Below are 45468 nucleotides of genomic sequence, written 5' to 3'. Positions count from 1 at the left end.
GGGGGGGGGGGGGGGGGGGGGGGGGGGGGGGGGGGTGGGGGGGGGGGGGGGGCCCCCCCCCCCCCCGCGACCGTCAGCGGGTCAGGCCTCGCACTCGTCCATGGCCGGCGGCTCGGGGGTCTCCACCCCGGACTGGCCGAGGGTGGCCTCGAAGGCCTCGCCCCAGGTGCCGTCCTCCTGCGCCTCGGTGAGGGTGTCGGTGATCCACTGGCACATCTCGGGGGCGTCCTTGCTGTAGCCCACGCCGTAGCGCTCCTCGGAGAAGGGCTCGACGACGACCTTGAGGTCGTCGGGGGCCTCGGCGGCGTACCCGAGCAGGATCGCGCCGTCGGTGGTCATCGCGTCGACGGTGCCGTTGGCGACCTGGTCGACGCACTCGGAGTAGGTGTCGAAGCCGCGCGGCTGGGCGCCCTCGGCCTCGATGTTCTCCAGCGAGGTGGAGCCGGTGACCGAGCAGACCTCGGTGCCCTCCACGTCGTCGATGCTGTCGATGTCGCTGTCGGAGCGCACCAGCAGCTGCTGGCCGGTCACGTAGTAGGGGCCGGCCTGGCCCACGACCGCGCGGCGCTCGTCGGTGATGGAGTAGGAGGCGATCACCAGGTCGACCTCGCCGGCCTCGAGGAAGGGCTCGCGGTTGTCGGAGATGGTCTCCTTCCACGTGATGTCCTCGGCGGCGATGCCGAGGTCGGCGGCCAGGATCTTGCCGATCTCGGGGTCGAAGCCGACCGGCGAGTCGTCGGTGGCGCCCTTGAAGCCGATGCCCGGCTGGTCGTACTTGACGCCGATGACGACCTCGCCGTCCTCGGCGAGCTCCTTCATGCGGGTGCCGTCCTCGAACTCGTCGGCGGCGTTCTCGGCCACGTCGACGTCGGTCGAGGCGGCGTCGTCGCTGCCGGCGTCGCCGCAGGCGGCGAGGCTCCCGGTGAGCACGAGGGCCGCGGCCGCCGTGGTGATCCTGGTCAGACGCATCGTGGGTCTCCTTGGTGGGGTGGGGGGCTTCAGTGCTTGAGGATCTTGCCGAGGAAGTCCTGGGCGCGGGGGGTGCGGGGGTTGGTGAAGAACTCCTCCGGGGTGCCCTCCTCCACGATGGCGCCGTCGGACATGAACACGACCCGGTCGGCGGCGGTGCGGGCGAAGCCCATCTCGTGGGTGACCACGACCATCGTCATCCCGCGCCGCGCGAGGTCGACCATCACGTCGAGGACCTCCTTGATCATCTCCGGGTCCAGCGCCGAGGTGGGCTCGTCGAAGAGCATCACCTGGGGCTCCATCGCCAGCGCGCGGGCGATCGCGACCCGCTGCTGCTGGCCGCCGGAGAGCTGCGCGGGGTACTTGTCGGCCTGGTGGCCCACCCCCACGCGGTCGAGCAGCTCGCGCGCGAGCCGGTCGGCGTCCGCCTGCTTCATCTTGCGGACCTTCACCGGCCCGAGCGTGACGTTCTGCAGGATCGTCTTGTGGGCGAAGAGGTTGAAGCTCTGGAACACCATGCCGACCTCGGCGCGCAGGGCGGCGAGCGCCTTGCCCTCCTCCGGCAGCGGACGGCCGTCGAGGGTGATGGTGCCCTGGTCGATGGTCTCCAGCCGGTTGATCGTGCGGCACAGCGTCGACTTGCCCGACCCCGACGGCCCGATCACCACGACCACCTCCCCGCGGTGCACGGTGAGGTCGATGCCCTGCAGCACGTGCAGCGGGCCGAACCACTTGTCGACGCCGTCGAGCACGACGAGCGGCTCGCCCTGCGCGGATGGCGTCGGTGCCTGCTCCTGGACGGTCATGGCTGCGGAGACTACTCACATCCGCGCCCCCCGGACCATCGCTGCGCCGCCCCGTCGCGGGGTCGTCACCGACATGTGACCTGGCGCCGCGGTGACGGCGGCCCGCGGGTTCTGCCGGGCCGCTGCCCGCGCCGTACCCTGGGCGGGTCATGAGCAGCACTGTCGCGCACCCGCCCCGCACCTACGAGGTCCGCACCTACGGGTGCCAGATGAACGTCCACGACTCCGAGCGCCTCACCGGGCTGCTGGAGGGCGCGGGCTACGCCGCCGCGCCGCGCGGCGAGCAGGCCGACGTCGTGGTGCTCAACACCTGCGCGGTGCGGGAGAACGCCGACAACAAGCTGTACGGCAACCTCGGCCACCTCGCCTCGGTGAAGGCCGCCCGCCCGGGCATGCAGATCGCCGTCGGCGGGTGCCTGGCGCAGAAGGACCGCACGACGATCACCGACCGGGCGCCGTACGTCGACGTCGTGTTCGGCACCCACAACATCGGGGCGCTGCCGGTCCTGCTGGAGCGCGCGCGCGTGGCGGAGGAGGCGCAGGTCGAGATCCTGGAGTCGCTCGACGTCTTCCCCTCGACCCTGCCCACCAAGCGCGACTCCGCCTACGCGGCGTGGGTGTCGGTGTCGGTGGGCTGCAACAACACCTGCACGTTCTGCATCGTGCCGGCGCTGCGCGGCAAGGAGAAGGACCGTCGTCCCGGCGACGTGCTCGCCGAGATCAGGGCCCTGGTCGACGAGGGCGTCAGCGAGGTCACCCTGCTCGGGCAGAACGTCAACGCCTACGGCGTGGAGTTCGGCGACCGGCAGGCCTTCTCCAAGCTGCTGCGCGCCTGCGGGACGATCGAGGGCCTGGAGCGGGTGCGGTTCACCTCGCCCCACCCCGCGGAGTTCACCGACGACGTCATCGAGGCGATGGCGCAGACCCCCAACGTGATGCCGTCGCTGCACATGCCGCTGCAGTCGGGCTCCGACAAGGTGCTGCGCGACATGCGGCGCTCCTACCGCTCCACCAAGTTCCTCGGCATCATCGACCGCGTGCGGGCGGCCATCCCCGACGCCGCGATCACCACCGACCTCATCGTGGGCTTCCCCGGCGAGACCGAGGCCGACTTCGCCGAGACCCTGCGCGTGGTGCGCGAGGCCCGGTTCGCCAGCGCCTTCACCTTCCAGTACTCCAAGCGGCCCGGCACCCCGGCCGCCACGCTGCCCGACCAGGTGCCGCCGGAGGTCGTCAAGGAGCGCTACGGCCGCCTCGCCGAGCTGGTCAGCGCGGTCGCCTGGGCCGAGGGCCGCGCCGTCGTGGGGCGCACCGTCGAGCTGATGGTCGCCGAGGGCGAGGGCCGCAAGGACGTCGAGACGCAGCGGCTCTCGGGTCGCGCCCCCGACAACCGGCTGGTCCACTTCGCCACCCCCGGCCCCGAGCACGGCGTCGTGCGGCCCGGCGACATGGTCACCGCCGAGGTCACCTACGCCGCACCCCACCACCTCGTCGCCGACCATGTCGTCGGCGTGCGCCGCACCCGTTCCGGCGACGCCTGGCAGGCCCGGACGGCGGCCCCCGCCGCGCCGCTCGGCGTGGGCCTCGGCATGCCGGGCGTCGGCGTCCCCGCCCCGCTGCCCGCCGCCCCCGCCTGCCGCTGACCCCGGCCGCGGGTCTCGACACGCTCGCCCCGCGCTCGCCGTGCGTGGACGCGCAGCGTGCGGATGGAGACCCCCGACCCGGACGTGCAGTGCCCGACCGTCGGTCCCCGCCGCGCTCGCGGCGCCCCGCAACGGCGGGCCGTACGCGCCGACGGTCGGGCCACTGCACGTCCGACTCCGCGGCTGTGGAGAGGACAGACCGTCCCGGGGTCGGGGGCGGCACGATCAGCGGGTGGCCGTCGTCGAGGTGCTGACCCGCCTGGGCGGGGTGGCCACCCGGCGTGCCCTGGTGGTGGCCACCGGTGACCGCGCGGCGGTCGATCGTGCGCTCGCCGCCGGCGACGTGGTCGCGCTGGCGCGGGGCCGCTACGCGCCGCCCGCGGTCGACGACGCGCGCGCAGCCGCCCACCGCCTCACCGGAACGGTCTCCCACCTCAGCGCGGCGCAGCTGTGGGGCTGGCCGGTGCTGCACCCGCCGTCGCGGCCGGTGGTCACGGTGCCCCGCAACCGCAAGGTGGTGCGCCCGGCCGTGGGCGACGTGCAGGTGCACTGGGCCGACGTCGGCCCCGACGACGTGCGCGACGGCGTCACCACCCCGGAGCGGACACTGCGCGACTGCCTGCGCACGCTGCCGCTGGCCGAGGGCCTGGCGGTCGCCGACTCCGCCCTGCGCGTAGGGGTGGCACCGTCCAGCCTGGCTCGGGTGGCGCGCGACGTGCGCGGGCCCGCCTCGGCGCGGGTGCGCCGGGTGGCGGCGGAGGCCACGTCCGAGTCGACCGGGCCGTTCGAGTCGGCGCTGCGGGCGGTGGCGATCGACGTACCGGGGCTGGCCGTCCGGGCGCAGGTGTCGATCCGTGACCCGACGTTCCTCGGCCGCCCCGACCTCGTCGACGCCCGCCGCTACAACGCGCTGAGCGTGGCGGGGTGGCTCGTGCTGCGGTTCTCCTACGAGGAGGTGGTCGGCCACCCCGACCGGGTGGCCCAGGTGCTGGCGGCCGCAGTGGCCGGGCGCTCCCGGCCACTGTGCGCCGCCTGCCTGACCGGCTGAGTCGAACGTCCAGTGCTCGGCACGCCGACCACGCGCGAGGCGAGGTGGCGCGAGGCCAGGGGCCGGCCGGGCACCGCGGGCGGCACTGCACGTCCGGCTCAGCCGACCGTGCCCGGCCGTCCCGCTCAGGCGTCGGGGCGGGGCTCGTCGCTCACGTCGGCGGGTGCCGCGTCACCCGGGGGGTCGTCCGTGCCGTCGTCCGGCAGGCCGGCGAGGCCGGTCTCGCGGGTGCCGTGGCTGCCGTGCTGACCGGGGCCGGTGGGGCCCTCGCGCTCGCTGCTCACGCCCATGCCGTACTCGGGGTCCTGGGTGGGGTCGACCTGCGGGTCGTGCCGGTCGCCGCTCATACCGGGGCGTCCTCGCCGCCCTCGGCGTCGGCGCCCTCCTCCTGGCCGCCCTCCGTGCGGGTGGCCGCGGTGCTGGTGTCCTCCAGCTCCTGGGTCTCCGCGGGGACGTCCTCGGTGGCGGGGTTGGCCGACGCAGGCAGGTCGGGCACGAGGTTGGTGTGCTCGTCCTCCTCCGGCACGTCGTGGGCGTCGACGCCGCCGGGCGGGGTCTCGCCGGGCTCGGTCTCGGGCTCGGGCTGCGGGCCGAGGTCGCCGGTGATGTCGTTGTCGTTCATGCGTGCTCCTGGTGGTGGGGCGGTCAGAACCCGTGAGGGGTGTAGGGGGTGGTGGTGCCGGCGGCGATCGCGCTGAGCACGTGCCGCTCGTGCGGCACCACCGGCTGCGGCAGGTCGCCGAGGGCGGTGAGGGGGCACCACTGCAGGCCGGCGCTCTTGTCGGGCTCCACCACGCGGGGCTCACCGGTCCAGGCGCGGGCGGTGAAGAAGAAGTCGACGCGCTCGTCGATCGGCTCCCCGCCGCGGGTGCGGTGCATGGTGGTGACGAAGTGCAGGTCGAGGTCGCCGACGTCGAGCTCCTCGCGCGCCTCGCGCCGAGCGGCGTCGTACGCCGTCTCGCCGCGCTCGACGTGGCCGGCGGCGGCCGCGGCCCAGTGCTCGTCCATGAAGCCGGTGCCGCGGCGCAGCTGCAGCAGTGCCTCGGTGCCGCGGGGGCCCTCGCGGAGCAGGTACACGTAGGCGGCCGGCACCACGACGAAGCGGTCCGGCGGCCGGGGCGGGAGGGGGTGGCTCACTGGGAGGGCTGGTGCTCCTCGGAGGCCTCGGCGTTCTCCTCCTGCAGGTGCTCGGCGGCCTCGTCGGGCTCGGCGCCGTCGGTCAGCTCGCTGGCGTGCTCGCCGGGGGGCGGCTCGGTGAGGTCGTAGGCGTCGTTGCGCTCCTCGGGGACCGGCTGGCTCATCGCGGGCCGCCCGTCGGGCCGGTGGGGCCGGTCGAGCCGGGACCGCGGCCGTCGCCGCCGTCGAGCTTGGTCAGGCCGTCCTTGGCCTTCGCCACGCTCTTGGCGATCTTGTCGCTGTGCTTGCCACCGGTGCGCTTGTCGGCCGCCGCGGCGGCCTTGTCGATCCCGCCGTGGATCTTGTCGCCGTGCTTGTCGACGGCGTCGCCGACCTGTCGCCTGACCTTGTCGAGCTTGGCCTTGTCGAGAAAGCCCATCGTCGCCTCCTGGTCGGGGGCCACCGCTGCCGGCGGCTCGTGCCCGCCACACTAACGACATGACGATCGAGCCAGGGACGCCCGAGGGGGTGGAGGGTGCGCCGCTGGTGGCCGTCGTCGGCGCCACCGCCTCCGGCAAGACCGGGCTCTCCCTCGACCTCGCCGAGGCGCTGGGCGGCGAGGTGGTCAACACCGACGCCATGCAGCTCTACGTCGGCATGGACGTCGGCACCGCCAAGGTGCCGCTCGCGGAGCGCCGCGGCGTGCCCCACCACCTCCTCGACCGGCTCACGGTGCGCGAGGCGGCGTCGGTGGCGCACTTCCAGGGGTGGGCGCGCGAGGTGGTCGCCGACCTGCGGGGGCGGGGGGCCACCCCGGTGCTGGTGGGCGGCTCGGCGCTCTACACGCGGGCGGTCCTCGACCACTTCGAGTTCCCCGGCACCGACGACGCCGTGCGGGCCCGCCTCGAGGCCGAGCTCGACCGGGTCGGCCCGGCCGCCCTGCACGCCCGGCTCGCCGCGGTCGACCCCGAGGCCGCGCGGCGGATCATCGTGGAGAACGGGCGGCGCACCGTGCGGGCGCTCGAGGTGGTCGAGCTCACCGGGCGGCCCTACACCGCGTCGCTGCCGCGCCTGGAGTACCGCGACCCCGCGACCGTGCAGGTGGGCGTCGACATCGACCGGCCCACCCTCGACGCCCGCATCGCCGCGCGCGTGGAGCAGATGTTCGCCGACGGGCTGGTCGAGGAGGTGGAGCGGCTGCTCGACGTGGGCCTGGCCGAGGGGTTCACCGCCCGCAAGGCCATCGGCTACCGCGAGGTCACCGCCCACCTCGCCGGCGAGCTGTCCCTCGACGAGGCGCGGGAGCGCACGACCGCGGCCACCCGACGCTTCGCCCGGCGCCAGGACGGCTGGTTCCGCAAGGACCCCCGCGTGGTGTGGGTGGCCCACGACGACCCCGACCGGCTCGAGGTGGCGCTGGGGGCTGTCCGCGCCGTCGCGGCAGGAGCAGGATCGGCGTCATGACGCGCACCACCTACTACACCGCCACCACCCTCGACGGCTTCCTGGCCGACGAGCACGACTCCCTCGACTGGCTGCTGCGCCAGGACGTCGACGAGGACGGGCCGATGGGCCTGCGCCCCTTCATGGCCGCGGTCGGCGCCGTGGTCATGGGTGCCACCACCTACGGGTGGATCCTCGACCACCAGGCCTCCGCCGGCGAGGCCTGGCCCTACGACGTGCCGTGCTGGGTGTTCACCCACCGCCAGGCCGGCGACGACCCGTTCCCCGCGCCGCAGGGCGACGTGCGGTTCGTGGCCGGGGCCGTCGTCGACGTGTGGCCGGACGTCGCCGCCGCTGCGGGGGAGCGCGAGGTCTGGGTGGTCGGCGGCGGCGGGCTCGCCGGGCAGGTCGCGCTGGCGGGCCTCCTCGACCGCGTGGTCGTGTCGATCGCGCCGGTCACCCTGGGCGCCGGCAAGCCGCTGCTGCCGGTCGGCCTCGACCTGCGACTGGTCGACGTCGCCCGCAACCGCGCCTTCGCGTGCGCGACGTACGACGTGGTGGGCCCGCTGGCCTGAGCGCCGCCGGCCCGGACGTCGGGACCGTGGTGGCTGTCGGCGCCCTGGGGCAGGATGGGTGACCCGCAGCACACCGCACCGACCTCTCGGAGCCACCATGCGTCGTCACCGTCTGCTCGCCACCCTGGCCGCCCTGTCCTGCGCGGCGGCCACCGCGCCCGTGCTCACCGCGCCCCTGTCGACCGCCGCGGTCGTCGACCGGGAGGCCCCGCCGAAGCAGGCCACGGCCGTCGGCGTGGGGGGTGGCGTCACCTCCGTCGACCCCGACGCCACCCGCATCGGTCTCGGCGTGCTCCGCCGCGGGGGCAACGCCGTCGACGCCGCCGTGGCGACCGCCGCGGCCCTGGGCGTCACCGAGCCCTACAGCGCCGGCATCGGGGGCGGGGGCTACTTCGTGCACCTCGACGGGCGCACCGGGAAGGTGTCGACGATCGACGGTCGCGAGACCGCCCCGCTGTCGGTCCCGCGCGACGCGTTCCTCGACCCCGAGACCGGCGAGCCCTACCGGTTCACCCCCGAGCTGGTCACCAGCGGCGTCTCCGTCGGCACCCCCGGCACCCCCGCCACCTGGCAGCGCGCCCTCGACCGGTGGGGCAGCATCGGCCTCGACCGGGCGCTGGCGCCCGCGGCGCGGCTGGCCCGCAACGGGTTCGTGGTCGACGAGACGTTCGCCGGCCAGACCGACGACAACGCCGAGCGCTTCGCTGCGATCCGGCCCACCGCGCGGCTGTTCCTGCCCGGCGGGGCGGCGCCCGAGGTGGGCTCGGTGTTCCGCAACCCGGCGCTGGCCCGCACCTACGACCTGCTGCGCGAGCGCGGCCTGCGCCCGTTCTACCGCGGCGGGCTGGGTCGCGACGTCGTGGCCGCGACCCGCCGGCCGCCCGTCGTCCCCGGCACCGACCTGCCCGTGCCGCCCGGTCACCTGCAGATGCGCGACCTGCGCGCCTACCGCGCCCTCGACCGCGCGCCCACCCGGGTGACCTACCGCGGCCTCGACGTGTACGGCATGGCCGGCTCCTCCAGCGGCGGCACCACCGTGGGCGAGGCCCTCCAGGTGCTCGAGCAGGTGCCGCTCGGCGACCTCGACACCACCTCGGTGCTCCACCACTACCTCGAGGCCAGCGCGCTGGCCTTCGCCGACCGCGCCGCCTACCTCGGCGACCCCGACTTCGTCGACGTGCCGCGGCGCCGGCTGCTGTCGGAGGCCTTCGCCCGCACCCGCGCCTGCCTCGTCGACCCCGACCAGGCGGCCGCCACCCCGGTCGCTGCCGGCGACCTCGACGCCACCGCCGACGACTGCCCCGCCCCGGTCGGGGACGCCCGGGTCGCGGAGGACCACGAGAACGTCGAGACCACCCACCTCACGGTCGCCGACCGCTGGGGCTCCGTGGTCTCCTACACCCTCACCATCGAGCAGACCGGCGGCTCGGGCATCGTCGTGCCGCAGCGCGGGTTCCTGCTCAACAACGAGCTCACCGACTTCAGCCTCGAGTTCGACCGCGACGACCCCAACCGGCTCCAGCCCGGCAAGCGCCCGCGCAGCTCGATGGCCCCCACCGTCCTCACCCGCGACGGCGAGCCCGTGCTGGCCCTCGGCTCCCCGGGCGGCTCCACCATCATCACCACCGTCCTGCAGGCGATCGTCGGCTACGTCGACCGCGACCTGCCGATCACCGCGGTGATGACCGACCCCCGCGGCTCGCAGCGCAACACCGCGGCGGTCACCGCCGAGCCCGCCTTCATCGACACCTACGGCCCGGGGCTGGAGGCCCGCGGCCACGAGCTGGTGCCGGCCGGCGACGCCTTCACCTCGCAGGCCGAGATCGGTGCGCTCACCGCCATCGAGCTCGGGCCCGGCCGGCGCCTCACCGTCGTGGCCGAGCCGCAGCGACGCGGCGGCGGCGACGCCCGTGTGGTGGAGCCTGCGCCCTGAGCCCGGCAGTGGCCGACGGCGTACCGTGGGGGACGTGAGCACCCCGTCCGCACCCGCCGCGTCGACCGTGGCGGACGACTCGGTGCGGTCGGGCTGGCCGGAGGTGACGTCGGTGGCCGAGCTGGTCGACCTGCTCGGCGAGCCGCAGCCGCGGGCCCGTGACAAGGGGCGCACGGCGCTGCTCGACGTCGACCGCGACTGGCTGGCCGCCGCGCCGTTCTGCGTGATGGCGACCGCCGACGCCGACGGGCGCTGCGACGCCTCGCCCAAGGGCGACCCCGCCGGCTCGCTCGTGCACGTCGTCGACGCCACCACGATCGCGCTGGCCGAGCGGCCGGGGAACCGCCGCGCCGACGGCTACCGCAACATCCTGGTCAACCCCCACGTCGGGCTCCACTTCCTGATCCCGGGGCGTGGCGACACGCTGCGGGTCAACGGCCGGGCGCGGCTGGTCAGCGACGCGCCGTTCTTCGACGCGATGCGGGTGCGGGGCCACCGGCCCGTGCTGGCCGTGGTCGTCGACGTGGAGGAGGTCTTCTTCCACTGCGCGAAGGCGTTCCTGCGCTCGGGGCTGTGGCAGCCCGAGACCTGGGACCCCACCGGGCTGGTGCCGCGCCGCGCCGTGATCGCCCACGAGGTGGAGGCCGCCGAGGCCAGCATCGAGGAGCTCGACGCCTACTACGGGCCGTCGTACGAGGCGGGCCTCTATGGCTGAGGCCTACCCCTTCCTGAAGGGCCACGGCACGCAGAACGACTTCGTGCTCCTGCCCGACCACGACGGGACCCGTCACGGCGCGCTCGACGCGGCCCGGGTGCGCGCGCTGTGCGACCGGCGCGCCGGCATCGGCGCCGACGGCGTGCTGCGGGTCGTGCGCACCACCGCGCTGGCCGAGGCGGGAGCCCTGGACGGGGTGCCCGGGCCGAGCGGCCAGGACGCCCCGGAGTGGTTCATGGACTACCGCAACGCCGACGGCTCGGTCTCGGAGATGTGCGGCAACGGCATCCGGGTCTTCGCCCGCCACCTCGTCGAGGAGGGCCTGGCGTCGGCGTCGGCGCCGGTGCCGGTCGCCACCCGCGACGGCGTCAAGACCGTGACCCTCGACGGCGACCAGGTCACCGTCGACATGGGCCGGCCCCGGGTCCTCGGCGACACCGAGGTCGGCGTGGGCGGGCGCCGGTGGGACGCGCGGCACGTCGACATGGGCAACCCCCACGCGGTCGCGTTCCTCGACGCCGGCGACGACCTCGACCCCGCCGGGCCCGTGGGTCCGCTGCGCGAGGCGCCGAGCCACGACCCGTCGGTCTACCCGAACGGCGTCAACGTGGAGTTCGTGGTGCGCCGCGGTGCGGGCCACGTCGCGATGCGGGTGCACGAGCGCGGCTCGGGCGAGACCCGCTCCTGCGGCACCGGTGCCTGCGCGGTGGCGGTGGCCGCGGCCGTCGCCGACGGGCTGGGGCCGGGCGGGGCGACGTACCGCGTCGACCTGCCGGGCGGCACGCTCACCATCGCCTGGACCGCCGACGACCGGGTGCTGATGACCGGTCCGGCGGTGCTCGTCGCCCGCGGCACCACGGCCCTCTGAGCAGCTAAGGCGGGCCGATAGCGGGCCCGGGGCGGGCCTGAGCGGGGGGAGTACCCGCCGCTGGTCGCTGGTACTGGCCTTCCCTATGCTCGGCGCCATGGACATCACCGGAGCCAGTGCCATCGTCACCGGAGGCGCGTCGGGCATCGGCGCCGCCGCCGCCCGCCTCCTCGCTGCGAAGGGCGCGGTCGTCGTGGTCGCCGACCTGCAGCGCGAGAAGGGCGAGGCCCTCGCCGAGGAGATCGGCGGCGTCTTCGCGCAGGTCGACGTGACCGACACCGAGCAGGTCAAGGCCGCGGTGACCGCGGCCGCCGAGATCGCGCCGCTGCGTGCGGTGGTCAACTCCGCCGGCATCGGCTGGGCCCAGCGCACCATCGGCCGCGACGGGGAGTACGACTCCGCCCACGACCTCGCGGCCTACACCCGCGTCATCGCGATCAACCTGATCGGCACCTTCGACGTCACCCGCATCGCCGCCACCGCGATGAGCCGCAACGAGCCCGACGCCGACGGCTGCCGCGGCGCGATCGCCAACCTCACCAGCGTCGCGGCCTTCGACGGCCAGATCGGGCAGGCGGCGTACTCGTCGTCGAAGGGCGGCGTGGTGGGCATGACGCTGCCGGTCGCCCGCGACCTCTCGGCCTCCGGGATCCGGCTGAACACCGTGGCGCCCGGCTTGGTCGACACCCCCATCTACGGCGAGGGCGACGACGCCGAGGCGTTCAAGGCCAAGCTCGGCGAGAGCGTGCTGTTCCCGCGCCGGCTCGGCCGGCCCGACGAGCTGGCCAGCATGGTGGTGGAGACGATCACCAACTCCTACATGAACGCCGAGGTCATCCGCGTCGACGGCGGCATCCGGATGCCTCCGAAGTGACCGACCGGCCCGGCTTGCCCGGGTCCGGAAGACTGACGGGGTGGACGCCGAGCCCCGCCTGATCGAGACGACGAGCCCCCGCGACCCCGAGGGCGTCGTGGTGGTGCTGCACGGCGGCGCCAACCGACGGGGCGACGCGCGGGTCAGCCCGACGCAGCTGTCGGTGCTGCGGATGGTCCCGACCGCCCGCCGGGTCGCCCGCGAGGGCCGGCGTCGGCTGGTCGTGGCACGGCTGCTGAACAGCCACCGCGGGTGGGCCACCGAGCACACGCCGCTCGACGACCTCGGCTGGGCGCTGGCGCAGGTGCGCGAGCGGTACGGCGACCTGCCCGTCGGCCTCGTCGGCCACTCGCTCGGCGGGCGCGCCGCGCTGCTCGGCGCCGCCCAGGACGGCGTCACCTCCGTGGTGGCCCTGAACCCGTGGGTCTACCCCTCCGACGGGGTGCCGCTGCCCGGGCGTCGCGTGCTGGTCGTGCACGGCCAGGCCGACCGCATCGCCAGCCCGGCGCACTCCGAGGCCGTGGCCCGGCGCATCGCCGCCTCGACCGCGGTCGGCTACATCCGGGTGCCTGAGGGCAAGCACGCGATGCTGGCCCACGGCGGCGACTTCGACGGCTACGCCGCCCAGTTCACCGCCGCTGCGCTGCTCGGCGACGACGCCGCCCGCCTCGACCCGCCCGTCGCCGCCGTCCTCGCCGGCGAGTCCTGGGTCACCGCCTGACCCCTCGCGCCCGGCCACGCGCGGCGAGGGGGCGGACGTCATACCGATGGTGGAGTCGCATCCACGCTTCGTATGACGTCCGTCCCCTCGGGTCGACCGCTGCGGGGGCCCGGTGCTGGACGTCATACGAATGGTGGAGTCGCCTCCACGTTGCGTATGACGTCTGCCCCCTTGGGTCGACCGCTGCGGGGGCCCGGTGCTGGACGTCATACGAATGGTGGAGTCGCATCCACGTTGCGTATGACGTCCGCCCCCTCGGGTCGACCGCTGCGGGGCCCCGGTGCCGGACGTCGTACGAACGGTGCAGTCGCATCCACGGTTCGTATGACGCTCCACCCGGCCCACCCGCAGCAGGAGGGGAGGTCAGCCGGCGGCGAGGGTGAGGTCGAGGTCGGTGGCGTCGAGCACCAGGTCGGCGCGCACGGAGGCGGCCTCGACGAGCCGGGCGTTGGGCTCGTCGACGCGGTCGACCCAGACCCGCGCGGCGGCGGGGCTCTTGCCGTGCGCGACGTGCCGCGCGAGCAGGCGCTCGCGGCGCAGCGCGTCGTCGACCCGCACGTGCCACACCACGTCGAGCCGGGCCCGCACCTCGCGCCACCCGGCGGGACCGGCTGCGGGACCGGCCGCGGGACCGGCCCCGGGACCGGCCGCGGGACCGGCCCCGGGACCGGCCGCGGAGCCGGGCCCGTCGTCCAGCAGCAGGTAGTTGCCCTCGGTGACCACGAGGCCGGCGGAGCCGGGCACGGGCAGGGCGCCGGCCAGCGGCTGCTCCAGGGTGCGTTCGAACGCCGGCGCCATCACCAGCGGCTCGCGGCGTCGCACCCGGTCGAGGAGGGCGGCGTACCCGGCGGCGTCGAAGGTCTCGGGCGCGCCCTTGCGGTCCAGCAGGCCGCGGCGCACGAGCTCGACGTCGGCGAGGTGGAAGCCGTCCATCGGCACCACCACGGCACCCGCCCGGGCGGCGACCAACGCGGCGAGGGTCGACTTCCCGGCGCCGGGGGAGCCGGTCAGCCCGAGCAGCCGTCCGCCGTCGCGGCGGAGCCCGGCCACCAGGTCGGCGAGCAGGTCGACGAGCTCGGAGCCGTCGGCGGAGAGGCGCACCCGCGCATCGTGCCGCACCCGTCGAGGGCATGGCTGGACCCGTCGGGGGGATGAAAGGCGCTCGCCCCGTTGTTCTGGTGGTCCTACTCTGGAGGTATATGACCCACGCACAGGACTTCACCCTCGACGCCGAGCTCGCCGCCACCGACGGCTGGGACGACGCCACCGACCACGTCGAGCCGCGCGGCGACATCGGCACCGACCCGGAGGTCGGCGACGCTGACGGCGCCGACGACGACTTCGAGTCCGGCTACGCCGACGCAGGCGACGCGGCCGACACCGCCGACGGTGCCGACCTCGGCGAGGACCCCGAGGAGACCGGCGACCCCACCACGGGCGCCATGGACCTCGCCGAGCGCCACCAGCTGCGTCGCGTGGCGAGCCTGCGCACCGAGCTCGAGGACGTCACCGAGGTCGAGTACCGCCAGCTGCGGCTGGAGCGCGTGGTGCTCGTCGGCGTGTGGACCGACGGGTCGGTGCAGGACGCCGAGAACTCGATGGCCGAGCTGGCCCTGCTCGCCGAGACCGCCGGCTCCGAGGTGCTCGACGCGATCTACCAGCGCCGTCAGTCGCCCGACCCGGCGACGTACGTCGGGCGCGGCAAGGTGGAGGGGCTGCGCGAGATCGTCGCGGCCACCGGCGCCGACACCGTGATCTGCGACGGTGAGCTGGCCCCCAGCCAGCTGAGGAACCTCGAGGACCGGCTGAAGGTCAAGGTCGTCGACCGCACCGCGCTGATCCTCGACATCTTCGCCCAGCACGCGAAGTCGAAGGAGGGCCAGGCGCAGACCGAGCTGGCCCAGCTCAACTACATGAAGCAGCGCCTGCGCGGCTGGGGTGGCAACCTGTCGCGCCAGGCCGGTGGACGGGTGGCGGCAGGTGCCGGCATCGGTGGTCGTGGTCCCGGTGAGACCAAGATCGAGACCGACCGTCGGCGCATCAACACCAAGATCGCCAAGCTGCGCCGCGAGCTCAAGGAGATGAAGGGCACCCGCGACACCAAGCGGGCCGACCGCAAGCGCCACCAGATCCCGGCGGTCGCGATCGCGGGCTACACCAACGCCGGCAAGTCGTCGCTGCTCAACCGGCTCACCAGTGCCGGGGTGCTGGTGGAGGACTCGCTGTTCGCCACCCTCGACCCCACGACCCGGCGCACCACCACCTCCGACGGCCGGGTCTACACGATGAGCGACACGGTGGGCTTCGTGCGCCACCTGCCCCACCAGCTCGTCGAGTCCTTCCGCTCGACGCTGGAGGAGGTCGCGGACGCCGACCTGCTGCTGCACGTCGTCGACGGCTCCCACCCCGACCCCGAGGGCCAGCTGGCCGCGGTGCGCGGGGTGCTCGCCGAGATCGACGCTGGCGACGTCCCGGAGCTCGTGGTCATCAACAAGGCCGACGCCGCCGACCCGATGGCGATCGCCCGGCTGCGGGCCCGCGAGCCCCACTCCGTGGTGGTCTCCGCGCGCACCGGCGAGGGCATCGCCGAGGCGCTCGCGGTGATCGAGTCGGAGCTGCCCCACCCGGCGGTGCCGTTCACCGCGCTGCTGCCCTACGACCGGGGCGACCTGGTCAACCGGATCCACCAGGAGGGCGAGATCGACGGCATCGAGCACACCGCCGACGGCTCGCTGGTCAGCGGGCGCGCCACCGAGGCGCTCGCCGGTGAGCTGGCGCCGTACCTGGTGACCAGCAGCGTCTCCTGACGCCACCCTGACCCGGCGTCGACGACCCGGCCCCGCCACGTGCGGTGCCGGGTCGTCGCGCGTGCGGGCCCACGGGCGAGGCCCGGGCGCTGCGTGCGAGGATCCCCGCGTGCGCCACTCGCTGGCAGGTCGGGCGGAGAGCCCCCAGCAGGCCCGGATGCTCGCGCTGCTGCGCGACGACGGGCCGCTCTCGCGCGCCGAGCTGGCCGACCGCATGCAGGTCTCGCGCACGACGGTCGCCGCGGAGGTGGCCCGGCTCGCCGAGCTCGGGCTCGCCCAGCAGGTCGGGCCCGCGCGGTCGCGCGGAGGACGCCGCTCGACCCTGGTCGACCTCGACGACGGCATCCGCTTCGTCGGTGTCTCGATCGGCGCCACGGGGATGTCGGTCGGCGTCACCGACGGCCGGCTGGCGGTGCTGGCGTCCCGGTCGCTGGTCAGCGACATCACCGCCGGCCCGGAGGAGGTGCTGGCCATCGCCCTGGCCGGGGTGCGCGAGCTGCTCGCGGAGCTCGGCGTGGAGCAGGCGGCAGGGGTCGGGGTGGGCGTGCCCGGCCCCGTCGACTTCGACCGCGGGGTGTCGGTCTCACCGCCGATCATGCCCGGCTGGGACGGCTTCCCGGTGCGCGACGTGCTCGCCCGCGAGCTCGGCTGTCCGGTGGTCCTCGACAACGACGTCAACGTGCTGGCCGCCGGCGAGGCGCACGCCGGCGTCGCCCGCAACACCCGCGACTTCCTGTACGTGAAGATCGGCACGGGCATCGGCTGCGGCATCGTGACCGGGGGCCGCCTCTACCGCGGCGTCGACGGCTGCGCCGGCGACATCGGGCACATCCGGGTCGACGACTTCGGGCCCACCTGCGCCTGCGGCAACACCGGCTGCCTCGAGGCGTTCTCCGGAGGCGCGGCGCTGGCCCGTGACGCCACCGCGGTCGCCCGGGCGGGGCGCTCGCCGGTCCTGGCCGCACTGCTGGAGGAGAAGGGCCGGCTCACCGCCGCCGACGTCGGCCTGGCGGTGGCCCAGGGTGACGCCCAGGCCGTGCAGCTCATCCGCGACAGCGGACGCCGGGTCGGCCACGTGCTCGCCACGCTCGTGTCGTTCTTCAACCCCGGCCTGATCGTCATCGGCGGTGGGGTCACCAACCTGGGGCACGCCCTGCTGGCGGAGATCCGCGGCGTGACCTACCGCCGCTCGCTGCCGCTGGCCACCGGCAGCCTGCCGATCGTGGTCAGCGAGCTCGGCGACGAGGGCGGCGTCATCGGCGCGGCCCGGTTGATCAGCGAGTCGGTGTACGCCCCGGACCGCTCCCGCACGGCCTGACGCCTGTCGGCTGGCAGCGCACCTGGGGTCCGGGCGGCCTCGCCGGGGGCTCACCGAGGGCCGGCGCACCCGAATGCGGCCAACTTTGTCCACGACTGGCGAAAGTAATGACGCCGATCGGGGAAAGATTGCCGGGAAGTGCTTGCGCGGCGCATGACAGCGGCCTAGTTTGTCGTTCGCCGAACAAACGCGTGATGGCTGTCACAACGACGACCGCGGCGGGCCGACAGGGGAGGAGCCCCAGGTGCGTGCTCTCCACCCGACCGTGGCCCCCGCTGCCGACCAGCTCACGCTGCGTCGCGCCGGCCTCGGCCTGGTGCTGCGCCACCTGCGCGACCACGGCCCCCGCTCGCGGGCCCGCCTCGCGGGCGACCTCGGCCTGAACCGCTCGGCGGTCTCGAGCCTGGTGGCCGAGCTGGCCGAGCGCGGCCTGCTGCGCGACGGCGAGGTGGAGCGCGGCGGCGTCGGCCGGCCCGGCACCGCCGTCGAGCTCGACGGTCGCACGGCGTGCGGTCTCGGCGCCGAGATCAACCTGAACCACCTGGCCGCGATGGCCGTCGACCTGCGGGGCCGCGTCGTCGCCGAGCACCGGCTGCCCCTCGACGTGACCGGGCTGGCCCCCGAGGAGACGGTCGACCGTCTCGTCGAGCTCGTCCGGCGCACCGCCGCCGACGCCGACCGGGAGGTCGTCGGGCTCACCGTGGGCGTGGCCGGGCTGGTCGACAGCGCCCTCGGCGTGCTGACCCTCGGCCCCAACCTCGGTTGGCGCGACGTCCCGGTCGCGGCGATGGTGCGCGACCGTCTGGGCGCCGACCACCCCGTGCACGTGGACAACGAGGGCAACCTCGCCGCGCTCGCCGAGGTCACCCCCGGTGACGCCGAGCGGCGCGACGTCGTCGTGGTCTTCGGCGAGGTCGGCATCGGCGGCGGCATCGTGTCCGACGGCCGGCTGCTGCGCGGACGTCGCGGGTACGCCGGGGAGCTCGGCCACCTGGTCGTCCAGGCCGACGGGCGCCGGTGCGGCTGCGGCCGGACCGGCTGCTGGGAGACCGTGATCGGCCTGCGGGCCCTGCTCGACGCCGCCACCGACAGCGACGACCCGGTGCGCGACCCCGCCCTGGCGCTGGAGGGCCGGCTCGCCGAGATCAACCGCCGCGCCGACCTGGGCGACGCGCGCACCCTGGCCGCGCTCGACCGCGTCGGCGGCTGGGTCGGCATCGGCGCGGCCCTGCTCGCCAACGCGCTGAACCCCTCCGCGATCGTGCTGAGCGGCTACCTCGCCGCCGTGGGCCACCACATGCGCCCCGCCATCGAGGCCCAGCTGGCCGCCGGTGTGCTGGCCACCGACGCCGGCGGCACCCGCGTCGAGCTCTCGACCCTCGGTTCCACCGCCGCCGTGCGCGGGGGAGCCCTCGCGGCCCTCGAGGCCGTCCTCACCGACCCCACCCGGGTCGGCCGCCTGGTCCCTGCCGCTGGAGGAGCCCGCTGATGTCCACGACCACCCCCCAGGTGCCCGCGCCGGGCGCGACGCTGCTGCAGATGAGCGGCATCGTGAAGGAGTTCCCGGGCGTGCGGGCCCTCGGCGGCGTCGACCTCGACGTGCGCGCCGGCGAGGTCCACTGCCTGCTGGGGCAGAACGGCGCCGGGAAGTCCACGCTGATCAAGGTGCTGTCGGCCGCCTACCAGCCCGACGCCGGCACCATCACCTGGGACGGCGCCGAGACCCGGCTGACCACGCCGATGGCCGCCATGCGCCTGGGCATCTCGACGATCTACCAGGAGCTCGACCTGGTGCCCGGCCTCAGCGTCGCGGAGAACGTCTTCCTCGGCCACGAGATCTCCCGCGGCGGGTTCTCCCAGCGCTCCACGGCCAACCGCACCACGCGGGAGCTCCTGCAGCGCCTCGGCCACCCCGAGATCTCCGCGACGCGTGCCGTCGGCGAGCTGTCACCGGCCGCGCAGCAGATCGTCAGCATGGCCCGCGCGCTCTCCCACGACACCCGGCTGCTCGTCCTCGACGAGCCGTCGGCGGTGCTCGACCAGGGCGAGGTCGACAACCTGTTCCGCGTCATCCGCAGCCTCACCGACGAGGGCGTCGCGGTCGTCTACATCTCCCACCGCCTCGAGGAGATCCGCGAGATCGGCGACCGGATCACCGTGCTCAAGGACGGCATCACGGTCGCCACCGGCCTGGCGGTCGCCGACACCCCGACCGCCGAGCTGATCCGGCTGATGACCGGCCGCTCCATCGAGTACGTCTTCCCGCCGCGCCCCACCACGCCCACCTCCACCGACGTCGTGCTGGAGGCCCGCGGCCTCGGCCTCGCCGGTGTCTTCGCGGGCGTCGACCTCACCGTCCACGCCGGCGAGATCGTCGGGCTCACCGGGCTGGTGGGTGCCGGGCGCTCGGAGATCCTCGAGACCGTCTACGGCGCCCGCCGGGCCACCGCCGGGACCGTCAGCGTCGACGGGTCCCGGCTGCGCCGCGGCTCGGTCACCTCCGCGGTCAAGGCCGGCATCGGCCTGGCGCCGGAGGAGCGCAAGAGCCAGGGCCTGCTGCTCGACCAGGCCGTCTACCGCAACATCACCGTCTCCTCGCTGGGCCGCTTCGCGCGCGGCGGGTTCCTCGACAGCGGCGCCGAGCGGCGTCGCTCCGAGGAGCTCACCACCTCTCTCGACGTGCGCCCCACCGGTGTCACGCGGGCGGTGCGCACGCTCTCGGGGGGCAACCAGCAGAAGATCGTGCTGGCGCGCTGGCTGCTGCGCGAGTGCCGGGTGCTGCTGCTCGACGAGCCCACCCGCGGCGTCGACGTCGGCGCCCGCAGCGAGATCTACCAGCTGGTCCGCACCCTGGCCGACGCCGGCGTCGCCGTCGTCGTGGTCTCCAGCGAGGTCGAGGAGGTCCTCGGCCTGGCCGACCGTGTCCTGGTCATCCGTGAGGGCGCGGTCGTGCACGAGTCCGCCGCCGCCGACATCGACGAGTCCCGGGTCCTCGACCTGGTGATGGAAGGAAGAGTGGCATGAGCGAGAGCACCACCGACCGCACCACCGACGGGCCCGGCCACGTCGCGGTCCCGCCCTCCGAGCCGAGCAGCGACACCGCCCGCGTGGAGGTGCTGGCGCACGAGACCGCGCGCCCGAGCAGCGGGGGACTGGCGGTGCTGCGCAGCAGCGCCGGTCGCAACCTCGGCCTCGTCGTCGCCCTGGGCGCGCTGTGCCTGGTCGGCACCGCGACGGCCGGCGAGCGCTTCGCCGACCTCGACAACCTGCTGACCATCCTGCGCCTGGCCTCGGTCATCGGCGTGGTCAGCATCGGGATGACCTTCGTCATCACCGGCGGCGGCATCGACCTGTCCGTCGGCGCCATCGTCGCGCTGTCCTCGGTGTGGTGCACCACGCTGGCCACTCAGACGATGGCCAACGACGTCCACTGGATCGTCATGGTGGGCGCTGCGCTGGCCGTCGGAGCGGGCTGTGGGCTGGTCAACGGCCTGCTCGTCGCCTACGGCGGGATCGCCTCGTTCATGGTCACGCTGGCGATGCTCGCCAGTGCCCGCGGCCTGGCCGAGATCATCTCCAACCGGCGCACCCAGATCGTCGAGGTCCCCGGGTTCTCCGACTTCTTCGGCGCCGACGTCCTCGGCGTCCCGATGATCGTCATCATGTTCGCGCTCGTCGCGATCGCCGGGTGGGTGGTCCTCAACCGCACCACCTTCGGCCGCCGCACCCTCGCGGTCGGCGGCAACCCCGAGGCCGCACGCCTCGCGGGCATCCACGTGCAGCGCCACACCGTGCTGCTCTACGTCCTGCTCGGGGTCCTGTGCGGGGTGGCGGCGATCATGATCGTCTCCCGCACCAACACCGGCAGCTCCACGCACGGCACCGGGCTGGAGCTCAACGCCATCGCCGCCGTCGTCGTCGGCGGCACCCTGCTGGCCGGTGGTCGCGGCACCATCGTCGGCACCGTCTTCGGGGTCCTGCTGTTCACGACGCTGACCAACGTCTTCACCCTCAACGACCGCCCGACCTCGGAGCAGGCCCTGCTGACGGGCGCGATCATCGTGATCGCCGTGCTGCTCCAGCAGCGCCTGGCCTCGCGCAGGACCACCTAGCCGCCCGCCCGCCGGGCGACGAGCCCCAGTACCCGGCACCACCCGCTCTCGCACCACCCACCTCACCACCAGCGCACCGGCGTGAGCCGGTCGCCCACGTCCCAAGGAGCCCAGATGTCCCTGCACCGCCTCTCGCGCACCCGCCGCGCCGGCACCACCGTGATCGCCGGTCTCGCGGTCCTCGCGCTCGCCGGCTGCACCAGCAACACCGCCGAGTCGGACGACGACACCGCCTCGGGCGGCACCTCGACCGCCGAGGCCGGCTCCAACGACGAGGCCGGCGACGAGGTCGTCATCGGCTTCTCCGCCCCCGCCGCCGACCACGGCTGGATGGCCTCCATCACCGAGTCGGCCCGCAAGGCCGCCGAGTCCTACGAGGACGTCGACCTGCGCGTCGCCGAGGGCACCAACGACGTCAACCTGCAGATCAGCCAGGTCGAGACGTTCATCAACGACGGCGTCGACGCCATCGTGCTGCTGCCCTTCGACGGCGCCGCGATGACCCCGGTGGCGCTCCAGGCGATGGAGGCCGGCATCCCGGTCATCAACGTCGACCGCGAGTTCGACGACCCCAACGCCGCCCGCGTCACCGTGCTCGGCGACAACTACGGCATGGGCGTCTCGGCCGGCACCTACATCTGCGAGCAGCTGGGTGACAACCCCGACGCCGTCGTCGCCGAGATCGCCGGGATCGACTCGCTGCCGCTGACCCAGGACCGCAGCCAGGGCTTCGAGGACGCGCTCGGCGAGTGCGGGCTCGACGTCGACAACCGCGTCCCTGCCGACTTCACCGTGGAGGGCGGCGAGGAGGCCGCGTCCAACCTGCTGCAGGCCGCCCCGCAGATCGACGCCATCTGGAACCACGACGACGACCAGGGCGTCGGCGTCCTGGCCGCCATCGAGAACGCCGGCCGCGACGAGTTCTTCATGGTCGGCGGTGCCGGCTCGGCCAACGCCATGCGCTCCATCCAGGCCGGTGACGGCGTCCTGCAGGCCACCGTCATCTACCCCTCCACCCAGGGTGCCGACGGCGTGAAGCTGGCCCGCCTGCTGGTGCAGCAGAAGGCCATGACGGACCTCGTCGAGGTCGAGGTGCCCCGCGAGGTGCAGCTCTACGCGCCGGTCGTCACCAGCGACAACGTCGAGCAGTTCATCGACACGGCCTTCGAGTCCTGAGCAGGTGACCCCGGGCCGGCCCGTCGCCGGCCCGGGGTCACGAACCACGACGCGTGCCCGCCCGGCCCTCCGGGTGCCGGGCGGGCACGCCCCACCTCCAGCGACAGGAGCAGCCCCGAGATGAGCACCACGACCGGCACGATCGCCGTGGGGATGATCGGCCACGCCTTCATGGGCGCCGCCCACTCCCAGGCCTGGCGCACCGCCCCCCGCTTCTTCGACCTCCCGCTGGCCCCGACGATGAGCGTGCTCTGCGGCCGCGACGCCGAGCGCGCCGCGCAGGCCGCCGAGCGCCTCGGCTGGGCGAGCAGCTCGACCGACTGGCGCGCGGTCGTCACCTCCGACGAGGTCGACCTGGTCGACATCTGCACCCCGGGCGACACCCACGCCGAGATCGCGATCGCGGCGCTCGAGGCCGGCAAGCACGTGCTCTGCGAGAAGCCGCTGGCCAACAGCGTCGCCGAGGCCGAGGCGATGGTCGAGGCCGCCGCCCGGGCCGCCGAGCACGGCGTGCGCGCGATGGTCGGGTTCACCTACCGGCGGGTGCCGGCGATCGCCCTGGCCCGCCGCCTGGTGGCCGAGGGCCGCATCGGCGAGGTGCGCCACGTGCGGGCGCAGTACCTGCAGGACTGGATCGCCGACCCCGAGGCGCCGCTGTCCTGGCGCCTGGAGAAGGACCGTGCCGGCTCCGGTGCCCTGGGCGACATCGGCGCCCACGTCATCGACCTCACCCAGTTCATCACCGGCGACACGGTGCGGGAGGTCTCGGGCCAGCTCGAGACGTTCGTCAAGGAGCGCCCGCTGGCCGCCGAGCACGCCGGGCTGTCCGGCACCGCTTCTACCGAGCGGGGCGCGGTCACCGTCGACGACGCGGCCGCCTTCCTGGCCCGCTTCACCGGCGGCGCCCTGGGCGTCTTCGAGGCCACCCGCTTCGCGACGGGTCGGAAGAACGCCATCCGCATCGAGGTCAACGGCTCGCGCGGCAGCCTCGCCTTCGACTTCGAGGACATGAACGTCCTGCACTTCTTCGACGCCACCGAGCCCGACGACACCGCCGGCTTCCGCCGGATCCTGGTCACCGAGCCCGACCACCCGTACGTCGGCGCCTGGTGGCCCGCCGGCCACGGGCTCGGCTACGAGCACGGCTTCACCCACCAGGTCGTCGACCTGGTGCAGGCCGTCGCCGACCGCACCGACCCCACGCCGTCGTTCGCCGACGGCCTGCAGGTGCAGCGGGTGCTGGCCGCGGTCGAGACCAGCTCCGACACCCGCAGCTGGCAGCAGATCCCCGCCTGACCCGGCGGCGGGGTCCCCCGCCGCCCGCACCACGACCCCGACCCGCCCGTCCCGTCGTACGCCCCTGGAGGCCCGGACATGCCCCGACCGATCACCCTGTTCACCGGCCAGTGGGCCGACCTGCCGCTGGAGGAGGTGGCGCGCCTGGCGTCGGGCTGGGGCTACGACGGCCTCGAGCTCGCCTGCTGGGGCGACCACCTCGACCCCTGGCGGGCCGCCGAGGACGACGCCTACGTGCGCGACCGGCTCGACCTGCTCGAGCGCCACGGGCTGCAGCTGTTCGCCATCTCCAACCACCTCAAGGGCCAGGCCGTCTGCGACGACCCGATCGACGCGCGCCACCAGGCGATCCTGCCGGCGCGCATCTGGGGCGACGGCGACGCCGAGGGCGTGCGCCAGCGCGCCGCGGAGGAGATGAAGATGACCGCCCGGGCCGCCCAGCGCCTCGGCGTCGACACCGTCGTCGGCTTCACCGGCTCCTCGATCTGGAAGTACGTCGCGATGTTCCCGCCCGCGACCGAGGAGATGGTGGCCGCCGGCTACCGCGACTTCGCCGACCGGTGGAACCCGATCCTCGACGTCTTCGACGAGTGCGGCGTGCGCTTCGCCCACGAGGTGCACCCCTCGGAGATCGCCTACGACTACTGGACGACGGTCGCGGCGATGGAGGCCATCGGCCACCGCGAGGCCTTCGGCCTGAACTGGGACCCCAGCCACTTCGTGTGGCAGGACCTCGACCCGGTCGGCTTCCTGTGGGACTTCAAGGACCGGATCTACCACGTCGACTGCAAGGACGCGAAGCGGCTGACCGGCAACGGCCGCAACGGCCGGCTCGGCTCGCACCTGCCGTGGGCCGACCCCCGCCGCGGCTGGGACTTCGTCTCGACCGGGCACGGCGACGTGCCCTGGGAGCAGTGCTTCCGGATGCTCAACACCATCGGCTACACCGGCCCGATCTCCGTGGAGTGGGAGGACGCCGGCATGGACCGCCTCGTCGGTGCTCCCGAGGCGCTCGAGTTCGTGCGCCGCCTCGCCTTCGACGCCCCCGACGCCGCCTTCGACGCGGCCTTCAGCACCGACGACTGAGCCCCCCGGCTCGCCCCCGCCCCGACGGCCACCCGGCCCGGGACCAGCCCGACGAGAGGAACCCCCATGTGCTTCGGATTCGACGGTGACGCAGCGCTGCAGCGCTCGCTCGAGACGCGCGGCGCGAGCCGGCGCAGCCTGTTCCGCGGGGCGGCGGCGGCCGGCGTCGCCGGCGCTGCGGCCACCACGACCGGCCTCGTCGGGGCGGCGTCCGCGTCGGCCGCGACCGTCCCCCCGCGGGGCCGCGGCGGCGTCGTGCCCCACCGCAAGATCAGCATCCAGCTCTACACGCTGCGTGCGGCCCTCGGCGGGGAGCCCGGCTTCGACGCCGTGCTGCGCCGCCTGGCCCAGTACGGCTACGAGAAGGTCGAGCTGGCCGGCTACTACGGCCGCAGCGCCGCGGAGCTGCGCACCTTCCTCGACGAGATCGGCATCCGGGCTTCCTCCAGCCACGACGGCATCAGCCCCGACCGCGCCGCGGCCCGCGCCAAGCTCGACAACGCCGTCACCCTGGGCCAGGAGTACGTCAACGTGCCCTACCTCGCCTCCGACGACCTCGCGCAGTGGCAGCAGTGGGTCGAGCAGATGAACGTCGAGGCCCGGATGGCCCGGCGCCGCGGCCTGCGCTACGGCTACCACAACCACGCCCACGAGTTCACCACCGACCTCGGCGGCGGCACCACGCCCTGGGACGTGCTGACCGAGGGCCTCGACCCCGAGCTGGTCCACCTCGAGATCGACCTCTACTGGGTCTACACCGCCGCCGTCGAGCTCGCCCACCCCGACCCCGACCGGTTCGTCGGCAACACGATCCGCCGCGCGCCGCAGCGGGTCCGGCAGTTCCACGTCAAGGACCGGGACGGCGAGAGCGGCGACATGTGCGACCTCGGCACCGGCGTCGTCGACTTCGCGCGGATCTTCCGCCGCCACACCGTGGAGGAGTACATCGTCGAGAACGACACCCCCGACGTCACCCCGCTCACCAGCGCGGCGGTCGGCCACCTCTACCTCGACCACCTGGAGTACTGAGGGCGGGCGCGCCCCCGGAGCGGGCCTCGGGGATCAGGCCAGCCCGGCCAGGTCCTTGAGGTCGGCGAGGATGTCGTCGAAGCGGGCGGCCAGCGACAGGTGGCCCTCGTCGTCGAACAGGTGGGCGCGGGCGCCCGGCACGTGCGCGGCCAGCCACTCCCCGTGGGCGTAGGGCACCATCGCGTCCTCCCGGCCCTGCCACACCGCCACCGGCACGGTGATCGCGGCGGGGTCGAAGCCCCAGGGAGCCACCGCGGCGAGGCCGTCGTCGCGCACGCCGACGACGCCCTGGGCCGCGGCCCGGCCGAACGACGCGTGCAGCCAGCGGGTGTAGCCCTCGTCGAGCGCGGCGCGGTCGACCGGGGTGAGCAGCTCGCCCATCGACTCCGCGAGGTCGTCGACCGAGGCGTGCAGCACCGGCAGGAACTCTGCGGTGAGGTAGTCGGCGTAGGGCTGCGCGCCGGCGCGGGCGGCACCGTACTCAGCGACGTTCTCCGGGGCCATCCCGGCGGTCCAGTCGAGGCCCTCGCCCTCGTACGGCGCGACGCCGGCCAGGCTCGCCGCGGCGCGGCAGCGACCGGGCAGCCGCGCGGCGCAGCCCAGCGCCCGGGGGCCTCCGCCCGACCAGCCGAGCGTCACGAACTCACCGATCCCGAGGTGGTCGAGCACGGTGACGGAGTCGGCCACGTCGTCGACCATCCGCGGCGGGCCCTGCTCGGGGCGGCGCGGGCTCGAGCCGCCGTACCCGGCGCGGGAGAAGGTCACCATCCGCAGCCCGGCGGTGCGCGCGGCCTCGTCGACGGCGGGGTAGGGGGTGGCGGCGGACGGCGAGCCGTTGTGGAACAGCCACGGGAACCCGTCGGGGTCGCCGCCGGTGAGCACCTCGAGGGTGCGGCCGTCGGGGGCGGTGATCTCCTGCAGCGGGTCGGTGTCGGGGCTCATGGCCACGACGCTAGCCACCCCGTCCCCAGGCCCGCCTCGCCGCGGTCGGGGGTGTCGGCGCGCGCGGCTAGGGTTCTGGGGTGCCGCAGACCCCCACTCCCGCCGACAGCCCGGTGACCAGCGTGCTCTCCGCCGCGGTGGCCGCCCTCGGCGGCAGCGAGCGCGCCGGCCAGGTGGAGATGGCGCAGGCGGTCTCGCGGGCGCTGGAGAGCGAGGAGCACCTGCTGGTGCAGGCCGGCACCGGCACCGGCAAGTCGCTGGGCTACCTCGTGCCCGCGCTGGTCCACAAGGGCCGGGTCGTGGTCGCGACCGCCACCCTCGCCCTGCAGCACCAGCTCGTCGAGCGCGACCTGCCCCGCCTGGTCGAGGCGGTCAAGGACCAGCCGGGCGTCGACCCGTCGTACGCCGTGCTCAAGGGCCGCTCCAACTACGCCTGCCTCCACCGCGTGCGCGAGGGCGTGCCCGACGACCAGGGCGCGCTGGTGCAGATGCCCGAGGGCTCGATGGGCCAGAAGGTGCTCGAGCTGCGCGCCTGGGCCGAGCGGGAGGCCGAGGGCGGCGGCCACGGCGAGCGCGACGCCGCGCCGCGCCACACCGACCGGGAGTGGCGTCAGGTCAGCGTGGGCCACCGCGACTGCCTGGGCGCCACGCGCTGCCCCTTCGGCCAGGAGTGCTTCGTCGAGCTGGCCCGCGAGAAGGCGCAGCGCTCCCACCTGGTGGTCACCAACCACTCGCTGCTGGCGATCGACGCCGTCGAGGGCGTGCCGATGATCCCCGAGTACGACGCCGTGGTGATCGACGAGGCCCACGAGCTCACCGCCCGGGTGACCCAGGCCGCCACCGACGAGCTCACCGTCGGCGACGTCGAGCGCGCGGCCCGCCGTTCGCAGCGCCACGTCGACGGCTCCGAGGCCGACGACCTCGCCGACGCCGCCGGCGCACTGCGCGACGCGATGGCCGAGGCGTCGCCGGGCCGGTTCGAGACGCTGCCCGACCAGCTCTCCGACGCCCTCCAGCTGGTGCGCGACGCCGCCCGCACCTGCTTCTCGGCCTACCCGCGCGAGCAGAAGGAGGCCGGCGAGACCGGCGACGCCGGACGCGCGCAGGCCAAGGGGTCGGTGCAGGAGGTGTTCACCACCGCGGAGCGGATGGCGGCCCTGGCCGAGTCCGACGTGCTGTGGCTCAGCGAGGGCGGCACCGGCGCCCAGAGCCGCATCCCGCCGCGGCTGTGCGTGGCGCCGCTGCAGGTGTGGGGGCCGATGCGCGACAAGCTGCTGGCCGACAAGACCGTGGTCTTCACCAGCGCGACCCTGATGCTGGGCGGCGACTTCAGCAACGTCGCCACCGGCGTCGGCCTCAAGCCGTCGGAGCGCGTCGACGTCGGCACCCCCGTCGGGGGCGGCGACACGCTGCCCTGGCGCGGCATCGACGTCGGCAGCCCCTTCGACTACGGCCAGCAGGCGATCCTCTACGTCGCGCGCCACCTGCCGCCCCCCGGGCGCGACGGGCTCGGCGCCGCCCAGCTCGACGAGATCGTCGACCTCGTCGACGCCGCCAACGGGCGCACCCTCGGGCTGTTCTCCTCGCGCCGCGCCGCCGAGGCGGCCGCTGAGGTGGTGCGCGAGCGGCTGCCCCACCTCACCACCCTGGCCCAGGGCGACGCCCAGCTGCCCGAGCTGGCCAAGCAGTTCGTGGAGGACCCCCACACCTGCCTGTTCGGCACGCTCAGCCTGTGGCAGGGCCTCGACGTGCCCGGCGAGACCTGCCAGCTGGTGCTCATCGACCGCATCCCGTTCCCACGGCCCGACGACCCGCTGATGAGCGCCCGGCAGAAGGCCGCGGACAAGGCCGGCGGCAACGGCTTCATGCAGGTCGCCGCCACCCACGCCGCGCTGCTGATGGCGCAGGGCGCGGGTCGTCTCATCCGCACCACCACCGACCGCGGCGTGGTCGCGGTGCTCGACCCGCGCCTGGCCACCGCCCGCTACGGCAGCTTCCTCAAGGCCAGCCTGCCGCCGATGTGGACCACCACCGACCCCGCGGTGGTCCGCAAGGCCCTGGCGCGCCTCGCCGCCGGCTGACCCCACCGGGCCGTGCGCCGGTCGAGCAACCAGCAGCGCCGGCGACCAGCGTCGCCGAGACCTCCGCGGCCCGCACTCAGACCCGGGCGCGCCCCTCGTAGAGCCGCGAGCCCGACGCGAGCCCGAAGAACGACGCGACCGTGGGGGCGACGTCGATGGTGCGAGCGTGGGCCGAGGAGGCCTGGCGCCGCGGCACCCGGGGGTGCCCGCCGCCGACGAAGAACGGGATCGCCCGGGTGGCGGGGTGGCCGTGGTTGCCGGGGATCGGGTTCGAGGTCATCGGGTCGGGGTCGCTGAAGCGCCAGCCGGCGCGGCAGAACACCACGACGTCACCGGCCTCCGGGCCCAGCCGCAGCCACTCGGCGCGGCGGTCCCAGGCCTTCAGCACGCCCTCCACCTCGTCGGCGATCGCGCGGATGCGACGTACGGCCTCGGCTCGCTGGCCGGCGGGGCCGGTCCAGTAGACGAGGTCGGCGCCGCCGTTGTCGGCGATCACGAACTTGCCGGCCAGGAACGGGTCGGCCTCCAGCGGCGCCTGCAGCGACACCACGTCGGTCGGCGTCGACCAGTCCATCGAGTGGTCGGCGAGCACGACGACCATCGAGTGCTCCCAGCGACCCGACGACTTGAGCTCGTCGACGAACTGCCCGACGAGCGCGTCGGTGGAGGCCAGCGCCGTACGACGGGCCAGCTCCAGCGTGGTGCCGGTGAGGTCGGAGTGCCCGAACCGGTCGATGTCGCCGAGGTTCACGAACATCAGGTGGGGGTCGAACTCCTTGAGCATGTCGAGCGTGGCCTGCATGGTCGCCACGTCGGGGGCGTAGCCGGCCACGGGAATGATCGGCATCGGCTCCCAACGGTGGGTCGCCCGCTCGCCGAAGACGCCGTAGAGGTACTCCTTCGACAGCACGGTGCCGGTGGTCAGGCCGCTGCGGTTGAGCCGCTCGATCACCGTCGGCACCCGGATGTCGGAGGGCCGGTCCATGTCGCGGATGTCGCCGAGCTCGCGGTCGTAGATCGCGTTCGCGGGCACGCCGGTGCGGTCGGGCCGCTGGCCGGTCATCATCATCACGTGGTTGGGGATGGTCTCCATCACCGGCATCGACGAGGCCCGCGGGAACCGCAGGCCCGCGTCGCGCAGCGCGCGGAGGTTGGGGGTGAGGCCGCTCTCGATCTCCTCGGGACGGCACCCGTCGACGACCAGCACGTAGGCGCGCTTGCGGGTGCTGGCGGCCGCGGCGGCCGCGGAGGACGCCGCCCCGGCGAGGCTGGAGAACAGCAGGCCGGAGGCGCCGGCGGTCAGCATCGTGCGCCGTCCGGTGCGGGCCTGGGCGAGGCCGCGGGCGAAGGGCCGGTCGGCACCGGCGACGTCGGTGGTGGGGCAGGCGCCGTCGTGGCGCGTCGAGCCGCACATCAGACGTCACCCACCGGAGCGTCGACGCGCTCGACGAGGTTGCTGTTGGCCGGGGTGGCGTACGACACCGACCAGGTGATGGGGGTGTCCCGGTCGTCGCGTTCACCGATCACGAACCAGTCCATCTGCGCCCGCTTCGCCGTCACGTCGAGGACCGAGAAGCCGTGGTCGTCGAAGTTCAGGTACTTGATGTGGCGGTTGTTGGCCTTGATCGTCTCCTCCACGGCCAGCGAAGTGGTGCGCGGCGGGGTGCCGGTGATGTCGTTCAGGTTGTTCGAGGTGACCGAGGTGCACACGAACTCCACGCCGACGGAGTCGCCGACGGCGGGGTAGGTCGACGGGTCGAGCGGCAGCTCGCAGGCCCACCCGGAGTGGATGTCGCCGGTGAGGAAGACGGTGTTCTTCACCTGGTGGTCGCGCAGGTGCTGGAACACCTCGCGGCGGTCGTCGGTGTAGCCGTCCCACTGGTCGACGTTGTACGGCGCACCGTCGCTGGGCAGCAGCCCGGTGACGTCGTTGACCGGCTGCACCAGGTCGTCGGGCAGGTCGGCGAACGTGACCGGCGCGATCATCACCGGGTTGCCCACGAGCTTCCACTGCGGGCGGTGGTCGCGGCTCAGGGAGTCCTTCAGCCACTCCATCTGCTGGCGTCCGGTGATGGTGCGGTCGGGGTCGCTGACCGCGGGGTCGACCGCAGGGGTGGCGACCTGCTGGTCGCGGTAGGTGCGCAGGTCGAGCATGCTCAGCTCGAGCAGCGAGCCGAAGCGCAGCCGGCGGAACAGGCGGGCGCCGTCGCGCAGGTCGGCGGTGCCGTCCATCCGCAGCGGCATCCACTCGTCGTAGGCGCGGTGGGCGCGGGCCCGACGGCGCAGGTAGTCGCCCTCGCCGCCCTCACCGGTGCCGGGGGTGTGGTTCTCGGCGCCCTTGCGCCACTGGTCGTTGGTGACCTCGTGGTCGTCCCAGGTCACGATCCACGGGTAGCGCGCGTGGGCGGCCTGCAGGTCGGGATCGGTCTTGTACTGGGCGTGACGCTGGCGGTAGTCGGCCAGCGACACCATCTCCCGGGCCGGCACGTGCGCCCGGACGTCGACGTTGTCGTTGCCCATGCCGTACTCGCCGGGCCCGTACTCGTAGAGGTAGTCGCCGAGGTGCAGGATGGCGTGGAGGTCGTCGCGCTCCGCCAGCCCGCGGTAGGCGGCGAAGTACCCGGCCTGCAGGTTCGCGCACGACACCACGCCGAAGCGCAGGTTGCCGGGCTTGGCGAAGCGGGCCGGGGCGGTGCGGGTGCGCCCGGTGGGGCTGACCTGGTCGCCCAGGACGAAGCGGTAGTGGTACCAGGTCGCCGGCTCCAGGCCGGTGGCGTCCACCTTCACGGTGTGGTCACGGCCCGGGCCGGTGCCTACCCGCCCGCGGCGCACGATCCTGCGGAACCGGTCGTCGGTCGCGACCTCCCAGCGCACGCTCACCGACGGGCCGCGGCCCGAGCCCGGTGTCGCCGCGACGGTGGGGGTCACCCGGGTCCACAGCACCACCGCGTCGGGCGTGGGGTCGCCCGAGGCCACGCCGTGCCGGAACACCCGGCCACCCGCACGGAGCGGAGCGTCGGGCTCGGACGCCGTGGCACCGGCCGTCGTCGTGGCGGCGGGCAGGCCTACGGCGACGGCACCGGCTGCGCCCGTGGCGAGCAGCGTGCGTCGATGGGGTCGCAGGTCGACCTGGGCGTCGGCGGGCGACGAGGAGGGGCGGTCAGGGGTGGTCACGATCCATTCAACGACGCGCCGTCACCCGCGTCATGGCCGCAGGCGGGTGGCCACCAGGTGTTCACCCGGGAGCCACCGGCACGCCGTGACCAGGCGGGGGCTCAGCCCCGGACGGCGCGGCCGGCCACCGTGAAGCGCAGGTCGTCGTCTCGCGAGCGGCCCTGGCAGGAGAAGCCCGCTTCGGGGGCCACGCCGCACCGGTAGCGCCTGCTGGCGTTGACCAGGGTGACCTCGACCTGGCGCACGGCCGCAGCGGAGAAGCCGGTGTTGACCCGGCCGTCGCCGTCGGCGCCGAGCCGGAGCAGCCGCGTGGTCGGCCGACCGCTGGTCGGCACGACGGTGAGGGCGACCTCGGTGCCGCGGGCGCTCACCGGCAGGTCGAGCGTGAGCGCGAGCTTCCACCCGGTGTCGAGGCCCGCACCGGGGGTGAACCGGTGGGTGGCGCTGCTGAGGTGGTCGAGGCGCACGGTGCGGCGCCCGGTGGAGCGCTGTGTCGGCGACAGGGTGGCGCTGCGCCACAGCGGGGCGGTGGGGTAGCGCTGCGCGGAGCCCTCCTCGTAGGCCAGGCCGGGGCGTCGGTTGTCGGCGGCGAAGCGGGCGTAGGCGTCGCGCAGTGCGACATCCCGCTCGCCGAGCGCACCGGCCACGGCCTGCACCGAGTACTCGTCGGGACCGCCGACGGCGCTGTCGGCGCGCTCCCAGGCGCGGCGGACCAGCGAGGGGAGCTCGCCGGTGCTGGCGGGCAGCGCCTCGGTGAGGTGGCGGAAGAAGATCCAGTCGCCGTATACCCGCAGGTCGCTGTCACCGTCCATCGAGGCCCGCGGTCGGCCCAGCGGACCGGAGCGCAGGTAGGTGACGTTGTCGTCGACCGCGTCGTAGACCTCGTCCTCGGCCCAGGTGGCAGTGGCCTCGATGAACCACCCGTCCTCGTCGGCGTCGTAGGCGAACTGCACGGCGTGGAAGTACTCGTGGGCCGCGGTGACCTGCAGGTTCTCCAGCGGGGTGTGCGCCGGGAACTGGCCCGAGCGGAAGTCGTTGTCGAGCACGCAGTACGCAGGCACGTCAGCGGCGCGTTCCCCGGTGGGGATGGCCCGGTCGGAGGTGCAGTAGCCGTAGATGCTGTCGCCACCCACATCGACCAGGTAGACGTCCGTGAGTGGGCTCCCGCCCTTGGCGCCGTCGGGCTTCGGGGCCCGGTAGCCCGCGGCCACGTAGGTGTCGTGCACCTTCTGCAACGTGGCGAGCGTCGTGTCGACGTAGGCGGGCACGGTGCTGACGTCCTCGTCGTCTGCCACCTTGTCGGAACTGCGCTCGACCCAGTGCACGCAGACGTTCGTGCTGCACGTGGAACCGGGTTCGCCAGCGCTGGCGCTGTAACCGGAGCCAAACGGGTCGGCTGTGCCGTCACTGGGCCGCGCGAGGTAGCTGCGCGCCGTCGCGCGGTCGGTCGGCGACAGCGCGGGCAGGCTGCGGGCGAGGTCACGCAGGGCCTCGGTGGCCTCGACGTCGGGGTCGGTCGCCGGGGTCGCGTCCGGGTCGAGGAGCTCCTCGACCGTCTCCAGCGCCTCCGCGGCCTGGGCCGGGGTCACCTCGCCGGTCGCCTCACCGACTACCTCGACGGCCTCGCTCGCTGCACCGCCAGCAGGGGCGTCGACCGGGTCGGCCGCGGCCGGCACCAGCAGTCCCGCGCCCAGGGCGAGGGCGGCGAGGGGGGCGAGCAGGACGGAGGGGGTGCGACGCACGCGGGCTCCCGGGGGTGGGGGACGAGCAGGACGTCCAGCGTCTCACGCGTCACCGACAGCGCCGACTCGGCGGATCCGCACGCGACACTGGGCCCGTCGGTGGTCCGACGGGCCCGGCGCGACGCGGGTGGGGCAGCCCCGGAGCGGGACGGGGCCCGCAGCGGTGGGCCCCGGTGGAGCGGGTCAGACGCGGCGCAGGACCGCGGTGACCTTGCCCAGGATCGTGGCGTGGGTGCCGTCGATGGGCTCGAAGGAGTCGTTGTGGGGGAGCAGCCAGACCTGGCCGTCCTTGCGCTGGAAGGTCTTGACGGTGGCCTCGCCGTCGATCATCGCGGCGACGATCTCGCCGTTGTTCGCGGTCGGCTGCTGCCGGATGACGACGTAGTCGCCGTTGCAGATCGCGGCGTCGATCATCGACTCACCCGACACCTCGAGCAGGAACAGCTGACCGTCGCCGACGAGCTGCTTGGGCAGGGGGAACACGTCCTCCACCCGCTGCTCGGCCAGGATCGGGCCACCGGCGGCGATGCGGCCGACGACCGGCACGTACGTCGCCGCGGGCATCGCGTCGCCCACACCGGTCTCGTCGAAGGACGACTCCTCCGCCGCGGAGATCGAGCGGCGTGCGGCGAGCACCTCCGGCAGGAACACCTCGAGCGCACGCGGGCGGTTGGGGTCGCGCTTGAGGAAGCCCTTCTCCTCGAGCACCTTCAGCTGGTGGGCCACGCTGGAGGTGCTGGTCAGCCCCACCGCGTTGCCGATCTCGCGCATGCTCGGGGGGTAGCCCCGCTTCTCGATCGCGTCGCGAATCGTGGCCAGCACGCGCAGCTGGCGCGGGGTCAGGCCCGTCGCGTCGGGAGCACCTTCGGGGAACTCGGACACCGTGCCCCCCACCTCGTTCGTCGCCATCGTCCACCTCTCTGCTCCGGCACGGCTGGCGCCGGCCCGGTCCTCGTGCCCCGCCCGGGTGCGTGGGTCCGGGTGGAGGTCGTGCGTCGCCCGGCGGGGGCGACGTGCCTCACCCTGCCAGTCGCGCCGGGCGACTTCAAACACCTGTTCGAACGGCGTGTCGCGCCCGTCCCCGTCGCCGGCGCGGATCCGGTCGAACATCCGTTCGTCTGGACCCTTGCGCGGTGTCGAACACCTGATCTACTCTCGCTCATGTGTTCGATCGAACGTGTGGTCGACTCGGCCACTCCAGGCGGTCCGCCAGGACTGTCGGTGGCGCCCGTTAGACATCAGCGTGACCGACCGAGCCCCACCCGAGGCCGACCGCCACTTCCCCAGGAGGTCCCCATGAGCACGATGACCCTGCACCCCGTCCACGCCCCGACCGTGCGGCTGACCCGCCGCGGCCGACTGGTCGTGTTCACGCTCTCCCTGCTGGTCGTGCTCGCCGTCGGGGTCTGGCTGGCCGCCGGCTCCGTGGCCACCTCCCAGGCCCAGCCCACCGAGGTCATCACCGTCGGCACCGGTGACACCCTGTGGGACATCGCGGCCGCCACCTCCGCCGACGGCGACCTGCGTGGGGCGATCGCGGAGATCCAGACCCTGAACGACCTCGACGGCGGCCTGGTGATCGCCGGCCAGCAGCTGCGGGTCCCCACCAGCTGATCCACCCGCCGGCAGCGCCACGCGCCCGGCCACTGACCTCACCAGCCGCTTCGACCCCGGCTGGTGAGCTGGGGAAGACGAGGGGCGGGCCCATCGGGCCTGCCCCTTTCCTGTCCCCCGGGAGCGAGCAACGACCGCAGCGCTCGGTGGTTGAGGAGCGAGCGCAGCGAGCGTCTCGAAACCACCGAACCGACGACCAGGCCTCAGCGCGAGGCCCGCCGCCCACCAGGAGCAGTGGCGGGACCACCGTCCGCGTCGTCCGCGTCGTCCCCCGAGGCCGGCGACCCGCCGGACGGGGGAGCGGTGATCCCCAGCGCCCGCAACAACCGGGCGACGAGCACCAGTCCGACGAACAGGCACGCGACGGCCCCTAGCGAGGCCAGGGCGAGGAACCACCACGCGCGGACGTCGCCGTCGCGGGCGGTGGTGCCGAAGTCGATCGCGGCGTACACGAGGTAGCCCCACGCCACCACCGACAGCGTGACGGCGAGGGCGAGCAGGAGGAGTCGCGGCTGGAACGTGCGGGGCGGCTTGGCGGCTCGGCGCGAGCCTGCTCGTCTCCCCGCGCTGCTCACCGGGTCATTGTGTCCGACGTGCCCGCCCGGCGCAGCGGGACGCGCAGGTCGGAGCGGGAGATCAGGAGGCGTCGCGCCCGCCACCACCGCTCGGCCGCCCGGCGGAGCGGCCTGGACGCCCGCGACACGCCCGTGACGGACCTGTCCGGACCGCCGGGCGAGCGGTCCGCGGCGCGCTGACCTGCGGCTTTGCGGCGGCAGCGAAACGCCCGGCGCGCGACTCGCCGAACAGGTTGCGCCCTGCCCTCGACGGGCGTACGGTTCCCTACATCTAGTAGTTACACCGGTGTAGTTATCCACATCTAGTGCACAGGCCAGGGGTGGAAGCCCCACAGGTCGAAGCGTGTTCTACACAGGAAGAGCCCGGTTATCCACACCGACTGCACACCCCCACGGGGTGTCGGGTCGGTGCGGGGCCGCCAATGAGGGAGAGGAGGACCCGTCGTGCACTGCCCGTTCTGCCACCACGCCGACACCAAGGTCCTCGACTCCCGCGTGGCCGAGGACGGCGGGTCGATCCGTCGACGTCGCCAGTGCCTGGAGTGCAAGGAGCGGTTCTCCACCGTCGAGCTCATGCAGCTCGCCGTGGTGAAGCGCTCCGGTGCCACCGAGCCGTTCCACCGCGACAAGGCCGTCGCCGGCGCCCGCAAGGCCTGCAAGGGCCGTCCGGTCACCGAGCACGACCTCGCCTGCCTGGGCCAGGCCGTCGAAGACACCGTGCGCGGTCGCGGCCAGGCCGAGGTGCCGGCCCACGAGGTCGGCCTGGCCATCCTCGCGCCGCTGCGCGAGCTCGACGAGGTCGCCTACCTGCGCTTCGCGTCGGTCTACAAGGCCTTCGAGTCCGCCGAGGACTTCGAGGCCGAGATCGCCGAGCTGCGCACCCAGCGCGCCGAGCAGCTCACCGAGCTGGTCGACGGCGCGCCCACCCCTGCCCCCACCGGGTAGGGCCCACAGACCGCCCGGCAGGTGGTGGGGAAGCCACCTGCCGGGCGCACCACCTCTTCCCCGGGGCCCGCCCACGCGACCCCGTGACTGTCGGTGGTCGCCGCGACCATGGACGTCGCCCCCCGCACCACCGCAGCGCCACCCCCCGCACGCCACACACCGCGCCCCGCGCACCGCCGAACCAGGGAGACCAACCGAATGACCGAGACGATGAGCGGCGCCCAGACCGGAGCCGCGTCCGCAGGCAAGGGCCTCAGCTTCGAGCGGGTGTTCAGCACCGCCGGCGTGCACCCCTACGACGAGCTGACCTGGGAGCGCCGCGACGTCGTCCAGACCAACTGGAAGACCGGCGCGACCGTCTTCGAGCAGAAGGGTGTCGAGTTCCCCGACTTCTGGTCGGTCAACGCCTCCACCATCGTCACCACGAAGTACTTCCGCGGCGCCGTCGGCTCCGACGTGCGCGAGCAGAGCCTCAAGCAGCTCGTCGACCGGGTCGTCACGTCCTACCGCAAGGGCGGCGAGGACAACGGGTACTTCGCCAGCCCCGCCGACGCCGAGGTCTTCGAGCACGAGCTGACCTGGCTCCTGGTCCACCAGTACTTCTCGTTCAACTCCCCGGTCTGGTTCAACGTCGGCACCCCCTCGCCCCAGCAGGTCTCGGCGTGCTTCATCCTCTCCGTCGACGACTCCATGGACTCGATCCTGAACTGGTACAAGGAGGAGGGGTTCATCTTCAAGGGCGGCTCCGGCGCCGGCCTCAACCTCTCCCGCATCCGCTCCTCCAAGGAGCTGCTCTCCTCCGGCGGCACCGCCTCGGGCCCCGTGTCGTTCATGCGCGGCGCCGACGCCTCCGCCGGCACCATCAAGTCCGGTGGCGCCACCCGCCGCGCGGCGAAGATGGTCGTCCTCGACGTCGACCACCCCGACATCGAGGAGTTCGTGGCGACCAAGGCGCGCGAGGAGGACAAGATCCGCGCGCTGCGCGACGCCGGCTTCGACATGGACCTCGGCGGCGAGGACATCACCTCGGTGCAGTACCAGAACGCCAACAACTCCGTGCGGGTCTCCGACGAGTTCATGCGCGCCGTCGAGGACGGCACCGAGTTCGGCCTGCGCTCGCGCAAGGACGGCTCGGTCATCGAGACCGTGGACGCCCGCGAGCTGTGGCGCAAGATCGCCACCGCCGCGTGGGAGTGCGCCGACCCGGGCCTGCAGTACGACGACACCATCAACGACTGGCACACCAACCCCGAGACCGGCCGGATCACCGCGTCCAACCCGTGCTCGGAGTACATGTCGCTCGACAACTCCTCGTGCAACCTCGCCAGCCTCAACCTGCTGAAGTTCCTCAAGGACGACGACACCTTCGACGGCGAGCTGTTCGCGAAGGCCGTGGAGTTCATCATCACCGCGATGGACATCTCCATCTGCTTCGCCGACTTCCCGACCGAGTCGATCGGCCAGACCACCCGCGACTACCGCCAGCTCGGCATCGGCTACGCCAACCTCGGCGCGCTGCTGATGGCGATGGGCCTGGGCTACGACTCCGACGGCGGCCGGGCGATGGCCGCGACCATCACCTCGCTGATGACCGGCACCTCCTACAAGCGCTCCGCCGAGCTGGCCGGCGTCGTCGGCCCCTACGCCGGCTACGCCCGCAACGCCGACGCCCACAAGCGGGTCATGCGCAAGCACCAGGCGGCCAACGACACTGTGCGCCCGGTCCACCTCGCCGACGGCCAGGTGCACAAGCTGGCCACCGCCGCCTGGGCCCAGGTGCAGGAGCTCGGCGCGACCCACGGCTTCCGCAACGCGCAGGCCTCGGTGCTCGCGCCCACCGGCACCATCGGCTTCATGATGGACTGCGACACCACCGGCATCGAGCCCGACTTCTCGCTGGTGAAGTTCAAGAAGCTGGTCGGCGGCGGCTCCATGCAGATCGTCAACCAGACCATCCCGCGTGCCCTGCGCAAGATGGGCTACCAGCCCGAGCAGGTCGAGGCGATCGTCGCCCACATCGCCGCCGAGGGCCACGTGATCGACGCCCCCGGCCTGCGCCAGGAGCACTACGAGGTCTTCGACACCGCGATGGGCGCCCGCTCGCTCAAGCCGATGGGCCACGTGCGGATGATGGCGGCCTGCCAGCCGTTCCTCTCCGGTGCGATCTCCAAGACCGTCAACCTCCCCGAGACCGCCACGGTCGAGGAGATCGAGGACGTCTACTTCCAGTCGTGGAAGCTCGGCCTCAAGGCCACCGCGATCTACCGCGACATGTGCAAGGTCGGCCAGCCCATGTCGTCGGGCAAGGGCGAGAACAAGGGCACCGACTCCAACAAGGCCGCCGACGCCCCGACCGCGCCGGTCGAGACCAAGGTCGTCGAGAAGGTCGTCTACGCCCCCACCCGCAAGCGCCTGCCGAAGTCGCGCGTCTCGCGCACCACCTCCTTCACCGTGGGCGGTGCCGAGGGGTACATGACCTCGGGTGCCCACGACGACGGCGAGCTGGGCGAGATCTTCCTCAAGCTCGGCAAGCAGGGCTCGACCCTGGCCGGCGTGATGGATGCGTTCTCGATCGCGGTGAGCATCGGCCTGCAGTACGGCGTGCCGCTGGAGACCTACGTCTCAAAGTTCACCAACCTGCGCTTCGAGCCGGCCGGCCTCACCGACGACCCCGACGTGCGGATGAGCCAGTCGATCATGGACTACATCTTCCGCCGTCTGGCGCTGGACTACCTGCCCTACGAGGAGCGCCAGGGCATGGGTATCTACTCCGCCGACGAGCGCCAGCGCTACCTCGAGACCGGCTCCTACGAGCCCGTCGAGGAGACCGGTGGTGCCGCGGAGCTGATCGAGGACGCGCCCGTCGCCTCCGCCCCGGTCGTCGAGCCCGAGACCGACACCGTCGAGGGTGTGGTCACCCACGACACGACCGGCGCCTCGCAGCGTGAGGTCCCGGCGCAGCCGGCCAAGGAGGCCCACACCTCCGCCGAGCTGATGGAGAAGATCACCGGCACCGCGATCGACTCCCCGCTCTGCTTCACCTGCGGCACCAAGATGCGCCCCGCCGGCTCCTGCTATGTCTGCGAGGGCTGCGGCAGCACCTCCGGCTGCAGCTGACACCAGCTCCAGCGACGGGCCCGACACCTCGAGGTGTCGGGCCCGTCGTAGTTGCGGTGAACGGGTGATCGTCTCGCCGGTGAGCCAGGCGGCTCGGCTCGATCAGTGCGGTTCGTCGGCGGTGCGGGAATGGGTGAGGCTGGAGGCCCCCAGTGCGGCGAGCAGACCCACCACCACGGCCAGCACGGCGTATGTGATCTGTTCGCCGTGGAAGAACGTGGCCACGAGGTCGCTGTTCCAGGTGCCGACCGGCAGCTGAGTGGTGACCAGCGCGGCGATCATGGTGCCGACGACGGCGGTGCCGACGCTGGTGCCGACCTCCTGGGCGGTGTCGTTGAGCGCCGCGCCGATCGACGTGCGGTTGCCCGGCATCGCCTCCATTAGGGCCACGGCGCAGATGGTCATTACCGTGCGCAGGCCGACGGTCATCACGACCATGCTGACGGCGATGGCGGCGTACCCGTGGCTGACGCTCCAGGACAGCCCCGCCAGCGAGCCGGCGACGAGGCCGGCGCCGATCAGGCAGGCGTACCGGTGGCCGAGTCGGCGCGCGAGCCACTCGGAGATCGGGGTCGCAGCGATCATCGTGATGATCAGCGGCAGATTTGCGAGCCCGGCCCGCACCGGGCTCCAGCCGTAGGCGTACTGGAAGTGCAGGATCAGGCCGAACATGACGCTCGCCATGGCGATCGACGTCGCGACCTGAGCGATGGCGGCGCCACGCACGGTGCCGTGGGAGAACACGCCCAGGTCGAGCATGGGTGACGTGCTGCGGCGCTCGTGCCGGACGAACGCCGTAGCCGCGGCAACGGCGCCGACGACCGTGGCGATGGTGGCAGCGGAGAGCCAGCCGTGCTCGACGCCGCTGGTGAGGAAGTAGCACGCCAGGCCGATGGCAAGGATGCTCAGCACGGCGCCGGGTAGGTCGAGCGCGTCGTCGGTGAGGTCTTCCGGCCTGTCGGCGGGCACCCCGAACCGGACCCCGATGTAGGCGATCACGGCGATCGGGGCGTTGACCACCAGCAGCCACTCCCACCGGACGTGGGTCAGCACCGTGCCGCCCAGCAACGGACCCAGGACGAAACCGGACATGCCGACGACGATCATCACCGTCATCGCGCGCATCCGCAGCGCCTGGTCCTCGAAGAGGCGGAAGATCAGCGAGGTGGTGATCGGCGCCATGGCCGCGGCCGCGAGACCGAGGGCGGCGCGGAGTGCGATCAGCTCACTCGCTGAGCCCACCGCGACGACGCAGGCGCTGATCGCGCCGAACGCCACGAGCCCGACGAGCAGCACGCGGCGGCGGCCCAGGCGGTCGGCCACGGCCCCGGCGGTGAGGAGCAGCCCGCCGAAGGTCAGGGAGTAGGCGCCGGTCACCCACTGCAACGCCGTGGTGCCGCTCCCCAGGTCGCGGCCGATCGTGGGCAGCGCGATCGTCAGCAAGGTGTTGTCGACCATCTCGACAAAGAAGGCCAGGCACAGGGCGGCCAGGGGGATCCAGGCCGCGCGCAGGGACGCATAGGTGGGGGTGGTGGTCATCGGAGCGGTGGTGGACATGGAGGATCCTTTCATCGAACGGCGTTCGGTCATCGAACAATGTTCGAGACAATAGAACAACGTTCGATTGCGGGCAAGGTGTGATGAAATCGGGTCTATGCCACCGCCATCTGCCGACCGCGACGCGCGTCCGGGCGGCCCGCGACGACGGGCCTCCCACTCGATGGAGGCCGTGATGACCGAGGCCGTGGCGCTGCTCGACGAGGCCGGGGAGGGGGCGCTGACCTTCCGTGCGCTGGCGGCACGACTCGGGGGCGGGGTGGGCAGCATCTACTGGTACGTCTCGAGCAAGGACGAGCTGCTCGACCGGGCGGCGGACCACGTGCTGGCCGACGTGCTCGCCGACATCGCCGGGCTCACCAGGCGGGAAGACCCGATCGATGCGATCCGGGCCATCGCGGTCACCCTGTTCGACGCCGTGGCCGACCGCCCGTGGCTCGGCGCCTACTTCATGCGCGACACCGGGGTGCAGCCCAACGGGCTGGCGTTCTACGACCGGTTGGGTCAGCAGACCCTCCGCCTGGACCTGACACCGCGCGAGCGGTTCCACGCCGTATCGGCCGTCATCGGCTTCGTGGTCGGCACCGCGGCCGACATGGGGCAGCAACCCCCGCAGGAGGTGGTGGAGGGCAAGGTCGGCCGTGACGAGTACATCGCCCACTGGGCCGACGAGTGGCGCGCGCTGGACGCCGAGGCCTACCCGTTCGTCCACCACATCGCCGACGAGTTCGCGACCCACGACGACGCCGACCAGTTTCGTGCCGGACTCGACCTGATCCTGGCGGGACTGCGGCTGCAGGCGGAGGCCTGAACCCACACGCGCATGACGAGCTGACGGCTGAGTGGGCCCAGCTCAGATAGCCCACCCCGGCGCCCGGTCTCCGGTGTCCGGTCACGAATTGGTGAAGCTGGCTCCTGAAGGGAGCGTATGACACAAGCTCGGCGCCGTGCCGACCCTACGAACTGTCTTCGCCCAGCAGTCCCTCGACCACCGAGCTGACGATGAAGCGGTGGGTGAGATCAGCGATCGGCTGCTGGCGCATCTCAACACCGACGACGCGCTGCAGCTCATGCACGAGGCCAACCTGCCGGGCATGTCCAGCGCCGAAGTTCAGGCGAGCTTTCTCCCTTTCGCTGCCGAGCTGGGCTTCGCGAGCGAGGCGCAGGGCCTGTTTCGCGAGTACGAGAACCGACTGCGACCCGACTACTACCGCCCGGTGGGTGACAGCGGCATCTTGCTCGAGGTCGAACGCGGCAAGACGACGACGAACAACATGGACTTGCTCGACTTCTGGAAGTGCCATCTGTGTCGGCACGCGGACTACCTGTTCCTCATGGTGCCGCAGGCTCTGCGTCACAACCCGACGATGACGCCCAAGAAGGAGTACAACTCTGTAGTCAGGCGGTTGGACACCTTCTTCGTGCCGGGGAACGAGACCAACGTGCGAGCCGTCCACATCTTCGGCTACTGACCCTGCGCACCACTGCCGATGGTCGACAGGACTCGCGAACCGCGCGCGTGTCGGCGGGGTATGTGAGGACGACGGCCGGGGTACTGAGGTTTGCCCGCCGACCACACCGGGCATCCGGCAGCCATGTCGGAGTTCGCCGTCGTCCCCAGCGACATGAGCGCGGCGAGCCGGGCCACCGGCTCGGCCGCCGCCGACGCGCGGGGGGCCGACTGCTCGGAGGCGATGACGGCCCTGGCCGCCGCCCTGCCCGGCACCACGACGGCCACCACGGCGCCGCAGCTCGGCTCGGCGTGGGCCGACGGGGTGTCGGGCTGGGCCGACGGGGTCGACGAGCTGGCCGAGGCCATCGAGGCGCTGGCCGCCGACGCCGCGGCGGTCGACGCCGGCACCGGCGGGTTCTTCAACGGGCTGCTGCCCGGGATCGGCGGTGGCGGGTGACCAGCTGGGGCGACGTGACGCGGTGGGACTCCGCCGCGCTCGGCGGGGCCGGTGACGCGCTCAAGGCCGACCTCGACGTGCTGGAGCGCAGCAGCGACGCGGTGCGCGACGAGGCGCTGCCGGGGTCGTGGTTCGGCGCGGCCCGCATGGTCGCCGCGGTCAAGCAGTCCGCGCTGGTCAAGGAGATGGACACCCACCTCGAGGGGGCTCGGGCCTACGTCAGCGCGGTGTACGCCGCCGAGGGACGGGTGCAGGCCATCGAGCGGCTGGCCGCCGACATTGTGTCGGACGCCGCAGGCCAGCAGCTCTCGGTGAGCAGCAGCGGCACTGTCACGGACATCGCCCCGCCGCGCACGTTCGACACCCCGCGGCAGGCCGACGCGTGGACCGAGCAGCGTCAGGGCCTGGTCGAGGCGCTGGTGGCGCGCATCGAGGAGGTGCTGACGGCGGCGTACGAGGTCGACAGCGCGCTCGAGGCCGCCCGGCCCGACGACGCCTTCGAGAACGCCGGACCCCAGGGCCACGTCGACCCCATCGTGGAGCGCGAGTGGGCGGAGATGTCGGACGACGAGCGTCGCGCCGTGCTGGAGCAGATGGCGCGGGAGATCGCCGAGCAGTACGGCATCGAGGACTTCGAGGTGCGCATCGAGGACCTGGAGGACGCCGACGGCGACGGCGTCGACGACGACCCGAACACCGACGCCTACGGGTCGTGGTCGGAGGACGACAAGGTGCTGCGCCTCGACTCCAACGACCTCGACAACCCCCACCTCATCGACACCGTCGCCCACGAGGTGCGCCACGCGGCCCAGTACGAGAACATCCGCGACGCCGACCCCGGCCCGCTCGACGACTTCCTCATCGGCCTCGGCGCCAAGGACGACCCGTGGGACCCGCCGCCGGGGGTGACCCGCGAGGAGGTCGAGGAGTGGGCGGAGAACTTCGAGGGCGACAACTACGTCACCCCGGCCGAGGACTTCCAGGGGTACGAGGACCAGCCGGTCGAACGGGACGCCCGCGAGGCCGGTGAGGCCTACCTCGAGGGCCTCACCCCGGAGGAGCTCGAGCGGCTCCGGGAGGAGGCCCGGTGAGCGCCACCACCGCCTCGCCGTCGGTCGCCGAGCTCGCCACCGCCTATGCGCGCAGCCGCGACCTGGCGGACCTCGACGCCCTGCGCCGTGCCGTACGACGCAGCCGCGGCTGGACCCCCGACCTGGGCTTCCTCCCGCAGGCCCGCGCGCTGCTCGCGAGCGGCGACCACGCGGAGGTGCTCCGACTGGTCGGGGCGCACCTGCCCGGCGCCTTCCTCAGCCCCTCGACCCACGGCCTGCTGGCACTGGCCCACCAGGGCCTCGGCGACGAGCCGGCGGCCTGGCGCGAGCGGCGCACCGCCTCCCTCTCCCTCGACGCCGTGCGCGCCACCGGCGACGGCAGCGCCGAGCGGCCCTGGGCAGTGCTGCGCGTCGACGACGAGTACGACGTGCTGCGGGCCCTGGGCCTCACCTCCCGCGAGCAGCGCTACGTCGTGCGCGACGGTCGCCCCCTCGACCACCACCGCCTCACCGACGGCGGCGAGGCGTGGTTCGACGTCTCACTGCTGCGCGGGGCGTCGTGACGCCACCGACCCGAGCCGCACGGGCCGCCCGGGCCGCCGGGGTGGTGCTCGCCGCGGTGCTCGCTCTCGGCGGCTGCGGGTCGGACGCCACCGACGAGGAGCCCACCCCCGGTCCCGCGCCGAGCACGGACGGTAGCGACCCGCCGGCCGGCGAGGTGGTGCGCGTGCCCGGCGTACGGGTGGATCCCGACGGCGCGGCGCTGCGGGCCGACGGTGCCCTGCTGGCGGCCGGGTGCGGCGAGAAGGTGTGCACGTGGAGCACCGACGACGGCACGCTGCAGCCGAGCCTGGACGGCGGCGACCTGGTGACCTGGGCCCCCGACTTCCGGACCTGGGCGGTCGACGACGTCGACGGTGACCGCGCGGTGGTGCGGCTCGTCGACCTGGTGTCCGGCGACGACATAGTGTCGTTGCCCGGTCCGGAGCTGCCCGGGGCCGCTGACGCCACCGACACCGTCGGCGGCGGGTTCTCCGACCTCGCGTTCAGCCCCGAGGGCGACCTGTTGGCCGGCGCCGCCGACGACGGCACGGTGCGGCTGTGGTCGGTGCCGGACGGTGAGGAGGTCGCGGTGCTGCAGACGGCGAGCCCGTCGCCCGACGCGCTGGCGTTCTCACCCAATGGCACCCGCCTCGCCGTCGCCGGCACCGAGGCGCCGGTGGA

General features: G+C 73.6%; 43 protein-coding genes (1 of these 43 running past the window's edge). 28 read left to right on the top strand and 15 right to left on the bottom strand.

Going from position 1 to position 45468, the window contains the following annotated elements:
- Window positions 1–81 precede the first annotated feature (81 nt).
- Window positions 82–969: a glutamate ABC transporter substrate-binding protein gene (locus AC4OR8_RS15180; RefSeq protein WP_492166400.1), complete on the bottom strand. Its 888-nt coding sequence runs from the start codon at window positions 967–969 to the stop codon at window positions 82–84.
- A gap of 29 nt (window positions 970–998) precedes the next feature.
- Entirely contained in the window at window positions 999–1775 is a 777-nt protein-coding gene (locus tag AC4OR8_RS15175) for an amino acid ABC transporter ATP-binding protein (RefSeq protein WP_492166399.1), read from the bottom strand.
- Between the two features lie 149 nt (window positions 1776–1924).
- On the opposite strand from AC4OR8_RS15175, the gene miaB reads away from it, so the two are divergent.
- Window positions 1925–3418, top strand: coding sequence for a tRNA (N6-isopentenyl adenosine(37)-C2)-methylthiotransferase MiaB (gene miaB / locus AC4OR8_RS15170; protein WP_492166398.1), 1494 nt, complete (start codon window positions 1925–1927; stop codon window positions 3416–3418).
- Between the two features lie 232 nt (window positions 3419–3650).
- Entirely contained in the window at window positions 3651–4466 is an 816-nt protein-coding gene (locus AC4OR8_RS15165) for a hypothetical protein (RefSeq protein WP_492166397.1), read from the top strand.
- 125 nt (window positions 4467–4591) lie between these two features.
- Here AC4OR8_RS15165 and AC4OR8_RS15160 read toward each other — a convergent pair whose 3' ends face one another.
- From AC4OR8_RS15160 to AC4OR8_RS15140, 5 genes are read right to left on the bottom strand one after another with little or no spacing between them, the layout of a single operon-like run.
- Entirely contained in the window at window positions 4592–4813 is a 222-nt protein-coding gene (locus AC4OR8_RS15160; protein ID WP_492166396.1) for a hypothetical protein, read from the bottom strand.
- Window positions 4810–5088, bottom strand: a complete 279-nt coding sequence (locus tag AC4OR8_RS15155) for a hypothetical protein (RefSeq protein ID WP_492166395.1) — start codon at window positions 5086–5088, stop codon at window positions 4810–4812. Before AC4OR8_RS15155 ends, AC4OR8_RS15160 begins: the two co-directional genes overlap by 4 nt.
- A 23-nt stretch (window positions 5089–5111) precedes the next feature.
- Entirely contained in the window at window positions 5112–5603 is a 492-nt protein-coding gene (locus tag AC4OR8_RS15150) for an NUDIX hydrolase (RefSeq protein ID WP_492166394.1), read from the bottom strand.
- The gene (locus AC4OR8_RS15145; RefSeq protein ID WP_492166393.1) at window positions 5600–5767 is read right to left on the bottom strand and encodes a hypothetical protein; all 168 of its coding nucleotides are present in this window, start codon (window positions 5765–5767) and stop codon (window positions 5600–5602) included. The genes AC4OR8_RS15150 and AC4OR8_RS15145 overlap by 4 nt, the downstream gene beginning before the upstream one ends.
- Window positions 5764–6021: an antitoxin gene (locus AC4OR8_RS15140; protein ID WP_492166392.1), complete on the bottom strand. Its 258-nt coding sequence runs from the start codon at window positions 6019–6021 to the stop codon at window positions 5764–5766. Before AC4OR8_RS15140 ends, AC4OR8_RS15145 begins: the two co-directional genes overlap by 4 nt.
- 59 nt (window positions 6022–6080) lie before the next feature.
- On the opposite strand from AC4OR8_RS15140, the gene miaA reads away from it, so the two are divergent.
- The 7 genes from miaA (at window position 6081) to AC4OR8_RS15105 (ending at window position 12711) form a co-directional block, all read left to right on the top strand.
- Entirely contained in the window at window positions 6081–7046 is a 966-nt protein-coding gene (gene miaA / locus AC4OR8_RS15135) for a tRNA (adenosine(37)-N6)-dimethylallyltransferase MiaA (RefSeq protein ID WP_492166391.1), read from the top strand.
- Window positions 7043–7600, top strand: a complete 558-nt coding sequence (locus tag AC4OR8_RS15130; RefSeq protein WP_492166390.1) for a dihydrofolate reductase family protein — start codon at window positions 7043–7045, stop codon at window positions 7598–7600. The genes miaA and AC4OR8_RS15130 overlap by 4 nt, the downstream gene beginning before the upstream one ends.
- 97 nt (window positions 7601–7697) lie before the next feature.
- Window positions 7698–9533: a gamma-glutamyltransferase gene (ggt, locus tag AC4OR8_RS15125; protein ID WP_492166389.1), complete on the top strand. Its 1836-nt coding sequence runs from the start codon at window positions 7698–7700 to the stop codon at window positions 9531–9533.
- A 34-nt stretch (window positions 9534–9567) separates the two neighbouring features.
- Window positions 9568–10248, top strand: coding sequence for an MSMEG_1061 family FMN-dependent PPOX-type flavoprotein (locus tag AC4OR8_RS15120; RefSeq protein ID WP_492166388.1), 681 nt, complete (start codon window positions 9568–9570; stop codon window positions 10246–10248).
- The gene (gene dapF, locus AC4OR8_RS15115) at window positions 10241–11116 is read left to right on the top strand and encodes a diaminopimelate epimerase (protein ID WP_492166387.1); all 876 of its coding nucleotides are present in this window, start codon (window positions 10241–10243) and stop codon (window positions 11114–11116) included. The genes AC4OR8_RS15120 and dapF overlap by 8 nt, the downstream gene beginning before the upstream one ends.
- Before the next feature lie 97 nt (window positions 11117–11213).
- On the top strand, window positions 11214–11990 hold the full coding sequence (locus AC4OR8_RS15110) for an SDR family NAD(P)-dependent oxidoreductase (RefSeq protein ID WP_492166386.1): 777 nt from the start codon (window positions 11214–11216) through the stop codon (window positions 11988–11990).
- Between the two features lie 40 nt (window positions 11991–12030).
- A complete protein-coding gene (locus AC4OR8_RS15105; RefSeq protein ID WP_492166385.1) occupies window positions 12031–12711 on the top strand; it encodes an alpha/beta hydrolase in 681 nt (226 codons plus the stop codon).
- A 363-nt stretch (window positions 12712–13074) separates the two neighbouring features.
- Here the strand turns inward: AC4OR8_RS15105 and AC4OR8_RS15100 are convergent, their stop codons facing one another.
- Window positions 13075–13812 carry a nucleoside/nucleotide kinase family protein gene (locus AC4OR8_RS15100; RefSeq protein WP_492166384.1) on the bottom strand — a complete coding sequence of 246 codons (738 nt, stop codon included), beginning with the start codon at window positions 13810–13812 and terminating at the stop codon, window positions 13075–13077.
- Window positions 13813–13910: 98 nt separating this feature from the next.
- Here AC4OR8_RS15100 and hflX point away from each other — a divergent pair, with 98 nt between their 5' ends.
- The 9 genes from hflX (at window position 13911) to AC4OR8_RS15055 (ending at window position 25535) form a co-directional block, all read left to right on the top strand.
- Complete coding sequence (hflX, locus tag AC4OR8_RS15095) at window positions 13911–15518, top strand: GTPase HflX (protein ID WP_492166383.1); 1608 nt, start codon at window positions 13911–13913, stop codon at window positions 15516–15518.
- A gap of 109 nt (window positions 15519–15627) precedes the next feature.
- On the top strand, window positions 15628–16836 hold the full coding sequence (locus tag AC4OR8_RS15090; RefSeq protein ID WP_492166382.1) for an ROK family transcriptional regulator: 1209 nt from the start codon (window positions 15628–15630) through the stop codon (window positions 16834–16836).
- A gap of 244 nt (window positions 16837–17080) precedes the next feature.
- Entirely contained in the window at window positions 17081–18325 is a 1245-nt protein-coding gene (locus AC4OR8_RS15085; RefSeq protein ID WP_492166381.1) for an ROK family protein, read from the top strand.
- Window positions 18325–19860 (top strand): sugar ABC transporter ATP-binding protein, encoded by a 1536-nt coding sequence (locus AC4OR8_RS15080; RefSeq protein WP_492166380.1) that lies wholly within the window; start codon window positions 18325–18327, stop codon window positions 19858–19860. Before AC4OR8_RS15085 ends, AC4OR8_RS15080 begins: the two co-directional genes overlap by 1 nt.
- Window positions 19857–20948 (top strand): ABC transporter permease, encoded by a 1092-nt coding sequence (locus AC4OR8_RS15075; RefSeq protein WP_492166379.1) that lies wholly within the window; start codon window positions 19857–19859, stop codon window positions 20946–20948. The genes AC4OR8_RS15080 and AC4OR8_RS15075 overlap by 4 nt, the downstream gene beginning before the upstream one ends.
- Before the next feature lie 114 nt (window positions 20949–21062).
- Entirely contained in the window at window positions 21063–22124 is a 1062-nt protein-coding gene (locus AC4OR8_RS15070; RefSeq protein WP_492166378.1) for a substrate-binding domain-containing protein, read from the top strand.
- Window positions 22125–22244: 120 nt separating this feature from the next.
- Window positions 22245–23420 (top strand): Gfo/Idh/MocA family protein, encoded by a 1176-nt coding sequence (locus AC4OR8_RS15065; RefSeq protein WP_492166377.1) that lies wholly within the window; start codon window positions 22245–22247, stop codon window positions 23418–23420.
- A 78-nt stretch (window positions 23421–23498) separates the two neighbouring features.
- Window positions 23499–24506 carry a sugar phosphate isomerase/epimerase family protein gene (locus AC4OR8_RS15060; RefSeq protein WP_492166376.1) on the top strand — a complete coding sequence of 336 codons (1008 nt, stop codon included), beginning with the start codon at window positions 23499–23501 and terminating at the stop codon, window positions 24504–24506.
- A 66-nt stretch (window positions 24507–24572) separates the two neighbouring features.
- Window positions 24573–25535 carry a sugar phosphate isomerase/epimerase family protein gene (locus tag AC4OR8_RS15055; protein ID WP_492166375.1) on the top strand — a complete coding sequence of 321 codons (963 nt, stop codon included), beginning with the start codon at window positions 24573–24575 and terminating at the stop codon, window positions 25533–25535.
- Between the two features lie 33 nt (window positions 25536–25568).
- On the opposite strand, the gene AC4OR8_RS15050 is transcribed toward AC4OR8_RS15055, so the two are convergent.
- The gene (locus AC4OR8_RS15050) at window positions 25569–26477 is read right to left on the bottom strand and encodes an alpha/beta fold hydrolase (RefSeq protein ID WP_492166374.1); all 909 of its coding nucleotides are present in this window, start codon (window positions 26475–26477) and stop codon (window positions 25569–25571) included.
- An 80-nt stretch (window positions 26478–26557) separates the two neighbouring features.
- Between AC4OR8_RS15050 and AC4OR8_RS15045 the strand changes: the two genes are divergently transcribed.
- Window positions 26558–28558 carry an ATP-dependent DNA helicase gene (locus AC4OR8_RS15045; RefSeq protein WP_492166373.1) on the top strand — a complete coding sequence of 667 codons (2001 nt, stop codon included), beginning with the start codon at window positions 26558–26560 and terminating at the stop codon, window positions 28556–28558.
- A 76-nt stretch (window positions 28559–28634) separates the two neighbouring features.
- On the opposite strand, the gene AC4OR8_RS15040 is transcribed toward AC4OR8_RS15045, so the two are convergent.
- From AC4OR8_RS15040 to lexA, 4 genes are all read right to left on the bottom strand, one after another.
- Window positions 28635–29972 (bottom strand): alkaline phosphatase family protein, encoded by a 1338-nt coding sequence (locus AC4OR8_RS15040; protein WP_492166372.1) that lies wholly within the window; start codon window positions 29970–29972, stop codon window positions 28635–28637.
- Window positions 29972–31732 (bottom strand): alkaline phosphatase D family protein, encoded by a 1761-nt coding sequence (locus tag AC4OR8_RS15035; RefSeq protein WP_492166371.1) that lies wholly within the window; start codon window positions 31730–31732, stop codon window positions 29972–29974. The genes AC4OR8_RS15040 and AC4OR8_RS15035 overlap by 1 nt, the downstream gene beginning before the upstream one ends.
- A 101-nt stretch (window positions 31733–31833) precedes the next feature.
- Window positions 31834–33474, bottom strand: coding sequence for an MXAN_6640 family putative metalloprotease (locus tag AC4OR8_RS15030; protein WP_492166370.1), 1641 nt, complete (start codon window positions 33472–33474; stop codon window positions 31834–31836).
- A gap of 183 nt (window positions 33475–33657) precedes the next feature.
- Window positions 33658–34383, bottom strand: a complete 726-nt coding sequence (lexA, locus tag AC4OR8_RS15025) for a transcriptional repressor LexA (RefSeq protein ID WP_492166369.1) — start codon at window positions 34381–34383, stop codon at window positions 33658–33660.
- A 387-nt stretch (window positions 34384–34770) separates the two neighbouring features.
- Between lexA and AC4OR8_RS15020 the strand changes: the two genes are divergently transcribed.
- Window positions 34771–35088: a LysM peptidoglycan-binding domain-containing protein gene (locus tag AC4OR8_RS15020; protein ID WP_492166368.1), complete on the top strand. Its 318-nt coding sequence runs from the start codon at window positions 34771–34773 to the stop codon at window positions 35086–35088.
- 203 nt (window positions 35089–35291) lie between these two features.
- Here the strand turns inward: AC4OR8_RS15020 and AC4OR8_RS15015 are convergent, their stop codons facing one another.
- Window positions 35292–35663, bottom strand: coding sequence for a hypothetical protein (locus AC4OR8_RS15015; protein ID WP_492166367.1), 372 nt, complete (start codon window positions 35661–35663; stop codon window positions 35292–35294).
- A 444-nt stretch (window positions 35664–36107) separates the two neighbouring features.
- On the opposite strand from AC4OR8_RS15015, the gene nrdR reads away from it, so the two are divergent.
- A complete protein-coding gene (nrdR, locus tag AC4OR8_RS15010; protein WP_492166366.1) occupies window positions 36108–36608 on the top strand; it encodes a transcriptional regulator NrdR in 501 nt (166 codons plus the stop codon).
- 198 nt (window positions 36609–36806) lie between these two features.
- Window positions 36807–39725, top strand: a complete 2919-nt coding sequence (locus tag AC4OR8_RS15005; RefSeq protein ID WP_492166365.1) for a vitamin B12-dependent ribonucleotide reductase — start codon at window positions 36807–36809, stop codon at window positions 39723–39725.
- Window positions 39726–39827: 102 nt separating this feature from the next.
- Here the strand turns inward: AC4OR8_RS15005 and AC4OR8_RS15000 are convergent, their stop codons facing one another.
- Window positions 39828–41282, bottom strand: coding sequence for an MFS transporter (locus AC4OR8_RS15000; protein WP_492166364.1), 1455 nt, complete (start codon window positions 41280–41282; stop codon window positions 39828–39830).
- Window positions 41283–41457: 175 nt separating this feature from the next.
- On the opposite strand from AC4OR8_RS15000, the gene AC4OR8_RS14995 reads away from it, so the two are divergent.
- The 6 genes from AC4OR8_RS14995 to AC4OR8_RS14970 all read left to right on the top strand — a co-directional run.
- On the top strand, window positions 41458–42093 hold the full coding sequence (locus AC4OR8_RS14995) for a TetR/AcrR family transcriptional regulator (protein WP_492166363.1): 636 nt from the start codon (window positions 41458–41460) through the stop codon (window positions 42091–42093).
- Window positions 42094–42292: 199 nt separating this feature from the next.
- Window positions 42293–42754 carry a hypothetical protein gene (locus AC4OR8_RS14990; RefSeq protein WP_492166362.1) on the top strand — a complete coding sequence of 154 codons (462 nt, stop codon included), beginning with the start codon at window positions 42293–42295 and terminating at the stop codon, window positions 42752–42754.
- Window positions 42755–42877: 123 nt separating this feature from the next.
- Window positions 42878–43192, top strand: coding sequence for a hypothetical protein (locus tag AC4OR8_RS14985; protein WP_492166361.1), 315 nt, complete (start codon window positions 42878–42880; stop codon window positions 43190–43192).
- The gene (locus AC4OR8_RS14980) at window positions 43189–44283 is read left to right on the top strand and encodes a hypothetical protein (RefSeq protein WP_492166360.1); all 1095 of its coding nucleotides are present in this window, start codon (window positions 43189–43191) and stop codon (window positions 44281–44283) included. Before AC4OR8_RS14985 ends, AC4OR8_RS14980 begins: the two co-directional genes overlap by 4 nt.
- Window positions 44280–44807 (top strand): DUF4919 domain-containing protein, encoded by a 528-nt coding sequence (locus tag AC4OR8_RS14975; protein ID WP_492166359.1) that lies wholly within the window; start codon window positions 44280–44282, stop codon window positions 44805–44807. The genes AC4OR8_RS14980 and AC4OR8_RS14975 overlap by 4 nt, the downstream gene beginning before the upstream one ends.
- Window positions 44804–45468, top strand: partial view of a WD40 repeat domain-containing protein gene (locus AC4OR8_RS14970; RefSeq protein WP_492166358.1) — the 5' portion only. Its footprint extends 466 nt past the window's final position; 665 of the gene's 1131 nt are visible here — the first part of the coding sequence; its start codon is at window positions 44804–44806; the stop codon falls past the right edge of the window. The genes AC4OR8_RS14975 and AC4OR8_RS14970 overlap by 4 nt, the downstream gene beginning before the upstream one ends.

It is taken from the genome of Nocardioides sp. FY1077, assembly GCF_058681775.1.
This window is presented reverse-complemented; position numbering and strand designations above follow the sequence as displayed.

Bases quoted from the DNA above. Each gene is read 5' to 3' on its own strand.
- AC4OR8_RS15055 (WP_492166375.1), top strand. From the start codon at position 24,573: ATGTGCTTCGGATTCGACGGTGACGCAGCGCTGCAGCGCTCGCTCGAG.
- AC4OR8_RS15060 (WP_492166376.1), top strand. From the start codon at position 23,499: ATGCCCCGACCGATCACCCTGTTCACCGGCCAGTGGGCCGACCTGCCG.
- AC4OR8_RS15140 (WP_492166392.1), bottom strand. From the start codon at position 6,021: ATGGGCTTTCTCGACAAGGCCAAGCTCGACAAGGTCAGGCGACAGGTC.
- AC4OR8_RS15075 (WP_492166379.1), top strand. From the start codon at position 19,857: ATGAGCGAGAGCACCACCGACCGCACCACCGACGGGCCCGGCCACGTC.
- AC4OR8_RS15180 (WP_492166400.1), bottom strand. From the start codon at position 969: ATGCGTCTGACCAGGATCACCACGGCGGCCGCGGCCCTCGTGCTCACC.
- AC4OR8_RS15070 (WP_492166378.1), top strand. From the start codon at position 21,063: ATGTCCCTGCACCGCCTCTCGCGCACCCGCCGCGCCGGCACCACCGTG.
- lexA (WP_492166369.1), bottom strand. From the start codon at position 34,383: ATGGCGACGAACGAGGTGGGGGGCACGGTGTCCGAGTTCCCCGAAGGT.
- miaA (WP_492166391.1), top strand. From the start codon at position 6,081: ATGACGATCGAGCCAGGGACGCCCGAGGGGGTGGAGGGTGCGCCGCTG.
- hflX (WP_492166383.1), top strand. From the start codon at position 13,911: ATGACCCACGCACAGGACTTCACCCTCGACGCCGAGCTCGCCGCCACC.
- AC4OR8_RS15155 (WP_492166395.1), bottom strand. From the start codon at position 5,088: ATGAACGACAACGACATCACCGGCGACCTCGGCCCGCAGCCCGAGCCC.
- AC4OR8_RS15050 (WP_492166374.1), bottom strand. From the start codon at position 26,477: ATGAGCCCCGACACCGACCCGCTGCAGGAGATCACCGCCCCCGACGGC.
- AC4OR8_RS15160 (WP_492166396.1), bottom strand. From the start codon at position 4,813: ATGAGCGGCGACCGGCACGACCCGCAGGTCGACCCCACCCAGGACCCC.
- AC4OR8_RS15005 (WP_492166365.1), top strand. From the start codon at position 36,807: ATGACCGAGACGATGAGCGGCGCCCAGACCGGAGCCGCGTCCGCAGGC.
- AC4OR8_RS15000 (WP_492166364.1), bottom strand. From the start codon at position 41,282: ATGTCCACCACCGCTCCGATGACCACCACCCCCACCTATGCGTCCCTG.
- AC4OR8_RS15130 (WP_492166390.1), top strand. From the start codon at position 7,043: ATGACGCGCACCACCTACTACACCGCCACCACCCTCGACGGCTTCCTG.
- AC4OR8_RS15110 (WP_492166386.1), top strand. From the start codon at position 11,214: ATGGACATCACCGGAGCCAGTGCCATCGTCACCGGAGGCGCGTCGGGC.
- AC4OR8_RS15080 (WP_492166380.1), top strand. From the start codon at position 18,325: ATGTCCACGACCACCCCCCAGGTGCCCGCGCCGGGCGCGACGCTGCTG.
- AC4OR8_RS15175 (WP_492166399.1), bottom strand. From the start codon at position 1,775: ATGACCGTCCAGGAGCAGGCACCGACGCCATCCGCGCAGGGCGAGCCG.
- ggt (WP_492166389.1), top strand. From the start codon at position 7,698: ATGCGTCGTCACCGTCTGCTCGCCACCCTGGCCGCCCTGTCCTGCGCG.
- AC4OR8_RS14985 (WP_492166361.1), top strand. From the start codon at position 42,878: ATGTCGGAGTTCGCCGTCGTCCCCAGCGACATGAGCGCGGCGAGCCGG.
- AC4OR8_RS15020 (WP_492166368.1), top strand. From the start codon at position 34,771: ATGAGCACGATGACCCTGCACCCCGTCCACGCCCCGACCGTGCGGCTG.
- AC4OR8_RS15065 (WP_492166377.1), top strand. From the start codon at position 22,245: ATGAGCACCACGACCGGCACGATCGCCGTGGGGATGATCGGCCACGCC.
- AC4OR8_RS14995 (WP_492166363.1), top strand. From the start codon at position 41,458: ATGACCGAGGCCGTGGCGCTGCTCGACGAGGCCGGGGAGGGGGCGCTG.
- AC4OR8_RS15145 (WP_492166393.1), bottom strand. From the start codon at position 5,767: ATGAGCCAGCCGGTCCCCGAGGAGCGCAACGACGCCTACGACCTCACC.
- AC4OR8_RS15040 (WP_492166372.1), bottom strand. From the start codon at position 29,972: ATGTGCGGCTCGACGCGCCACGACGGCGCCTGCCCCACCACCGACGTC.
- miaB (WP_492166398.1), top strand. From the start codon at position 1,925: ATGAGCAGCACTGTCGCGCACCCGCCCCGCACCTACGAGGTCCGCACC.
- dapF (WP_492166387.1), top strand. From the start codon at position 10,241: ATGGCTGAGGCCTACCCCTTCCTGAAGGGCCACGGCACGCAGAACGAC.